57 protein-coding genes (2 of these 57 running past the window's edge) are annotated in these 56152 nt (G+C 63.5%); 25 read left to right on the top strand and 32 right to left on the bottom strand.

Annotation, left to right across the window (positions count from 1 at the left end; all coding sequences use genetic code 11):
* Window positions 1–290 carry the 5' end (the start) of a hypothetical protein gene (locus tag FHS54_RS15770; RefSeq protein ID WP_243855801.1) on the bottom strand. It extends 790 nt beyond the left edge of the window, so the window shows 290 of its 1080 coding nt (coding positions 1–290); it begins with the start codon at window positions 288–290; its stop codon lies off the left edge, out of view.
* 149 nt (window positions 291–439) lie between these two features.
* On the opposite strand from FHS54_RS15770, the gene FHS54_RS15765 reads away from it, so the two are divergent.
* Window positions 440–1048 carry a TetR/AcrR family transcriptional regulator gene (locus tag FHS54_RS15765; RefSeq protein WP_167305084.1) on the top strand — a complete coding sequence of 203 codons (609 nt, stop codon included), beginning with the start codon at window positions 440–442 and terminating at the stop codon, window positions 1046–1048.
* 40 nt (window positions 1049–1088) lie between these two features.
* On the opposite strand, the gene FHS54_RS15760 is transcribed toward FHS54_RS15765, so the two are convergent.
* A complete protein-coding gene (locus FHS54_RS15760) occupies window positions 1089–1703 on the bottom strand; it encodes a TetR/AcrR family transcriptional regulator (RefSeq protein ID WP_208405063.1) in 615 nt (204 codons plus the stop codon).
* A 155-nt stretch (window positions 1704–1858) separates the two neighbouring features.
* Between FHS54_RS15760 and FHS54_RS15755 the strand changes: the two genes are divergently transcribed.
* Window positions 1859–4012 carry an oxidoreductase gene (locus tag FHS54_RS15755; protein ID WP_341785989.1) on the top strand — a complete coding sequence of 718 codons (2154 nt, stop codon included), beginning with the start codon at window positions 1859–1861 and terminating at the stop codon, window positions 4010–4012.
* A gap of 157 nt (window positions 4013–4169) precedes the next feature.
* On the opposite strand, the gene FHS54_RS15750 is transcribed toward FHS54_RS15755, so the two are convergent.
* The gene (locus FHS54_RS15750) at window positions 4170–6098 is read right to left on the bottom strand and encodes a flavin-containing monooxygenase (protein ID WP_167305083.1); all 1929 of its coding nucleotides are present in this window, start codon (window positions 6096–6098) and stop codon (window positions 4170–4172) included.
* A gap of 88 nt (window positions 6099–6186) precedes the next feature.
* Window positions 6187–7299, bottom strand: a complete 1113-nt coding sequence (locus FHS54_RS15745) for a helix-turn-helix transcriptional regulator (RefSeq protein ID WP_167305082.1) — start codon at window positions 7297–7299, stop codon at window positions 6187–6189.
* Between the two features lie 83 nt (window positions 7300–7382).
* On the opposite strand from FHS54_RS15745, the gene cysD reads away from it, so the two are divergent.
* The 3 genes from cysD (at window position 7383) to FHS54_RS15730 (ending at window position 11124) form a co-directional block, all read left to right on the top strand.
* Window positions 7383–8303: a sulfate adenylyltransferase subunit CysD gene (gene cysD / locus FHS54_RS15740; RefSeq protein WP_167305081.1), complete on the top strand. Its 921-nt coding sequence runs from the start codon at window positions 7383–7385 to the stop codon at window positions 8301–8303.
* A gap of 122 nt (window positions 8304–8425) precedes the next feature.
* Complete coding sequence (cysN, locus tag FHS54_RS15735) at window positions 8426–10339, top strand: sulfate adenylyltransferase subunit CysN (protein ID WP_167305080.1); 1914 nt, start codon at window positions 8426–8428, stop codon at window positions 10337–10339.
* Complete coding sequence (locus tag FHS54_RS15730) at window positions 10336–11124, top strand: 3'(2'),5'-bisphosphate nucleotidase CysQ (RefSeq protein ID WP_167305079.1); 789 nt, start codon at window positions 10336–10338, stop codon at window positions 11122–11124. The genes cysN and FHS54_RS15730 overlap by 4 nt, the downstream gene beginning before the upstream one ends.
* A gap of 117 nt (window positions 11125–11241) precedes the next feature.
* On the opposite strand, the gene FHS54_RS15725 is transcribed toward FHS54_RS15730, so the two are convergent.
* Genes FHS54_RS15725 through FHS54_RS15705 form a run of 5 tightly spaced genes read right to left on the bottom strand, consistent with a single transcriptional unit; the run spans window position 11242 to window position 16795 of the window.
* Window positions 11242–11955, bottom strand: a complete 714-nt coding sequence (locus FHS54_RS15725) for a cytochrome b/b6 domain-containing protein (protein ID WP_167305078.1) — start codon at window positions 11953–11955, stop codon at window positions 11242–11244.
* Window positions 11952–12428: a c-type cytochrome gene (locus FHS54_RS15720; protein WP_167305077.1), complete on the bottom strand. Its 477-nt coding sequence runs from the start codon at window positions 12426–12428 to the stop codon at window positions 11952–11954. The genes FHS54_RS15725 and FHS54_RS15720 overlap by 4 nt, the downstream gene beginning before the upstream one ends.
* A gap of 34 nt (window positions 12429–12462) precedes the next feature.
* Window positions 12463–13851, bottom strand: coding sequence for a DUF1552 domain-containing protein (locus FHS54_RS15715; protein WP_243855800.1), 1389 nt, complete (start codon window positions 13849–13851; stop codon window positions 12463–12465).
* Window positions 13848–15539 carry a DUF1592 domain-containing protein gene (locus tag FHS54_RS15710; protein ID WP_167305076.1) on the bottom strand — a complete coding sequence of 564 codons (1692 nt, stop codon included), beginning with the start codon at window positions 15537–15539 and terminating at the stop codon, window positions 13848–13850. Before FHS54_RS15710 ends, FHS54_RS15715 begins: the two co-directional genes overlap by 4 nt.
* The gene (locus tag FHS54_RS15705) at window positions 15536–16795 is read right to left on the bottom strand and encodes a hypothetical protein (protein WP_167305075.1); all 1260 of its coding nucleotides are present in this window, start codon (window positions 16793–16795) and stop codon (window positions 15536–15538) included. The genes FHS54_RS15710 and FHS54_RS15705 overlap by 4 nt, the downstream gene beginning before the upstream one ends.
* Window positions 16796–16989: 194 nt before the next feature.
* Here FHS54_RS15705 and FHS54_RS15700 point away from each other — a divergent pair, with 194 nt between their 5' ends.
* Window positions 16990–18060 carry an AraC family transcriptional regulator gene (locus FHS54_RS15700; RefSeq protein WP_167305074.1) on the top strand — a complete coding sequence of 357 codons (1071 nt, stop codon included), beginning with the start codon at window positions 16990–16992 and terminating at the stop codon, window positions 18058–18060.
* 15 nt (window positions 18061–18075) lie between these two features.
* On the opposite strand, the gene FHS54_RS15695 is transcribed toward FHS54_RS15700, so the two are convergent.
* The 4 genes from FHS54_RS15695 to FHS54_RS15680 form a co-directional block, all read right to left on the bottom strand.
* Complete coding sequence (locus FHS54_RS15695; protein WP_167305073.1) at window positions 18076–18363, bottom strand: 4a-hydroxytetrahydrobiopterin dehydratase; 288 nt, start codon at window positions 18361–18363, stop codon at window positions 18076–18078.
* Window positions 18364–18530: 167 nt separating this feature from the next.
* A complete protein-coding gene (locus tag FHS54_RS15690) occupies window positions 18531–18842 on the bottom strand; it encodes a hypothetical protein (RefSeq protein ID WP_167305072.1) in 312 nt (103 codons plus the stop codon).
* A gap of 61 nt (window positions 18843–18903) precedes the next feature.
* A complete protein-coding gene (locus tag FHS54_RS15685) occupies window positions 18904–19545 on the bottom strand; it encodes a TetR/AcrR family transcriptional regulator (protein WP_167305071.1) in 642 nt (213 codons plus the stop codon).
* Window positions 19546–19704: 159 nt separating this feature from the next.
* Entirely contained in the window at window positions 19705–20781 is a 1077-nt protein-coding gene (locus tag FHS54_RS15680; protein ID WP_167305070.1) for a helix-turn-helix domain-containing protein, read from the bottom strand.
* Between the two features lie 83 nt (window positions 20782–20864).
* Between FHS54_RS15680 and FHS54_RS15675 the strand changes: the two genes are divergently transcribed.
* The 9 genes from FHS54_RS15675 to FHS54_RS15635 all read left to right on the top strand — a co-directional run bounded on the left by FHS54_RS15675 (window position 20865) and on the right by FHS54_RS15635 (window position 29282).
* Complete coding sequence (locus FHS54_RS15675; RefSeq protein WP_208405061.1) at window positions 20865–21497, top strand: nuclear transport factor 2 family protein; 633 nt, start codon at window positions 20865–20867, stop codon at window positions 21495–21497.
* A gap of 6 nt (window positions 21498–21503) precedes the next feature.
* A complete protein-coding gene (locus FHS54_RS15670) occupies window positions 21504–22577 on the top strand; it encodes an alkene reductase (RefSeq protein ID WP_167305068.1) in 1074 nt (357 codons plus the stop codon).
* A gap of 32 nt (window positions 22578–22609) precedes the next feature.
* Complete coding sequence (locus FHS54_RS15665) at window positions 22610–23401, top strand: SDR family NAD(P)-dependent oxidoreductase (protein WP_167305067.1); 792 nt, start codon at window positions 22610–22612, stop codon at window positions 23399–23401.
* A gap of 3 nt (window positions 23402–23404) precedes the next feature.
* Window positions 23405–24202, top strand: a complete 798-nt coding sequence (locus tag FHS54_RS15660) for an SDR family NAD(P)-dependent oxidoreductase (RefSeq protein ID WP_167305066.1) — start codon at window positions 23405–23407, stop codon at window positions 24200–24202.
* A gap of 24 nt (window positions 24203–24226) precedes the next feature.
* A complete protein-coding gene (locus FHS54_RS15655; protein ID WP_167305065.1) occupies window positions 24227–24982 on the top strand; it encodes an SDR family NAD(P)-dependent oxidoreductase in 756 nt (251 codons plus the stop codon).
* Window positions 24983–25121: 139 nt separating this feature from the next.
* Entirely contained in the window at window positions 25122–25637 is a 516-nt protein-coding gene (locus tag FHS54_RS15650) for a nuclear transport factor 2 family protein (protein ID WP_167305064.1), read from the top strand.
* Complete coding sequence (locus tag FHS54_RS15645; protein ID WP_167305063.1) at window positions 25634–26707, top strand: alcohol dehydrogenase catalytic domain-containing protein; 1074 nt, start codon at window positions 25634–25636, stop codon at window positions 26705–26707. The genes FHS54_RS15650 and FHS54_RS15645 overlap by 4 nt, the downstream gene beginning before the upstream one ends.
* 87 nt (window positions 26708–26794) lie before the next feature.
* On the top strand, window positions 26795–27886 hold the full coding sequence (locus FHS54_RS15640; protein WP_167305062.1) for a DUF1214 domain-containing protein: 1092 nt from the start codon (window positions 26795–26797) through the stop codon (window positions 27884–27886).
* 91 nt (window positions 27887–27977) lie between these two features.
* Window positions 27978–29282 (top strand): MFS transporter, encoded by a 1305-nt coding sequence (locus FHS54_RS15635; RefSeq protein WP_167305061.1) that lies wholly within the window; start codon window positions 27978–27980, stop codon window positions 29280–29282.
* 24 nt (window positions 29283–29306) lie between these two features.
* Here FHS54_RS15635 and FHS54_RS15630 read toward each other — a convergent pair whose 3' ends face one another.
* Window positions 29307–30254 carry an alpha/beta hydrolase gene (locus FHS54_RS15630; RefSeq protein ID WP_167305060.1) on the bottom strand — a complete coding sequence of 316 codons (948 nt, stop codon included), beginning with the start codon at window positions 30252–30254 and terminating at the stop codon, window positions 29307–29309.
* Window positions 30255–30500: 246 nt separating this feature from the next.
* On the opposite strand from FHS54_RS15630, the gene FHS54_RS15625 reads away from it, so the two are divergent.
* Complete coding sequence (locus tag FHS54_RS15625; RefSeq protein ID WP_167305059.1) at window positions 30501–31742, top strand: CaiB/BaiF CoA transferase family protein; 1242 nt, start codon at window positions 30501–30503, stop codon at window positions 31740–31742.
* Between the two features lie 46 nt (window positions 31743–31788).
* Here the strand turns inward: FHS54_RS15625 and FHS54_RS15620 are convergent, their stop codons facing one another.
* From FHS54_RS15620 to FHS54_RS15535, 18 genes are all read right to left on the bottom strand, one after another.
* Entirely contained in the window at window positions 31789–32961 is a 1173-nt protein-coding gene (locus FHS54_RS15620; RefSeq protein WP_167305058.1) for an acyl-CoA dehydrogenase family protein, read from the bottom strand.
* A gap of 3 nt (window positions 32962–32964) precedes the next feature.
* Window positions 32965–34167, bottom strand: a complete 1203-nt coding sequence (locus FHS54_RS15615; RefSeq protein WP_167305057.1) for an acetyl-CoA C-acyltransferase — start codon at window positions 34165–34167, stop codon at window positions 32965–32967.
* 69 nt (window positions 34168–34236) lie between these two features.
* Complete coding sequence (locus FHS54_RS15610; protein ID WP_243855799.1) at window positions 34237–34680, bottom strand: nuclear transport factor 2 family protein; 444 nt, start codon at window positions 34678–34680, stop codon at window positions 34237–34239.
* A gap of 3 nt (window positions 34681–34683) precedes the next feature.
* Window positions 34684–35148, bottom strand: coding sequence for a MaoC family dehydratase (locus FHS54_RS15605; protein ID WP_167305056.1), 465 nt, complete (start codon window positions 35146–35148; stop codon window positions 34684–34686).
* A gap of 4 nt (window positions 35149–35152) precedes the next feature.
* Window positions 35153–35944, bottom strand: a complete 792-nt coding sequence (locus FHS54_RS15600) for an SDR family oxidoreductase (RefSeq protein WP_167305055.1) — start codon at window positions 35942–35944, stop codon at window positions 35153–35155.
* A complete protein-coding gene (locus FHS54_RS15595; RefSeq protein WP_167305054.1) occupies window positions 35941–37020 on the bottom strand; it encodes an acyl-CoA dehydrogenase family protein in 1080 nt (359 codons plus the stop codon). Before FHS54_RS15595 ends, FHS54_RS15600 begins: the two co-directional genes overlap by 4 nt.
* Before the next feature lies 1 nt (window position 37021).
* Complete coding sequence (locus FHS54_RS15590; RefSeq protein WP_167305053.1) at window positions 37022–37927, bottom strand: SDR family oxidoreductase; 906 nt, start codon at window positions 37925–37927, stop codon at window positions 37022–37024.
* Between the two features lie 13 nt (window positions 37928–37940).
* Window positions 37941–38387, bottom strand: a complete 447-nt coding sequence (locus FHS54_RS15585) for a nuclear transport factor 2 family protein (protein WP_167305052.1) — start codon at window positions 38385–38387, stop codon at window positions 37941–37943.
* A complete protein-coding gene (locus tag FHS54_RS15580) occupies window positions 38384–39034 on the bottom strand; it encodes a gamma carbonic anhydrase family protein (protein WP_167305051.1) in 651 nt (216 codons plus the stop codon). The genes FHS54_RS15585 and FHS54_RS15580 overlap by 4 nt, the downstream gene beginning before the upstream one ends.
* A 16-nt stretch (window positions 39035–39050) precedes the next feature.
* Window positions 39051–40205 carry an acetyl-CoA C-acetyltransferase gene (locus tag FHS54_RS15575; protein WP_167305050.1) on the bottom strand — a complete coding sequence of 385 codons (1155 nt, stop codon included), beginning with the start codon at window positions 40203–40205 and terminating at the stop codon, window positions 39051–39053.
* The gene (locus FHS54_RS15570; RefSeq protein ID WP_167305049.1) at window positions 40198–41229 is read right to left on the bottom strand and encodes an acyl-CoA dehydrogenase family protein; all 1032 of its coding nucleotides are present in this window, start codon (window positions 41227–41229) and stop codon (window positions 40198–40200) included. The genes FHS54_RS15575 and FHS54_RS15570 overlap by 8 nt, the downstream gene beginning before the upstream one ends.
* 14 nt (window positions 41230–41243) lie before the next feature.
* Entirely contained in the window at window positions 41244–42398 is a 1155-nt protein-coding gene (locus tag FHS54_RS15565; protein WP_167305048.1) for an acyl-CoA dehydrogenase, read from the bottom strand.
* Entirely contained in the window at window positions 42398–43147 is a 750-nt protein-coding gene (locus FHS54_RS15560; RefSeq protein WP_167305047.1) for an enoyl-CoA hydratase family protein, read from the bottom strand. The genes FHS54_RS15565 and FHS54_RS15560 overlap by 1 nt, the downstream gene beginning before the upstream one ends.
* 17 nt (window positions 43148–43164) lie before the next feature.
* The gene (locus FHS54_RS15555; protein WP_243855798.1) at window positions 43165–44256 is read right to left on the bottom strand and encodes an NAD(P)H-dependent flavin oxidoreductase; all 1092 of its coding nucleotides are present in this window, start codon (window positions 44254–44256) and stop codon (window positions 43165–43167) included.
* The gene (locus FHS54_RS15550) at window positions 44253–45155 is read right to left on the bottom strand and encodes an enoyl-CoA hydratase (protein WP_167305046.1); all 903 of its coding nucleotides are present in this window, start codon (window positions 45153–45155) and stop codon (window positions 44253–44255) included. The genes FHS54_RS15555 and FHS54_RS15550 overlap by 4 nt, the downstream gene beginning before the upstream one ends.
* Window positions 45156–45157: 2 nt before the next feature.
* Window positions 45158–45973, bottom strand: coding sequence for a CoA-transferase subunit beta (locus tag FHS54_RS15545; RefSeq protein ID WP_167305045.1), 816 nt, complete (start codon window positions 45971–45973; stop codon window positions 45158–45160).
* Window positions 45974–45984: 11 nt separating this feature from the next.
* Window positions 45985–46884: a CoA transferase subunit A gene (locus FHS54_RS15540; RefSeq protein ID WP_167305044.1), complete on the bottom strand. Its 900-nt coding sequence runs from the start codon at window positions 46882–46884 to the stop codon at window positions 45985–45987.
* Complete coding sequence (locus FHS54_RS15535; protein WP_167305043.1) at window positions 46877–47794, bottom strand: VOC family protein; 918 nt, start codon at window positions 47792–47794, stop codon at window positions 46877–46879. Before FHS54_RS15535 ends, FHS54_RS15540 begins: the two co-directional genes overlap by 8 nt.
* A 296-nt stretch (window positions 47795–48090) precedes the next feature.
* Here FHS54_RS15535 and FHS54_RS15530 point away from each other — a divergent pair, with 296 nt between their 5' ends.
* From FHS54_RS15530 to FHS54_RS15490, 9 genes are all read left to right on the top strand, one after another.
* Complete coding sequence (locus FHS54_RS15530; protein WP_167305042.1) at window positions 48091–49287, top strand: acyl-CoA dehydrogenase family protein; 1197 nt, start codon at window positions 48091–48093, stop codon at window positions 49285–49287.
* Window positions 49288–49296: 9 nt separating this feature from the next.
* Entirely contained in the window at window positions 49297–50118 is an 822-nt protein-coding gene (locus FHS54_RS15525) for an alpha/beta fold hydrolase (RefSeq protein ID WP_167305041.1), read from the top strand.
* Window positions 50119–50131: 13 nt separating this feature from the next.
* Window positions 50132–50611, top strand: coding sequence for a flavin reductase family protein (locus FHS54_RS15520; RefSeq protein ID WP_167305040.1), 480 nt, complete (start codon window positions 50132–50134; stop codon window positions 50609–50611).
* Window positions 50608–51402, top strand: a complete 795-nt coding sequence (locus FHS54_RS15515; RefSeq protein ID WP_341785988.1) for a fumarylacetoacetate hydrolase family protein — start codon at window positions 50608–50610, stop codon at window positions 51400–51402. Before FHS54_RS15520 ends, FHS54_RS15515 begins: the two co-directional genes overlap by 4 nt.
* Window positions 51403–51445: 43 nt before the next feature.
* On the top strand, window positions 51446–52393 hold the full coding sequence (locus FHS54_RS15510) for an acetaldehyde dehydrogenase (acetylating) (RefSeq protein ID WP_167305039.1): 948 nt from the start codon (window positions 51446–51448) through the stop codon (window positions 52391–52393).
* Window positions 52390–53448, top strand: coding sequence for a 4-hydroxy-2-oxovalerate aldolase (dmpG, locus tag FHS54_RS15505; RefSeq protein WP_167305038.1), 1059 nt, complete (start codon window positions 52390–52392; stop codon window positions 53446–53448). Before FHS54_RS15510 ends, dmpG begins: the two co-directional genes overlap by 4 nt.
* A 76-nt stretch (window positions 53449–53524) precedes the next feature.
* A complete protein-coding gene (locus tag FHS54_RS15500; protein WP_167305037.1) occupies window positions 53525–54373 on the top strand; it encodes a TIM barrel protein in 849 nt (282 codons plus the stop codon).
* Window positions 54374–54505: 132 nt separating this feature from the next.
* Window positions 54506–55321: an SDR family NAD(P)-dependent oxidoreductase gene (locus FHS54_RS15495; protein WP_167305036.1), complete on the top strand. Its 816-nt coding sequence runs from the start codon at window positions 54506–54508 to the stop codon at window positions 55319–55321.
* A gap of 21 nt (window positions 55322–55342) precedes the next feature.
* Window positions 55343–56152 carry the 5' portion of an alpha/beta hydrolase gene (locus tag FHS54_RS15490; RefSeq protein WP_167305035.1) on the top strand. It continues 132 nt past the right edge of the window, so 810 of the gene's 942 nt are visible here — the first part of the coding sequence; it begins with the start codon at window positions 55343–55345; its stop codon lies beyond the right edge, outside the window.

The raw sequence follows: 56152 nt of genomic DNA, 5'->3' as shown, positions 1-56152 counted from the left end.
GGATATAGGACCGCCGAATAATTGGCCAGAAATCCGCGGAAAGTCGGCGTCAGGAACATGTCCAGCGTGGGCTTGAATCCCTCCGGGAATCCGCCCGCAAAGGTGGCGAGCAGTGCTTCTGGAGTTGGGAAATGCTGGGCCAGAATCAGCTTCCATTCGCCCTTGTCGTGGACCACGTCCAACATGCGCCGCTTTTGTTCTTCGGTGAATGGCTTGTCGATTTCGCGCGGCGGCGCGACCGGGCGCAGAATGTCCGACAGATACTGCTTACGCGCTTCATCAAGCATCATCTTCTCCTAAACATTGCAGGACGACGCATGGCGCAGCCCGCTTGACCAGAAAAGTTATAGCATGATAACTTTTCCGAACAAGTCGCTTTTGCAAGTTTGCGGAACATCGTCCATGCTGGGCGCGCGTCTACAGGGGACCCGCAACATCGATGAACAAGGGTCAGCGCACCGCGCACCGCATACTTGACGCAGCAGAGGCGCAGTTCGCACAAAAGGGGTTTGGTGCCGCGTCGTTGCGCGACATCGCGGCCATGGCCGAAATTCAGCAGCCCGGCCTGTACAAGCATTTTGCGAGCAAGGAGGACCTGTATCAGCAGGTCTATGAACGGGCGCTGCGGCCCCTGACCGAACTGATGGACCAGATCCTCGCCGGTCCAGCCGACATGCCCATTCTCTATGCGCTGACGGACCAGATGACCGATCTTCTGGCGGATCATCCCAACATACCCAGACTGTTGATCCGCGCGGTGATTTCCCGTGATTCCGACCCGGACGAAATCGCGCTCGGCTGGCTGGCGCGGCTCGTCGATTATGGGCGCAGGCTGAACGCCACGCTGGGGGTGCAGAATGACGATGAAAAACTGGTCGCGCTGCAAATCGTCGCGATCTTCAACACCTTGTTCGGCTTCTTCTGGTCATCGCCGCTCATCGAAACATTGACGGGACAGGCGTCGGTCGATCCCAATCTCATGGAGCTTCAGAAGCAGATATTGCGGCGGTTCGTGATGGGATTCGAAAAACAGCCAATGGCCGGGTAGGACGCCGCGTCAGCCGCGCATCATAAGCCCCGACCGTCGATCAGCCACCATGCTTGTCCAAAAATGCCTTCATCTGTCCGGCGATAATTTCCGCTGCGCGCTTGCTGGGGTCGTGCAGATGCTGGCGGACCACATGAAAACAGGCCTGGTCCATGCCCCACAGCAGGATATGCGCTTCCAGCAGGACGTCATCGTCGCGGGTCGCCAGCGCGAACGCCTTGTGCCGTTCCGCCAGCATGGTGATGATGATGTCTCGTTGCGCGGACACTTCCCAATATAGCGCCTCCTCCAGCACCGCGACCTGGGTCAGCAGGGTGCAGGTGTCCTGGTTGGTGCGATGCATTTCCAGATGGCGGGTCGCCCATTCGGTCAATTCCGGCAGGCCAGGGTCCCGCAACTCGGCCAGATAGGCAAAGACCGGATGCCAGGCAGGTTCGAAATCCTTGGCAATCGCCCGGACGACCGCCAGCTTGCCGTCAAAATGGCTGTAAAATGCGGCGCGGCTCACGCCAGCGGCCACCAAAATATGCTCGATCGAGCTGCCGACATAGCCCCGGTCGGCAAACACTTTGAGCGCCGCGTCCACGATCAGGGCGTGCGTGCGCGCGCGCTGTTCTTCCTGTAAAAAGTTACGGCGGGACAGACCATTGGCCAAAGATATGTTCTCCTCTGGAACGACCGGGTAGTTCAACCGTAACCGAATATCCAGCGTCGCGGACGTCTAGCTTTCGAAAGCGCAGTTGACAATACAGACTGTATGGTCGAACTGTCGCGCAACAAAACCGCACGGCGGAATGATGGAGGGATGTTGTGGGCGAGGGTAGACAGTCAGCGGGCAAGGGCTTTTCGGGCCTTCTTTCGTCGGGCCGCATCGGCCAGATGGATTTGCGCAACCGTATGTTCGTGACCGCCATGGGCGTCAGCCTGGCCGAAGATGACGGCACGGCGGGCGAACGGCTGATCGCCTATCATGAGGAACAGGCGAAGGGCGGCGCTGCCCTGATCGTCACCGGCGTGATGGGGGTCGCATGGCCGGTCGGCGCGGTTCAGCCCAATCAGCTTGGCGTGTCGGACGACCGCTTCCTGCCCGGCCTGCGCCGCCTGACCGACAGGGTGCACGCCCATGGCGCGAAGATCGCGGCCCAGATCCATCAGGGCGGGCTGATGGCGGGGCATTCGGCGCAGGACGGGCATCCACTGTGGGCACCGTCCTTGCCCGGCCCGTTCGTCGGCGACTTCCCCGATTATTTCCTGCCCGAAGAGCTGGAGGCCTTTGGCGGCAGCGCCGTGCCGTCGGTCAAGGTGCTGACGGTCGAGGACATAGCGATTGCGGTGCGCCAATATGCGGATGGCGCGCGCCGCGCAAAGGAAGCCGGGTTCGACGCCTGTGAAATTCACGGCGGCCACGGCTATCTCATCTCCTCCTTCCTTTCGCCTTCGACCAACAAGCGGACGGACCAATATGGCGGCCCGCTGGAAAACCGCGCGCGGCTGATGCTGGAGGTGCTGGCGGCGGTGCGCGAAGCGGTGGGACCGGACTTCCCCGTCTGGATGAAGCTGGATTCCCGCGAAGCAGGCAAGGCGGTTGGCACCACGCTGGACGATGCCAGGGCCGTCGCGCGCATGCTGGAAGCGGGTGGCGCGGACGCGATTGCCGTCACCGCCTATCATGATGTCGGCCAGGCAAAGCTGCATTCGGGATCGAACATCCCGCACGAACCGGAAATGAATATCCCCGCCGCCGCCGCGATAAGGGCAGAGGTCGGCATTCCGATCATCGCGTCGGGGCGGGTCGAACCCGACCGGGGCGAAAAGCGCTTTCAGGAAGGCGCGTTCGACTTCCTGGCGATGGGGCGCAAGATATTGGCGGACCCGCAGCTACCCAACAAGCTGGCCGCTGGCCGCCCGCAGGATGTTCGCCCCTGCATCTATTGCTACACCTGCGTCAGCACCGCCTATATCCGGCAGCAAGTGCGCTGCGCGGTGCGGTCCGAAACCGGCTTTGAACATCTGCAGGATCGCGCCACCCCGGCGACGGGCAAGCGCTATGTCGTCATCGGCGGCGGGCCCGGGGGCATGGAGGCGGCGCGCCGTCTGGATGCTTTGGGTAACAACGTCACGCTGATCGAACAAAGCGACCGGCTGGGCGGCACGTTGCGCTTCGCTTCACTCGCCTACGAACCCAACGAACGCATCCTGGAATGGCTGAAGCGGGAAATCGAGGCATCCGACGTCGATGTGCGGCTGAAAACCGTCGCGACGCCCGAACTGTTGCAAACACTCGCGCCCGATGAAGTGATCGTCGCGACCGGCGCGGTGCGCGATATGCCCCCCATCCCCGGCAATGATCTGGACCATGTGTTCAGCGGTGACGACATGCGCAAGATGATGCTGGGGGAAAGCTCCGACGCGCTGAAGCGCAAGACCGGCCTTGCCACCCGGCTCGCCACCCGGATCGGTGCCGCCACCGGCGTGACCGCCAATCTCGACTTCGTGCGCAAGGCGACCCGTCAGTGGATGCCTTTGGGCGACCGTGTCGTCATCATCGGCGGCGAACTGGTCGGCGTGGAACTGGCCGAATTCCTGATAGAGCGGGGCCGGAAGGTCACGGTGGTCGAGGAAGGGCCAAAGTTCGGGCGCGGATTGACCGTTGTCCGTCGCCTGCGCCTGATCCCAGAACTGCGCGAACATGGCGTCGCGCTGTTTGCGGAGGCGAAGGACATCCGCATCGACCGCGAAGCCGTTTCCTTCACCACGGCGGAAGGGGAAAGGCATCTGGTCCCCGCCGACACCGTCATCGTCGCCAAGGGCGCGCATGGCGACAGCAGCCTTGCCGACTCGCTGCGCGCTCATGGCTTCAGCGTAAAGGAAGTCGGCGACTGCACTGGCGTCGGCTATATCGAAGGCGCGATCCGGGGCGCGGCGCGGGCAGTCCAGGGCGAAGCGGCGATCCCGCAAATATAGCCCAAGCGGGAGATTTCCCTGTGTTCCTGCGAAGGCAGGAACCCAGCCCTGCCATTCCAACTGGACGACTGCCTCCGCAGCAGCATGCAGCGCCCCAAACGCAATCGGCCCGCACCCTCATCAGGCGCGGGCCGATTTCGTCAGCTATCCAGCCGGATCAGTGCAGCAGTCGATAGCTGCCATCCTCCGGCGCGCGCGTCGCATGGAAGAAGTCCACCAGTCGCCAGGGCCAGGACAGGAAGACCCGGCCCTTTGAGTTATTATAGTAGGAATTGGCGCCTGGATGCGTCCAGATCATCTGGGGCATGCGTTCCTCCACCTTCCGGTTCCATGCGTCGAAGGCGTCCTGCGTCACTTCAAAGGCGTTCGCGTCCGCTTCATTGATCCGGTCCAGCGCCTCTATGATCCAATGCACCTGGCATTCTGAAATCATGTTCTGGCCCGCCGCATGGTTGGGCGCGCTGTTCGGGCCGACCGTATGGAAATAATTGGGATAGCCCGGCACGCACATGCCCAGATAACTGCGCGGATCATCCTCGCCCCATTCCTCACCCAGGTCGCGGCCGCCAATGCCCTTGATCGTCAGATTGCCGATCATCTTGGCGACGTTGAAACCGGTCGCGCAGATGATGACGTCGCATTCGAACACCGATCCGTCCTTGGCTTCGATCCCGTTTGGCAGGATGCGCGCGATGCCCTGATCTTCTAGATGGACGTTCGGTCGCGCCAGCGCGTCGAACCAGCCATTGTCCAATATGATGCGCTTGGAAAAGATCGGGAAATCAGGCGTCAGCTTTTCGATCAGGTCCGGCCTGTCCGCGAAGCGCTGCTGCATATAGCCCAGCGCATATTCGCGGGTCATGGCATTGCCTTGCGACACGGCCGTCATATTGCCTTCCCAGGCCGGGTCCTTGACCACGTTCGAATAAAGCCCGTCGGCCGCCGCCCAATAGACGCGGAAACGGAACCATTCCTTGTAATTGGGAATATTCGCCAACGCCCAGCGCATGCCTTCGCTCACTTCATGGGTGAGTTCGGGGTTGAACAATACCCAATGCTTCGACCGCTGGTAGATGGTCAGCTGACCGACCTCGGGAGCAATCGCGCCCACGAGCTGCGCGGAGCTGGCACCGGTGCCGATCACCGCGACGCGCTTGCCCTTCAGGTCCAGATCGGCGGGATAATTGGCCGTGTGCACCAATGTCCCCGCGAAATCGTCAAGGCCCGGAATGTCGGGGAACTGGTAGCGGTTGACCGGCCCGTGGCCGTTGATGACCGCGTTCACCACAATGTCCTCGCGGGTGCCGTCAGCCTTCTGGACCGTCACCGTCCAAACTTTGTCGACATCGCTCCAGACCAGCTTTTCCACCTTGGTGTTGAAGCGGATGTCGCGGCGCAGGCCATATTTGTCGGCGGTCGCCAGCATATATTTCTGCATGTCCGCGCCGTGCGGATGATAATGCTGCCAATCGGGCCAGATTTCCCAGCTGAAGCTGTAGAAATGGCTCGGCGTGTCCACGCCCACGCCCGGATAGCGATTTTCATACCAGGTGCCGCCCACATCGGCGTTCTTTTCGATGACGACGAAATTATAGCCAGCCTCGCGCAGCTTGGTCGCGGCGGCCATGCCGGTCATGCCCGCGCCGATGACCAATATCTTGAAATCGGCCTTGGGGGCCTTGCGCCCCACCATCTGGCTGCGGTCGATATAGGGGCGAAATCCGCACTGGTCCTCCACCAGTTCCAGAAATTCATCCTCCACCGGCTCGCCGACGGTGACGGTCATGATCCGTTGCAGCAGGGCATCGGACGCGGGCCTGGCCTGATAACCTTCGCCCGTCGTCAGCAAATGCCGCATCCTGGCGCGCAGGTCGTCGGCCAGTTCTTCGGGAATGTCGGTTGGTGGCTGGGAAAAGGCCGGGCGGATATGGTCGGCAAAGCGATCCAGAAACGCCGCATCATGCGTCATATGGACATAGGCCGCCAGCAAAGTCGGCACATTCGCTTCGTCGAGCGCTCTGGCAAGGTCGGGCGAATCGGGCAAAATCGCGAAACTGTTTCGATTGTCGGCAAGAATCGTAGCCATGCAGCGCTCTCCATCACTCTTATGAGTAAACACTTACATCATATGGCATGGCCGCGAAAGGGGTAAGGAAACGCCGCTCTACAGGCCCTCAAGCAAAGGGCGCGAGGCCGGTCAGCACCAGCCGGACCAGATCAGCCTGACTGGACGTCCCGGTCTTGGCATAGATGCGCTTGGAATAGCTGCGCGACGTTTCCGGGGTCAGCCGCAGATTCTGGCCAGCCTCCACGATCGTTTCCCCCATCGACAATTGATGCGCCAGCGCGGCTTCATTCATCGACAGCCCATATATGGCTGAGAGCGCACGGCGCGCGCGCAGGGCATCTTCCCGCTGGTGGATACGCAGCACGCCCGTGGCGGCTGGAAAGGCGCATGGTTCCGCCAGCGGCAGGTCCGCCTTGCGCAGCAGCATCCACAGCCCCGCCTGCGTGCCCAGCGGCAGGGGCAGGCTGGCCCCCGGCGGTGCCGCAGCCAGTTCGGCGCACGCCGCCTCCAGCGCCTGAGACACCGCAGGCAACAGTTGGAGCCGCCGTCCGGCAGTCGGGTCGGGATCGGGGACGAAGGACAGCAAAGCCTCCGCTTGCCTGTCCGCCGCCATCACCCGGCCAGTCGCGTCGAACGCCAGCTGCCCCACGCCCAGCCGCTGCAGCGCCGATTGGGCAAGCGCAACCTGCAGCCTCTGTTCGATCAACGCAGCCAGCGTCTTGAGCGCGGCGGAAAGATGCGGACCCACGCCCGACAGCGCGGCGACGGCAGAGGCGGTGAAATCCTCCCGCTCCCGCACCAGCAGCAGCCATGCGTCCGCCGCGCCGCCCGCCGACACCCTCAGGAACCGGCCATAACGGATGTTCATTTCGTCCAGCTCCGCGCGCTGGCGATCGCGCTGCGCGGGCCGGTCATAATCCAGCATCTCTTCCAGCGAATAGACGCGCCCCGGTCGCAGCGCGCCATAAGGATGAAGGCCCAGCCGTTCGATCCGGCGAAAATCCAGCGGCGGTTCGGTGGCGGCGCGGGGGGCCGCGACATGCACCACCGCCGGTTCCTGATCGGGCGCTGCATTGGCCAGGGTGATGATCAGGAACGCCCGGCGCGCATAGGTTCGCGCAACCAGCTGACGCAGGAATCCACCCCAGGGCGGGCTTTCATGGATACCCTCCACAAGGGGTAGCAACAGCTCGCGCTGGGTGGCAAAAACGGAGGACATGGGATTTTGCTCCCATATGGGGGCTTCGCGGTCAAGCGTCAGCAGCAATCTAAAGCTCGCAACCCCATAGGGTAGAGAGAGTGATGCCTGACCAACTGAGTAAATCGACCCTGACCCATCTGGAACGGCTGGAGGCTGAAAGCATCCACATTCTGCGCGAAGTCGTGGCGGAAGCGGAAAAGCCGGTCATGCTCTATTCCGTGGGCAAGGACAGCGCCGTGATGCTGCACCTCGCGCGCAAGGCTTTCTATCCTTCGCCGCCGCCCTTTCCGCTGCTGCACGTGGACACGACCTGGAAATTCCAGGAAATGTACAAGCTGCGCGACCGGATGGCGCAGGAAAGCGGCATGGAGCTGCTCGTCTATCACAACCCGGAAGCGCAGGAGCGGGGCATCAACCCGTTCGATCATGGCGCGCTCCACACCGACATGTGGAAGACGGAGGGGCTGAAACAGGCGCTTGACCTCTATGGCTTTGACGCGGCCTTCGGCGGCGCGCGCCGCGATGAGGAAAAGAGCCGCGCGAAGGAACGCATCTTTTCCTTCCGCACCGCTTCGCACGGCTGGGACCCGAAAAACCAGCGTCCGGAACTGTGGAACCTCTACAACGCCCGCAAGAACAAGGGCGAAAGCATCCGCATCTTCCCGATCAGCAACTGGACGGAGCTGGATATCTGGCAATATATCCACCTCAACAATGTGCCGATTGTCCCGCTCTATTTCGCGGACAAGCGCCCCACCGTGGAGCGTGATGGCATGCTGCTGATGGTCGATGATGACCGTTTCCCGCTAAAGCCGGGTGAAGAGCCGGTGATGCGCTCCATCCGTTTCCGCACGCTCGGCTGCTACCCGCTGACCGGCGCGGTCGAAAGCACGGCAAAGACGCTGCCGGAAGTGATCCAGGAAACGCTGCTCACCACCACATCGGAACGGCAGGGCCGCGCCATCGACAAGGATGCTGGCGGCGCAGGCATGGAAAAGAAAAAGCAGGAAGGTTACTTCTGACGCCAGCCTTTCGTTCCCCTCCCGCTCGCGGGAGGGGTCAGGGGAGGGCCTGTCAAGACCACCTCCTCGAACACGCCCTCCCCCGACCCCTCCCTTAAGGGAGGGGAGATAAGAGCGAAACGATGACCGACATTGTTGCAGAACCCATCTACAAGACCGACGCGCTGATCGCGGAGGATATCGACCAGTATCTGAAGGTGCATGAGCACAAGACGATGCTGCGCTTCATCACCTGCGGGTCGGTGGACGACGGCAAGTCGACCCTGATCGGCCGCCTGCTCTACGACAGCAAGATGATCTTCGAGGATCAGCTTGCCGCGCTGGAAGCCGACAGCAAGAAGGTCGGCACCCAGGGCCAGGAAATCGACTTCGCGCTGCTGGTCGACGGCCTCGCCGCCGAACGGGAACAGGGCATCACCATCGACGTCGCCTATCGCTTTTTCGCCACCGAAAAGCGCAAGTTCATCGTCGCCGACACGCCCGGCCATGAACAATATACCCGCAACATGGTGACCGGCGCATCGACCGCCGACCTCGCCGTCATCCTGATCGACGCGCGCAAGGGCGTGCTGACGCAGACCCGCCGCCACAGCTATCTGGCGCATCTGATCGGCATTCGGAACATCGTGCTGGCGGTGAACAAGATGGATCTGGTCGACTATGATCAGGCTGTCTTCGACGGCATCGTCAAGGATTATACCGAATTCGCCAACTCCATCGGCATCAAGGAATTCACCGCCCTGCCGATTTCCGGCTTCAAGGGCGACAACATCACCGGCCCCAGCGCCAACACGCCCTGGTATAAGGGCCCCGCGCTGATCGAACATCTGGAAACGGTGGAGGTCAACAGCGCCACCGACGCGGAAAAGCCGTTCCGCATGCCGGTGCAGTGGGTGAACCGCCCGAACCTGGACTTCCGCGGCTTTTCCGGCCTGATCGCGACCGGCACGGTAAAGCCGGGCGACGCCGTGCGCGTGCTGCCTTCGGGCAAGACCAGCACGATCACGCGCATCGTCACACTCGACGGTGACCTTGATCAGGCCGTCGCGGGCCAGTCCGTCACCCTCTGCTTCGCCGATGAAATCGATTGTTCGCGCGGCGACGTGATCGCGCTGGCCGACAATCCGCCGCAGGCCGCCGACCAATTCGAAGCCACCCTCGTGTGGATGTCGGATGAGGAAATGCTGCCGGGCCGTCCCTATTGGCTGAAAATCGGCGCGCAGACCGTCACCGCGACGATCCAGCAGCCGAAATATCAGGTCAACGTCAACACGATGGAACATCTGGCGGCCAAGACGCTGGACCTGAACGCCATCGGCCTGGCGAACCTGTCGACCGACAAGCAGATCGTGTTCGAACCCTATGAACAGAATCGGACGCTCGGCGGCTTCATCCTGATCGACAAGATCAGCAACGCCACCGTCGCCGCAGGCATGCTGAACTTCAGCCTGCGCCGGGCACAGAATGTCCATTGGCAGGCGACCGACGTCACCCGTGAATTCCATGCGGGGCTGAAAAACCAGAAGCCCGCCGTGCTGTGGTTCACCGGCCTGTCGGGCGCGGGCAAATCGACCATCGCCAATCTGGTGGAAATGAAGCTGGCGCGGATGAACCGCCACACCTTCCTGCTGGACGGTGACAATGTCCGCCATGGCTTGAACAAGGATCTGGGCTTTACCGACGCCGACCGCGTGGAAAATATCCGCCGCGTGGGTGAGGTCGCAAAGCTCATGACCGACGCTGGCCTCATCGTCATCACCGCCTTCATCTCGCCCTTCCGCGCCGAACGCGACATGGTGCGCCAGATGATGCAGCCCGGCGAGTTTATCGAGGTCCACATCGACACCCCGCTGGCCGAAGCGGAATCGCGCGACGTCAAGGGCCTCTATAAAAAGGCGCGGAGCGGTGACCTCAAAAACTTCACGGGCATCGACAGCCCTTATGAAGCGCCGGAGGACCCGGAAATCCGCATCGACACCATCGCGATGACCCCCGACGAAGCGGCTGAAGCCATCGTGGCGAGGTTGATCCCATGACCGCGCCCGTGGACGTCAAATCATTGAGCGACGCGGAACTGGCCGCTCACCTCGCCGAAGTCGCTGGCCGCATCCTTCTGGCGGTGCGCGACAGCGGCGTGTTCAGCGCCAAGGCGCTGGGCAAGGCGGGCGATCAGACCGCCAACCAGTTCCTGGTCCATGCCCTGCGGGAAGCCCGGCCAGACGATGGCCTGCTTTCCGAGGAGGAAAAGGACAATGCCGCGCGGCTGGACAAGAGCCGGGTGTGGATCGTCGATCCGGTCGACGGCACGCGCGAATATGGCGAAGCGCGCGCGGACTGGGCGGTGCATGTGGGCCTCGCCATCGACGGACAGCCGGTAATCGGCGCGGTGGCACTGCCGGGGCTGGATCTGTCGGGCAGCGGCGCGGGAACCGTGCTGCGCACTGATCGGACGCAGGCTCTTCCGCCCGCGCCTCAAAAACTGCGCATGGTCGTATCCCGCACCCGCCCCGCCAGCGAAGCGGTCGCCGTTGCCGAAGGACTGGACGCCGAACTGGTTCCCATGGGGTCGGCAGGCGCAAAGGCCATGGCCGTGATCCTGGGTCAGGCGGACATCTATCTCCATTCAGGCGGCCAATTTGAATGGGACAGCATGGCCCCGGTCGCGGTGGCGCAGGCGCATGGCCTACACTGTTCGCGTATCGACGGGTCGCCGCTCGTCTACAATCAGAGGGACGTTTACCTGCCAGACCTGCTCATCTGCCGCCAGGAACATGCCCAGATGGTGCTGTCGCTGGTAAAGGCAATCGACAAGGCGGCCTGAAAAGGCAGTGCGCAACAAAAGACCCCGGCGGTGAGATCACTGCCGGGGCCTTTTTGTTATATAATCAACCCTGTTCCTGCGAAGGCAGGAACCCAGTCCTGCCATCCGCCAATCGCATCAAGCCCGCCCCCACAGGCTGATCACCAGCCACACCAGCCCAGCGCAAGCGGCCATGAGGCTGAGGCCCAGCCATGCAGGCACGAAACGAACCCCCGGTTGGTTGCCAACCCACCGGCGCGATCCGGTAATCATCGGGCCGATCAGATTGTCGCGCCGATACAGCAGGTAGAACAGCACGCCCACGACATGGATGGCGATCAGCGCCAGCACCAGGTTGAATATGACCGCATGCCATTCCGCTGCCCATCGTCCGGTATCAAATTCGACCAGATAGGCGAATGGCCCCGACTCCATTCCGTCAATATCAATGGCGAACAGGCCCAGACCCACTTGGGTGGCGATCAGCAGCAGCATCGCCACCACGCTCCAACCGCCCAGCGGATTATGGCCCGGCACGCCATGGACGCCGCGCTTGAACATCGCGCCCTTCACATAGGATGCGACCGTCCACGGTCCGCGGACGAAACTGGAAAAGCGCGCCGTCCCGCTGCCGATCACGCCCCATATCAACCGGAACAGGATGAGTGCCAGAATGGAATATCCCGCCAGCCGATGCCAATCGAGCATGCGGTTTTCGCCCGTCCACCAGCCTATGCCGATCAGCACGACCAGCGCCCAGTGAAACAGCCGGACGGGGACATCCCATATGCGGACGCGGGTGGCGGGCATCGGTTCTGTATGCGCCGACGCCTGAGCAATATTGTCCGTCATCCTGGAACGCGGAACCGGTCGTGGCAGCTTTTGCACGTCCCGCCCAGCGTGTTGCGGGCGGCGCTCATCGCCGCGACATCACCCTTGGCCGCTGCCGCCGACAACTGGTTGGCCGCGCTGACCATGTCATTCTGCAATTTGGTGAAGGTCGCGCTGTCTTTCCAGATTTCCGCCTTCGCCCGCGTTTTCAGGCCCGATTCCGGCCCGCTGCCGCGTGGAAAAAACTTCAGCTGCAATGCGGATCGACGGGCAATGACAGCGGCGGAGGGGCGAACGGTGTTCATGTCGGGCGCACCCGATTTCAGCTCGTCATTGATCGTCTTGAACGCGCCGCCAATCTCCTTGTAATTCGCCTTGCGCGCATTGACGGCGTTCGTTGCCTCAGGCGACGCGGCATAGGCTGAATAAGCGGCATAGCTGCCCGCGAATAGCGTCATGGAAAGGGCAGCGACGGCCCGGAAACCAAAAGTCATTCCTGCTCTTGTCCTTCTAATTGTTGCATCAATGTCAGACGAGGATGTCGCTGACAGACCGTTTCGTCGTCATATCGTCCAGGCCCCAGCTTTCCGCCGGCAATCCCATCGCCCGCTGAATGGTCAATCCGACACGGCTGATCGGTTCGCCCGCCCCGGCGACATGGATGCCGGGCTTCACCTTGCCGCCCGCTGAACCGGCCAGCATCATCGGAATGCCCTGAACGTCGTGGTTCTTGGCATAAGATACGTCGGAATGGGCAAAGACAAGCATGTTGTCCAGCAGGGTGCCGTCGCCTTCCTTGACCGCCGCCATCGCAGCGACGAAATCGGCCCATGCTTCCATATTGCGCAGCGCGTAGAAATCGACGGTCGGCTGATAGCCTATGGACCGGTCGACCATCTCCTCATGCGTGATCTGGTGGTAGCCGGTCGTGTTGCCGGACTGGCGCAGGTCGGACGCGGCGGTTGAAAAGTTCATGTTGAAAACGCGGGTCTGGTTGCAGGCGAGCGCCATCGCCAGCATCTGCGCCATCATCTTGTGATTCTGTTTGCGCTGTTCGACATCGGTGATGTCGGCACCAGCCCGCAAAGCGGCGGGTTCGGCGGGAATGGAGCAGGCCTCGGCTGGCGGCGGCTTCTGCAACTGCAGCGCCAGCTTGTCCTCCATTTCCCGCACGGCGGTAAAATATTGGTCCAGGCGCGCCCGGTCCGACGCCCCCACGCTGTTCAACAGCGCATGACGCCGGTCGGTGACGCCCGACAACACGCTACGGCGAACCATGACGCGCGGATCGGGCTTGAAATCCGCCTTGTTGGGGTCGTTGAAGTCGCCGCCGAATATCTTGCGGTAAAATTCCGTCGCGCTGGGCACCGTCGGGTTCATGGTGCGACCGTCGCGGAAGGAATAGCTGGTCCGCGTATTGCCATCGGCGCTAAGGTCCAGCGACCGGAAAAAGGACCCGCCGCCAATCGCGTCCGCGATCAATACGTCCAGCGTAGGCGCGCGAATGGCCAGCCAGTCGTCCGCCGCGCCGCCCGTGCGCACGCCGGTATTGCCGGACAGGTGGGGCAGGTTGCCCCTGCTGCCCAGCGACACGTTGAACCCCGACAGGACGCTGACATGCTGGCGGATGTCCTTGATCGGCTGCAGCTGCGGCGGCAGATCGTAATCGGCACCGGTCGCCTTGGGCACCCAACGGTCGGGGATCATGCCGCAGCCCCAGAACCATGTGCCAAAACGCACCGGCAGGTTGCCGCCACCCAGCGTCGCCGCAAAGGCCGTGCCATTATTGTCCAGAAAAGCGTCCAGGATCGGCAAGCCAATCGTCACCGCCGCGCCACCGACCACGCCGCGCAACAGGAAACCGCGCCGCGTGGTGCCTTGAACCAGCCTGTCGTCGATCATTTTTGCAGCGGTCATCCGCTTACTCCTTGTTTCTTCGCGCGCGGGGCGTCAGCCCTTATCGTGCGGGGCAGGGCGATCAGTCCGGGGTCGAGGGCAATGCTGCGCATCAGGGCGGAAAAGCGATGGCCCTCGCCCGCGAAACCTTTGGTCAGGCGGGCAATATCCGCCGCATCGGTCGCGACCGGATTGCGCCCATGGGCATATCGCCAGGCGCTTTGCACCAGGCAGGCGCTGACCTGTTCGCTGTCATGGAACAGCTTGCCCATGGCCGCCGCGCCATTGAACGGCTTCGCCTCGAACGATCCGGTCACGTCGATTGTCACATCATGTTCCAGTGTACGGAACTGGCCCGCGCCATCAAACTGCTCCAGCCCCAGGCCCATCGGGTCGCTGCGCTTGTGACAGCTGGCGCATTCTTCATCGTCCAGATGCGCCTGAAGCCGCAGCCGCGTCGTCTTCAACGTCGGATTGTTGACATCCTGCACCACCGCGAAATTGACGTTGGCGGGCGGAGCCGGGATTTTTTCGCACAAAAATATCTCGGTCAGCGCCACGCCCCGCAGGGTCGGCGACGTGCGACCCGGATGCGAATGCTGCGCCAATATGCTGGCATGGGTCAGCAATCCTGTGCGCGGATCGCCTTGCGGATATTGATGAATATACCAGTCGGTCTTCGACACCGGAATGTCGTAAATCGGTCCCAGCGTGCGGTTCATCGCGATCGCGTTGGTGGTGAACAGGTCGCGATAGTCGCCCTTTTTGTCGACCAGCAGCCAGGTGATGGTGCGCAGCGTCTGTTCCCGCATCGCGGATGCGACGGAACTGTTGAACGCGGGGTAGATCAGCGCATCCTTCGACAGGTCGTCCATCCCGTCCAGCCGCAGATAGTCGGTGAAGAAAGCGCGAACCCCGTCAGCAAAGCGGGGCGACGCCATCATCCGTTCGACCTCGCGGGCGCGGCCCGCAGGGGTGTTGAGCGATCCGTCCGCGGCTGCGGCCAACAGCGCCGCGTCGGGTGCTGCGTTCCACAATAGATAGGACAGGCGGCTCGCCGCTGACCAGGCGTCGATGCCCCGGCCACTACGGTCGGGCCAATCGATGCGGAACAGGAAATCCGGGCTGGTCAGCATGCCTGCCAAAGTGGCGGCAAGACCCGCATGGAAGTCATTGAGCCGCGCCGCGCTGTCCAGCGTCGCGGCCACCCGCTGCTGCAATTCGGCGCTGGACACCGGACGCCTGTAGAGTTTCAGCCCCACCTTCTGGATGAAATCGCGCGCGCAGGCCGCGCCCTTGGCATCGGTGGCGGACGGTGCGCAGCCGATCAGCCGGTCGCGATGATCCTTGTCCGTGACCTGTGTCGCGATGGCCCGCGCAATATCTTCATATTGTTCCAGACCGGCGGGCGTCACCGACACGGCACTGGCACCGACAGCCTGCAATCCATCGATGCGCAGGTCGGGCGAAAAGCGGCCCACGACCTTGATGTCCGGGCCGAACGCATCGGCGATTGCGGTGCGATATTGCAGCTCCGTCAACCGGCGCAGCTGGCTGGGCGGCGTGTCCGCCATGCTTTCATCCGCACGCGCGCCGCTAAAGGTAAAGGCGATGCTGCCCGCGAGCGTCAGGCACGCAGCGCCCAGCACGAATGGAGCGATGCGGCGGCGCTTGGCCTGCGACTGGGTGGTGATCACGGGGTCTTTCATCGGGTCTGGTCCGCTTGTGCGGTCTGCTGGGGCGCCACGAACGCGCGCACGCCCTTAAAGCCGTGGGCCGAAGAGATTGCGGTGTAGCGTTTGGTCCTGGGGTCGCGATAGCCATCCGCCATCCGGTCGATCGCCTGGCGAACGCCTGGACAACTTATCTGCGTCAGAATGGAGCCATTCTGCGTCATCTGCTCGATGAAGCTGTAATAGCTGTCCAGCGTATAATAGCCGTATAAATTGCCTTCGATACTGCCGTCCGGCTTCATCGTCGCACGGAGTCGTGCGCCCCTGATGTCGCGGGGCGCATCGACGATCTGTTCCTTATAGTTCATCAACAGGTCGAACGGTTCGGTGGTCAGCACGCCCTTTTCGATGCGGCCGCGCGTGGTCGATCGCAGGCGCGGATCGGGATCGACCGAGAAGGTCGCGCTTTTCAGTGCTTCGCCCCGTCCGTCGGTGGGCAGGGGGTCGGCGGCGGCATAGACCGTCACCGTCACATCGGGGTCATTTTGCATATCGTCTACGCCGCGCAATTCGATCAGCGTCGGCGCGCGCATGGATATCATGTCCTTGCTGGCGATTTCCCGCTGGCTGTCCACGCGGAAAGCCTGCACGCATCCCACGGCCCGCCACAATTGATTGTCGACGCCCTTGCTTCCGTCCGGGCCGGTGAAATCTTCCTTGCTCACCTTCTCGTCCAGGTTGATGCCCGCAGCGACCGGCCCATTATAGGTGCGGAAATTCTTGGCCAGATGGCGGAAATCCTGCGGGTCCGAACAGGAACTATACACCACTTCCCGGTTCGAAAAGGCCAGCCGACCCTTGCCCTTGGGCAATCCATTAAGCGCGCCGATGGCAATCGCCTGTTCGGGGGTCGGCGTCTTTTTCGGATCGTATCCGGGCGGGTATTTGACGTCGGCGCTGCGTTCCCCCCACATGAAGATGCGCCGGAAGCCCATTTTCTCGTTCATGTAGATTTCAAGCGCCTGCCGCTTTTCCGGGCCCGCGAACTTCGCCTGATCTTCAGGGGAAAGGGTGGCGTAGAAGCGGTCTAGATCGCCTTCGTCGGGGATCTTGCAGACATCGGCTTCGCCACCGTTGACCAGGAAGAAGTTGGATAGGACAAAGGCATGGATGCCCGGCTCTCCGCCCGTGGGGGCGTCGGCCGCGGTCAGCATCACCGCGCCTCCAGCGATCAGCGCCAAACTGAGCTTCCGCCCGGCTTTGGTCAGGGGTAATGGCGCACGCGCTGTCATCCAATATCCTCCATCGGCCCCGTTACTGGCTCTTGTCCGCGCATCTTGCGCTCTTGCGCAGAACACGCCACCCTGAAATCGATCACCGACGGCGGCGATTTTGCGCAGCATGTCCACGCCCCGGCTCAATTTGGCGCAATTATTTGCGTTATTGCGGGTGGCAGGCTGATCGAAAAATGGGGAGAATAGGCAGCATGGACGAAGTGCAGGGACGGGAAGGGACGGAATGGCGCACGGGTGAACGCCTCACCCTGCGCGTGCTGACCATTTACCGGGACAGTTTTGGATCGCTCGATTCGCTGTTTCAGCCTGGTGACCTGCCCCCGCCGGGGAATGCGTCGCTCAACGCCTATATCGAACAGCTGACCGTTTCTCATCTTGCCCGTTTGTCGGGCCGCGCCATTGGCCAACTGGCGGCGCATGACAGCCAGATGCTGGGCCGCCCCGGTATGCGCCGCTACGACTGGCGCATCATTCTCTACAGCCTGTCGGGCGCGCGCACGTTGCGCGAAGCCATCAGCCGCTGCGCCGAATGTTTCGAAGCGATCGACTGGCGCTGTGGCCGCATGACGCTGAGCACCCGCGCCGACATGGCGGAACTGGCGCTAGATTCGATGCGGCCGCCGGGACAAACCGTATCCGGCTGCCTGATCGATCTGTTCGGGGTAACGCATATCCATACGCTGCTCAGCTGGCTGATCGGACGGCCCATCGCCATCCGCCATGTCGCGCTGGACCATGAAGAGGTCGTCTTTCGGGCGCTGGATCTGCCGGAATTCATGTTCAACGTGCGGCTGGCGGACGGCTGGACGGGCTTTGCATTCGATGCGGCGATGCTGGATTATCCGGTCGTCCGCAGCGCGGATGAGCTGGCGACGCGACCGCCGGGCAACCTGTTGTTCGGCATGGGGCCGATGGATGACGGTCCGGCTGCTGACATAGCCGAACAGGTTCGCCGCATCGCGCTGCGTTCCTTGTGCGACCGGCAACGGATGCCCGCATTTGAAGAAATCACCGCCACCATGGGCGGCAGCGGCCCGACCCTGCGCCGCCGTCTGGCGCGCGAAGGCACCAGCTATCGCCAGATCCGCGAAAGCTGCCGCCGGGAAGTGGCGCTGGACCTTCTAAGCCGCACCGTCCTGTCGATAGAGGCGATTGCGGTCAGGCTGGACTATTGCGATTCGGACGCGTTTCGGCAGGCATTTCGGGAATGGACGGGCATGTCGCCCAGCGGCTATCGCCGGGCGATGCGGCTTGCCGCCTGACCGGCGCGACCCTGTTCAAACGCCCGCAACGGCATCCATGAACTGCGCCATGGCCAGGTCGCGGTCGCTGATGCCGTCGATGTCATGGGTCGTCAGCACCACGTCCACCTTGTTGTAGACATTGCGCCATTCGGGGTGATGATCCAACTGTTCGGCTCGCATGGCACAGCGCGTCATGAACGCGAAGGCGGCATTGAAATCGGCAAAGGTGAACCGCTTTTCAATGGCTTCCCGACCGTCAGATGCAATCCAGCCCGTCACCTGCGCCAGCACCGCGTCCAGCGGCATCTTCACATGACCCATCTTCGCGTCCTTCCATTGACGCCATCGTCATAACAGGAAGCAGCGCCTGTTTCTAACCGCTTGAAGCCGGGATCGCGTCATCGGGCGCAAAAGAAAAGGGCACCCCTCAACGAAGGGTGCCCCTTATCATCACATGCCATGCGGGGCATTCCCCGCGGGCCATGATCTTACTTGAGCGCGGCCAGATCGGCGTCGATGGCGGCCAGCTGCGCATCGGTCACGTCATCGGGCGAATATTGCTGCACTGCCTTCAGCGTCATGCCGCGCGCCATGTCGATCTGTTCGTCGGTCGTCATGCCGGGGATGTGCTTTTCGATGATCGCCTTGGCGGCGGGATCGTCCAGCATTACGCCGATTTCGGTTTCGCTGCTGTTATACTTGGCCTTGGCAGCAGCGGCAGCCGGAGGCGTTTCAGCCATCGCAGCAGGTGCACCGACGGTCATGAAAGCGGCAGCGGTAGCCATCAGGAAAACACGCATAGATCAGGATCCTCCAGTTTAGAATCATACATATCGCACGTTATCGTTCTAATAGCAAGTCCTACCAGGACGCCCGCGCGGCGAGCAGAAGTTCTACAAAACGTTCGGCCATCGCGCTCAGTTCCTCTGCCGGGACGTTCCGGGCCGCGCCTTCCTGCAACTGCCACCCGGAAATGGCCGACACCAGCATATGCGCGATGCTGTCGGGATCACGGGCAGGAATGCCGTCCTTGATGGCGAAATCGGCAATGTCCTTTGATATGAACTCGACCGCGTAAAGATAGCCGACATCATGAAGGGCAGCCGACACGTTGGGGAAACGGTCCTGCGTGACGAACATCAACCGGCACAAAGCCTGCACGTCGGGGGACGCAAAAGTGTCCGCGATGATGCGCGCATGATGGTGCAGGCGTTCGTCGATATTTTCGGTCAGCAGGTGATTATGCTGCGATGCCCGATCCGACCATTCGGCCACGCTGTTATGGATCACTGCCGTCAGCAACGCTTCCTTGGACGGGTGCCGGGCATATAGCGTCCCCTTCGACACGCCCGAGGCGGTGGCAACCGCTTCCATGGCGACATTGTCGAAGCCGAAGTCCAGAAACATGCGCCGCGCCGTCGTCAGGATGGCCTGCTCAATCGCTTGCACCTGTTCTGACGTCGGTCTGCCGCGCTTGGGTTTGAATATTGAGGGTCGCTGCATCCCCCGTTCGTGACACAAACCAGAGGGGTGAACAAGTTTCCCCGACCGGGAAAGCACAATCGAAGGAAGAATATTGATAGGACTCCATGCGATCAGATGTTCCGATGTTCGGAACCGCCCTTGGCGGGCGGAGCGTGATGTGACCGGCTTTCGGACGGTTCACCCGTTGAGGCCGCTGCGCCATCGCGATGGCGGCTTGCCGGTCCACTGGCGAAATGCGCGGCAAAATGACCCGGTGTCGCTGAAATGCGCCCGCCGCCCGACTTCGGCGATGGACAGGCGCGGGTCGCGCAACAGATGCACCGCCAGGTCGCGCCGGGCATTGGCCTTGATCCGTGACAGCGACGTTCCCTCTGCCGTCAGGCGGCGCTTCAGCGTGGCGACGCTGATGCTGAACTGGCGCGCCAGCTCGTTCCCCGTTACCGGAGCGTCGCCGCTGGCCAGCATGGACGCATAAAGATGCGCAATCCTGTCCGACAGCGGCGTCTGTTTCGACTGCGGTTCCTCTATGTCGAACGGAAATCGCTCCAGCAGCAGGTCCAGCTCATGATGGTCCCGCACCACTGGCCGGTCCACATAGCGGGCCGGGAAGCGCAGGCTGTTCTCGGGGGCGTGATGCTCCACCGGATAGGGCAGCAGATAGGCGACCGTCCGCGCATCCAGCAGCGGCGGATAGCGCATCGCCGCGCCCAGCAGCGGCATATCCTCCCCGATCAGCCACCCAAATAGCCGGTGGTGGGTGGCAAGCCCGGTCAGGTCGGACAGATAGGCGCAACTGTTGCGCACCTTTCTTATCGTCGCCATGTCCAGCCGGGCCTCGCCGCGCGTGACGGTCAGCGTCAGCCTGCCCGTGCGCGGCGCCAGCAGCGCGAAAAAGCTGTCCATCCGCGCGATCACGTCCCGCAGCGTCCGGCAAGTGATGATGGCATAGCACATCATGTCGATGCCGCCCTTGGTGATGGAGGTGCGGCCTTCCTGCCGCCCCGCCACTTCGTCCAGCAAAGCCGTGGCGCGCGCGTAGAGGCGGGTAAAGTCGCGGTGCGCGATGCTGTCACGCTCATCCGACCGATCCATCAGGACGGTTTTCAGGCTCAAAAGCCCCGCGCTTCGCAGGAAAATTTCGGGGTCGCCGCCATATTCCGCAATCATCGCCATCAGGTCGCGCCCGACGCCCGCAGGCACGCGCCCCGGCACCGGCTGCGACAATTGCTTATTGGGGATGAGCGATTTCGTCATGTCCTTTGAGCTTTTCGGCCATATCCTCGCCCGGCGCAATCGGGGAAACAGCGTTGCAAGAAAGAATAAGGAGCGGAATGCGGATGACGGCGGACGAACAGTTGCTGGCGCGGATCGACCGGCTGGAATCCCTCGACGCCATTCGCCAGCTTGCGGCCAAATATTCGCTGGCGCTCGACATGCGCGACTCCGACGCCTGGGTGAACCTGTTCCCCGAAGATGTGAAGGTCGGCGGCGGCAAGACCGGGCGCAAGGCGCTGCGCGACTGGTTCGACGAAACCCATTCGATGCAATTTGACGGCACGTCGCATCATATCGGCGGCCATGTCATCGACTTTGACGATCCCGACCATGCGCAGGGCGTCGTCTATTCGAAGAATGAGCATGAGACCGGCGCGGAATGGGTCATCATGCAGATGATGTATTTCGACCAGTATGAACGGATCGATGGCCGCTGGTATTTTCGCCGCCGCCTGCCGCTCTATTGGTATGCGACCGACCTTAACAAGCCGCCCATTGGCGACCGCAAGATGCGCTGGCCCGGCCACCCGCCCTATCATGGCAGCTTCCACGACCTCTTCCCCAGCTGGAAAAGCTATTGGGCGCGTGAAGGCCGTCCGCATGACGGCCCGGTCGAACCGCCAGCGCCGCTGGAAAAATTCATTGAGACGATGCGGCGCGGCGCGGCCTTGCCCAAACCTCGCGTACGGAGCTGATTACCCATGACCGACATATTTTCCCCCGTCACGCTGGGGGACATATCGCTGAACAATCGCATCGTCATGGCACCGATGACGCGCGACCGGGCGGGGCCGGGCGATGTCCCGACCGATCTCATGGTGGAATATTATCGGCAGCGGGCCAGCGCTGGCCTGATCGTCACCGAAGGCACCCAGCCGTCGCGCACGGGCAAAGGCTATTTTCGCACGCCCGGCATCCACAGCGCGGATCAGGTGGCGGGATGGCGCAGGGTCGCGGACGCAGTGCATGACGCTGGCGGCAGGATCGTCATGCAGATCATGCATGTCGGCCGCGCGGCGGTTCAGGCGAACAAGGACGCCGACGCCGAAACGGTTGCGCCGTCCGCCATTCGCTGCCCCGACAAGATTCCCGGCCCCGACGGCGTCCCGGTCGAAACCGCCATGCCGCGCGCGCTGGCGACGGATGAGATTCCCGCCGTCATCGCCGAATATGTCACTGCCGCCCGCAACGCGGTCGCGGCTGGCATGGACGGCGTGGAACTGCACTGCGCCAGCGGCTACCTGCCGATGCAATTCCTGTCGACCAACACCAACCAGCGGACGGATCGTTATGGCGGCCCGGTCGAAAACCGCATCCGCTTCGTCGTCGAAACGCTGCGGGCGCTGGCCGATGCCATCGGGCCAGGCCGGGTCGGCTTCCGCATCTGCCCCGGCGTCCGCTTCAACGGCATGGACGATGCCGACCCGCATGAAACCTATGCCGCGCTGCTCAAGGCGGTGGATGGCATGGGCCTGGCATATTGCCACCTCATCCACATAGCGTTGGAAGGCCAGGATGCGCTTGACCTGGTCAACGCTAACTGGAGCGGCCCGGTCATCGAAAATGCGGGCCTGACGCTGGACAAGGCAAAGGCCGTGCTGGACGAAGGCAAGGCGCAGGCCGTGTCCTTCGGCTATCTCTACATCGCCAATCCCGACCTTGCCGAACGCTTCCGCCACGGCGCGCCGCTGGCCAAGGCGCAGCGCGACCAATTCTACACCGGCATGGGCGACGATCACCGGGGCTACACGGATTATCCGGCGCACGGCGCCTGACAAAAAATAAGACGCGTTTTTAGGAGAGAAGCATGGCCAGATTACTGGAAGGACGCGCCGCGCTCGTCACCGGCGGCGGGCAGGGCGTGGGGCAGGGCGTGGCCCGCGCGCTCGCCGCCGCTGGCGCACGGGTCGCCATCGCCCAGCGCAACAGCGAACAGGGTGAGGAAGAGGCGCGTTACCTGCGCGACACTCACGGGACCGACGCCGTCTTCATCAAGACCGACGTGACCCAACCTGCGCAGGTGGAGGCGATGGTAAAGGCGGCCCATGACCGCTTCGGCCAACTCGACATATTGGTGAACAATGCCGGGGCCAGCTTCCCCAAACGCATCGAAAATCACAGCGACGAAGACATGGCCGGGTCCTTCGCGCTTAATTATTACGCCGTATTCTGGGCGATGAAGGCCGCCTTCCCGATCATGAAGGCGCAACGCTACGGGCGCGTCATCAACATGGGGTCGCTGAACGGAGTGAACGCCCATATGTTCACCGTCGCCTATAATGCCAGCAAGGAAGCGATGCGCGCGCTCACCCGTACCGCAGCGGTCGAATGGGGACCGCACGGCATCACCTGCAACGTCATCTGCCCCGCCGCCAACAGCCCGCAGGCCAGCGATTATTTCGCGGCCAACCCCGATATGGCGGAGGCGATCTTGCAGCAGATCCCGGCGGGCCGTTTTGGCGAGGCGGAACGGGACATCGGTCCCGCCGTCGTCTTCCTGGCGAGCGAGGGCAGCGCCTATCTCAACGGCAACACTATTTTCGCGAGCGGCGGGTCGCAGGTGAACGGCGTTTCGTGGCGTCCGCACGTAGAGGATTGACGGATGGAAAGGCTGAAGGGCAGGCGGGCGGTCGTGACCGGCGGCGGGCAGGGGATCGGTGCGGCCATCGCCACCCGACTGGCGGCGGAAGGCGCGATCGTGGCGGTGCTGGACCTTGACGCGCGATCGGCTGGCGTGGTGCTGCCGTCCCCGCATATCGGCATCGCCTGCGACGTCGCTGATACAGCATCGGTCGACGCCGCCTTTGCGGAGGTAAAGGCGCGGCTGGGCGGGCTGGACCTGCTCGTCAACAATGCCGGGCGCGGCAGCGCGCCGGGCGACGGCATGGATCAATATTACGCCGCGCAGGCGAAACAGGCGGCTGGCGAGCAGGTCTTCGCCGACCAGACCATCCATTGTTCCGACGAAGGCTGGGCGGGCGTCATGGCGGTGACGCTGGACGGCGTGTTCAAATGCTCCCGCGCCGCGGTGCGGCTGATGGCGGATCAGGGGACGGGCGGCTCCATCGTCAACATCGCCTCCACATCGGCGGTGAAGGGCGACGGACCCGTGCCCTATTGCGCCGCCAAGGCAGCAGTGCTGGGCATGACGCGGGCGATGGCGCGGGAACTTGCGCCGCGCGGCATCCGCGTGAATGCGGTCAATCCCGGCGCGACCGAAACGCCGATCTACGCCAGCCTTCCTGCCGAGCTAAAGGACTCCATCGCCGCCGACAGCCTGATGAAACGGCTCGCCCATCCCGACGAGATTGCGGGCGCGGTCGCTTTCCTGGCGGGCGACGACGGCAGCTTCGCAACGGGCAGCGTCGTCACGGTGAATGGCGGCGCGTGGTTTTCCTAAAAGGACAGGATGAAAGGATCGAACATGACACAGTTGGCAGGAAAGGTCGCAATCGTGACCGGCGGCGCGCGCGGCGTGGCAAAGGGTATAGCAACCGCATTCGTCAAGGCGGGTGCATCGGTGCTGATCGTCGACCGCGAAGCGGATCTTGGTCGCGCGACCGAGGCGGAGTTGCAGGCGCTGGGCGGCGACGTCGCTTTCCTGGCCATGGACCTCGCCGACCGCGCCGCGCTGCCATCCATCGTATCGACCGCTTTGGACCGCTTCGGCAAGCTCGACATCCTCGTCAATGCCGCCCAGGCGTCGCGCCAACTGCCGCTGGCCGACACGACCGACGAAGCGATGGAGCTATCCTTCGACACGGGCTTCTGGCCGACCTTCACCTTGATGCGCGCGGCCTATCCGCATCTGGTCGAAAGCCGCGGCTGCGTCATCAACTTCGGCAGCGGGGCCGCGTTCGACGGTTTGCCAACCCAGGGGTCCTACGCCGCCGCCAAGGAAGCGATCCGCGCCATATCGAAGGTCGCCGCCAGCGAATGGGGTCCACAGGGCGTGCGCGTCAACGTCATCTGCCCCTTCGCCAACTCACCGGGCGTGCAGATGTGGCGCGACCATGCGCAGGTCGATTATGATGCCCAGATTGCCAAGGTCGCCCTGCGCCGCATCGGTGACTGCGAAAAGGATATCGGCGCCGCCGCAGTCTTCCTGGCCAGTGACGCGGCGGCATATATAACCGGCCAGACATTGATGGTGGATGGCGGGCAGACGAAAGCATTTTAGGGACCCACTTCCGTTCGGCCTGAGCTTGTCGAAGGGCTTAACTTTCTTCACGAAGGGAATAGGCTTCGAAAAGCTCAGCCCGAAAGCGGAAAGCTCCCAAACCCGGACAACCCGCCAACCACGCCACAGGAGAAGAGGAATGCCACAGGCTTGGATCGACCGGTTGCAGCTTCAGGATCTGGTGATGCGCTATTGCCGGGGCTGCGACCGCCGCGATTTCGCGCTGGTCCGCTCACTCTATCATGATGACGCAATCGACGATCATGGCGCGATGTTCAAAGGCGGCCCGGACGAATTCGTCGCCTGGTTGCCTCAGGCAACGGCCCATTGGGACCTCACCCGCCACAGCATCAGCAACAGCCTGTTCGTCATCGACGGCGACCGGGCCGAAGGCGAACATTATGTCGAGGCATGGCACCGCACACCCGCGCCCGACGCGCGCATGTTCATCGTCCTTGGCCGCTATCTCGACCGCTATGAAAAGCGCGATGGCGTCTGGAAATTCCTTCACCGCAGCCTGGTGTTCGACCATGGCTCCATCGTCCCCGTGGATCAGGAAAGCATGAACCGCATGAGCAAGGATGCCCCCAATGGCCGCCCGGATCGCACCGATCCGTCCTTTTCCTACCCGCTGCTCGCAGGGCTATGCGCATGAAGGCGGCGGTCTGGGACGGCGCATCGCTCTTTGTCAGCGACCGGCTGACGCTGCGCCCCGTGGGTCCGGGCGAAGTGCGGGTTCGGGTGCTGCGGTCCGGCATCTGCCATAGCGATCTGGCGATGATGACGCCGCATCTGCCCATATTGCCGATGGTGCTGGGGCATGAGGCCGCGGGTGAGGTCGCGGAAATCGGTCCCGGCGTCGAAGGCTGGGCTATCGGCGACCGCGTGACCGTGGGAACGCAGACCCCCTGTGGCGAATGCCGGGAATGCCTGCGCGGAGAGCCGCATAATTGCGACATCAACTGGGGCTTCGCGCCCGCTTTTCCCTTCACGCTGGACGATAAGCCGGTGGCGTCCTTCGCCAACGTGTCCTCCTTCGCGCAGGAAATTGTGGTGAAGGCGTCGCAGCTTTTCGCCATTGACGACCTGCCGATGGAGCAGGGCGCGCTCATCGGTTGCGCGGTGTCCACCGGGGTCTGCGCGTCCCGCGTGCTGGGGCGCGTGCGTCCCGACGATCGGGTGCTTGTCTTTGGCATCGGCGGCATCGGTGTCAACGCCATCCAGGGCGCGGCGCGGCTGGGCGCGCACGTCATCGCGGTCGACGCCAATCCGGCAAAGGAAGCCGCCGCGCGCCAGTTCGGCGCATCCGCTTTCGTCCTCGCCGATCCCGCGCTGGATGCACAAAGCGCCGGGGCGATGCTGGCGCGCGATCACGGTCCCATCGATCTGGTGGTGGAATGCAGCGGCGCGGTGGGCGCGATTGAAACCGCCCTGCGCTCCATAAAGCGGGGCGGCAGGGTCGTGTTGATCGGCATGTCGCGGCCAGGGTCTCAGGCCGCTTTGCCGCTCGACCGCTTCGTGACCGGGGGCGAAGTGATCGCAACCATGAATGGCGGCGCGCTGCCCGACCGCGACTATCCGATCCTGATCGATCAGGTCCGCGATGGCCGCCTGAACGTTGCCGATCAGGTCAGCGGCATCTGGCCGCTCGACCGGATCAATGACGCCATCGCCGCGTTGAAAGCGGGTGAGGTTACCAGGGCGCTGCTGAACCTGGTCGATTAATCCCTGCGCATTTTATCGAAAAAATCTTCCGTCTGCGGCGATTATATATGATATTCCTGTCATTGGTTACGCAAAGAAGGAACGGCCATGGAAGAGGATAATCGGGCGGACGGCGTGCGGCTGTCCGCCGTCTGGCGCGACTTTTGCGATCAGCTGGCGAAGGCCGGCGACATATTGGACCGCCCCAGCGCGCCCGCTACGCCGATCGATCAGGCAGAGGGCATGCGTTATTTGTCCCGCCTCACCCGCACCGCGCTCAACATGCTGGTGGATTCCGCCGACCCGGATTTCCCCCGCATATTCCTGCTGACCGATGACACGATAAAGATTGGCGCGGACAATCCCGACAATCTCTACCAGCAGGTCGTCGTCCGCGGCGACCGCGATTACCGGATCACGGGCAAGCGCAACAGCGTCCCCTATCTGTCGATCGGGTCAAAGGCCAATCGCTACGCCATTGACGGCACCATGGCCTCCACCGGAGAGATCGAATTTTCGGACGTGCAGCTCGGCCCCGACGGCAGCTTTGAAATCATCGTCAGCAAGACAAAGCAGCCGGGCAACTGGCTGCCGATGGCGGACGACACCACCTTGCTCATCATTCGCCAGACCTTCAACGACAAGGATAAGGAACAGGCTGCAGAAGTTCAGATCGAACGGATCAGCGACGGGCCCAAACTGCCCGCCATACTGACACCAGACATGATCCAGGCGCAGTTGAACGGCGCGGCGGCGTGGGTGCGGGGCACCTCGAACACCTTCGCCGACTGGTCCGAATGGTTCATGGAACAACCCAACCGCATCTATGATGGCAAGGACCAGTCGACCTGGTATCGCGCGGGCGGCGATCCCAAAATCTGGTACGGCCATCTCTATTACGACCTCGCACCCGGCGAAGCGCTGGTCCTCGAAGCCAAGCCCCCCAAATGCCGCTTCTGGAATTTCCAGCTCGACAATTGGTGGATGGAATCGATGGATCACGTCAACCGCCAGGTCTGGGTAAACGGCGCGCGGGCGAAATATGAAGATGACGGCAGCGTCATCGTCGTCTGCGCCGATCATGATCCGGGCTTCGGCAACTGGATCGACCTGTCCGGCCACCGGTCCGGCACCGCCCTGTGGCGCTGGATCGAAGCGGACGACCACCCCGTCCCCCAATGCCGCGTGATCACGCTCTGACCCTGGCAGCCGGCACGCGGCCTTCTCGCCCCCTCTGTTCACCCCGGCGATAGCGGACTATGCCGGTCGCAACAAAGTAGCAGGGGGCAGGATGCACGCAGAGGCAAAGACGGTGGTGGACGCGCGCCAGTTGCGGACGGTGGTGGGGGCCAGCCTGATCGGCACGACGATCGAATGGTTCGACTTTTTCATCTATGGCGTCGCGTCGGCGCTGGTGTTCAACCGGCTGTTCTTTCCCTCCTTTGAACCGTTGACCGGCACATTGCTGGCCTTTTCCACCTATGCGCTGGGTTTTCTCGCCCGGCCGCTGGGCGGGATCGTCTTCGGGCATTTCGGCGACCGGATCGGGCGCAAGATGCTGCTGATGATCAGCCTGCTGGTCATGGGCCTGTCGACGACGGCCATCGGCCTGCTGCCCACCTATGACCAGATCGGCGTCTGGGCACCGATGTTGCTGATCGCCTTGCGCCTGCTGCAGGGCTTCGCCGTCGGTGGCGAATGGGGCGGCGCGGTGCTGATCGTCGCGGAAGTCGCGCCCGCGCGGACGCGAGGCTTCTGGACCAGCTGGCCGCAGGTTGGCGCGCCCGCTGGCAATTTGTTGGCGGCGGGGGTGTTCGCCGCATCGTCCGCCCTGCTGCCAGAGGATGATTTCCAGTCCTGGGGCTGGCGCATCCCCTTCCTCATGTCGATCGTCCTGGTCGCCGTCGGCTACTGGCTGCGGCGCGCAGTCGCCGAAAGCGCGGTGTTCGTGCAGGAAGCCGCAAAGGAGGGGCTGGTCCGCTTCCCCGCTGTCGAAGTCGTCCGGCGTAAGGGCCGCGCGCTGCTGACCGGCGGCGGCCTGCGCTTTGGCGAAAATATCTGCTATTATGTCGTCGCCACCTTCTCCATCACCTACCTCACCGAAATTCGCGGCGGCGACCGGTCGCTGGTGCTGAACGCCGTGCTGATCGGCTCCGCGCTGGAATGCCTGTCGATGCCCTTCTTCGCGGCGCTGTCGGATCGTGTCGGGCGGCGGTGGGTCTATGGCGCGGGCGCTCTATGCGTCGCGGCATGGTTCCCGATCTTCTTTGGCCTGCTGGACGTCGGAAATGCATGGAGCGTCGGCCTGGCGGTCACGGTCGCCATGGTCGCGCATGGAGCCATGTATGCGCCCCAGGGCGCCATGATCACGGAGCTTTTTCCCACCCGCCTGCGCTATTCCGGGGCCAGCATCGCCTATCAGGCGACGTCGATCTTCGCTGGCTCGCTGGCCCCGATCATCGCCCTGTCGCTCTATAAGCTGACCGGCGGGACCGGCGCGGTGGCGGTCTATGTGATCGGCGGCCTGCTGATCACGCTGGTCGCCGTGGTCGCCGCGCGGGAAACCAAGGGGGCCGACCTCAGCATGGTGGAATGACCGTCCGCCACTTTGCGTTTCGGATCAGCCGGCTCGGCCCACTGCCGCGAACCGGCGTTTCAGGAAATTGCAGGCGTCGGCCATCGCCTCCTGCGCGCCGGGCAGGAAACCGACCCACGACATAAAGCCATGGATCATGCCGGGATAGCGCTTGGCCTCCACCTCGACCCCCGCGTCCTTCAGCACCGGGCCATACATCTCCACCGCATCGCGCGCGGGGTCGTTTTCGGCGGTGGCGATGAAGTGCGGCGGCAGGCCCCTGTGGCTCTTCGCCTTGATCGCGCTGGCGCGATAATCCTCGTCCTGTTCCGCGCGCTCGATATATAGCTCATGGAAATAGCGCACATCGTCGGCGCGCAGCACTGGCCCATGTTCAAACTCTGCCATGGACCCGCCTTCGGGAAGGGGATGGACGCCCGGACCATACCAGTTGATGACTGCCGCTAGCCGGGGTCCGCCTTCTTCCATCGCCTGGATCGCCATCGCATTGGCCAGAACCCCGCCCGCGCTGTCGCCCGCCACCGCCAGCCGTGATGCGTCGCCATTGATCGACGCGGCATTGGCGGCGGCCCATTGCACCGCGGCCCAGCAATCTTCCGGTGCGGCGGGGAATTTATGTTCCGGCGCAAGGCGGTAATCGACCGAAATCACGATGGTTTCCGCCCCCGCAGCCAGGCCACGCGCAATCATGTCCTGCGTGTCCAGGTCACCCACGACAAAGCCGCCGCCATGAAAATAGCAGGTGACGGGGAAGGGACCGCTGCCTTCGGGTGTATAGATGCGCACCGGCACCGCACCGGCGGGACCGGGGATCGTTCGGTCATGCACGGACGCCAGCGTGACGGGCGGCGGCGGCAGCATGGTGGCCGACGCGCGCACCGCCTGCCGCAGATCGGGGATCGACTGGGTACGGATCGGCGGCCATTCCGGTTGCCCGGCGAACATCGCTTCGATCTGTGGGTCGATCGGCATCCTTCATTCTCCTCTATTCCGGCGTCCAGCGCCTGCCGCCTCGCGCGCAGCGGCCTATGGGCTTCGCGGGGCAGATCGTACACAGTAGCACCTGGCGCGGCACCCTGTAATTCGCCACGGTCCATAAAACTGTAAAAAATATGCCGGATCGCTACGACTTTCATGGCCGCTCGTCTGGCGTTGCGACAGAAAAATAGGTAAAGCGCCGCCACTATCCCGCATTTCAATCTGGATCAGCAGGCGACTATGACCACGAATAAGGCAGCCCTTGAAGGCATCCGCGTCATCGACATGACCCGCGTGCTCGCAGGCCCCTTTGGGGCGCAGATATTGGGCGACCTGGGCGCTGACGTGATCAAGGTGGAACGTCCGGGCGTTGGCGATGATGGCCGGGTGTATGGCTTGGCCGAAGTGCCGGGCAAGGATGGGATGAACCTCCGTCAGGCGGGCTTTTTCGCGGCGGCCAACCGCAACAAACGCTCCATCACGCTCAATCATTCCAAACCCGAAGGCCAGGAAATCCTGCGCAAGCTCGTGCAGACCGCCGATGTCCTCATCGAAAATTACAAGGTCGGCGATCTCAAACGCTTCGGGCTGGATTATGACAGCCTGAAAGTGATCAATCCGGGCCTCATCTATTGTTCGGTGACCGGCTTTGGCCAAACCGGCCCCATGGCCGCCCGGCCTGGTTATGACGGGCTGTTTCAGGCGACAGGCGGCATGATGGCGGTCACCGGCATACCCGATGGCCAGCCGGGATCAGGGCCTCTCAAGGCCGGACCCAGCCTGGTCGATTTCATTACCGGCCATAATGTCGCCATCTCCATCCTGGCGGCGCTGCAACATCGTAACCACACTGGTGAAGGACAGCATATCGATATCGCCCTTCTGGATAGTTCGGTGGCAATGGTCAGCCATATCATGCAGGATTACCTGCTCAGCGGCGTAACATCGCCGCGCCTGGGCAATGGCGGCAATGGCGGCGGACCGGCGGATCTCGTTCATACCACTGACGGCATGTTGTATCTGACCGCTGGCGGCGAAGAACATTGGCGCCGCCTGACCCAGCTGATGGGGCAGCCAGAACTATTTCAGGACGAACGTTTCGACACCAATTACAAACGCGGCAAGCTGAACCGGCTTGAGTTGATGGACATCATCAACAAATGGAGCCGCGGCTTCTCCTCGGAAGAACTTCAGGCAAAATTCGATAGCGTCAGCATTCCCGCCGCACGCTACAATGAGCTGCCTGAAGTTTGGGAAGATCCGCAGGTCCAGCACCGGGGCCTGCGCGTAACCACGCCGCACCCATGGTCGGCGACTGGTTCCGTCGACCTCATCGCCAGCCCGCTCGCCAATATGTCGCAATCTCCCGCGACGATCCGCACAGCTCCGCCGCTACTTGGCGAACATAGTGCAGAGGTGCTGGCTGACCTTGGCTATGACGAAGCGCGCATCGCCGAGCTGCAAGAATTGAAGATCATCTGATCGAAAGGTTCCGGCGGCTCTGTTTGGGGGCCGCCGGACCTTGTCCTTACCCTCTGGGTTCTCTGGGCATTCCCAGGCCGCGTTCGGCGATGATGTTGCGCTGAATCTGGTCGGTGCCAGCATAGATCGTATCCGACCGGCTCATCAGATACATGTTGGGCAGTCCGTCGAACCGCTCCTCGCTCGCGCCAATCTCACCTTCCTGGCCCAGAACGTCCATGGCCAGTTCGCCCAGGTCGCTATGCCAACGCGACCAATAGAGCTTGTAGGTATAGGCCGCGCCGGACAGGTCCGCGCTGCCTTCGCCGTCCGACAACATGCGCAGCCCGTTATAGCGCATGATCTTCAACCCCGCATGGGCATGGGCGATCTTCTGCCGGATGATCGGGTCTTCCGCCTTGCCGTTGCGCTTGGCGGCGGCGATGATTTCGTCCAGTTCGATCTTGAAATGCATCTGCTGGGCCAGCGTCGAAACGCCACGTTCAAACCCCAGCAGCGCCATCGCCACTTTCCAGCCTTCGCCTTCCGCGCCGATCCGGTCGACCGCCAATGCCTCTGCCCCGTCGAAAAAGACTTCGGCAAACTCCGCCTCGCCAGTCATCTGGCGGATGGGCCGGGGGTCTACGCCCGGCTGGTCCATCGGCACCATCAGGAACGACAGGCCCTTGTTGCCCACGCTGCCCGCTTCCGTGCGCGCGACGACAAAGCACCAATCGGCAATTGTCCCCATCGACGTCCAGATCTTCTGCCCGTCGATGATATATTTGTCGCCTTCAAGGCGAGCCTTGGTCTTGACGTTGGCCAGGTCGGACCCCGCGCCCGGTTCGGAATAGCCCTGGCACCAGATCGCCTTGCCCGACGCAATATCGGGCAGGAATCGCGTCTTCTGATCGTCATTCCCCATCGCGATCAGCGTGGGGCCGAGCAATTCCACGCCCAGATGGCCCGCGCGCGGCGGCCCCTTGGCGCGGGCATATTCCTCGGCGAAGATGATCTGCTGCGCGATCGACGCGTCGCGTCCGCCCCATTGCTCAGGCCAGCCAATGACGCTCCATCGCGCCTCGCCCAGCGCCGCTTCCCAGGCGCGGCGTAGCTCGACATTGTCGACCTGGTTGGTCTGGCCACGGATCGCCTTGAAGGGACCGGACAGCTGGGCATTGAGCCAGTCTGCGGCCTCTTGCCGAAAGGCTTTCAGTTCAGGGGCAAAGGCGAGTTGCATGGATCAGGCGACCTCGAACAGACCGGCAGCGCCCATGCCGCCTGCGACGCACATGGACACGACGACATATTTGACGCCCCGGCGCTTGCCTTCAATCAGGGCATGGCCGACCAGACGGCTACCCGTCATGGCAAAGGGGTGGCCGATGGCGATGCCGCCGCCATTGACGTTCAGCTTTTCCGGGTCGATGCCCAGCGTGCGCTGGCAATAGATCGCCTGATTGGCAAAGGCTTCGTTGATTTCCCACAGGCCGATGTCGTCGATCTTCAGGCCAGTGCGCTCCAGCAGCTTGGGGATGGCGAACACGGGACCAATGCCCATTTCGTCCGCGCCGCAGCCTGCGACCTGGAACCCGCGATACACGCCCAGGACCGGCAAACCTTCCTTCTGCGCGGTGGCCAGGTCCATGACGACCTGTGCCGACGCGCCATCGGACAGCTGGCTGGCATTGCCGGCGGTGACATGCTTGCCTTCCTTGACGACCGTGCCGTTCTTGAACACGGGCTTCAGCTCGGACAGCTTTTCATAGGTCGTGCCCGCGCGGATGCCTTCGTCCTTGGTCAGGGTCAGCTCTTCCTTGCCGGTCTCATTGCCTTCCTTGTCGAACAGCGCCTTGGTGACGGTGATCGGCACGATCTCGTCGTCGAACTTGCCTGCTTCCTGGGCGGCGGCGGCGCGCTGCTGGCTCTGCGCGGCGAAACGGTCCTGGTCTTCGCGGCTGATGCCATAACGTTCGGCGACGATTTCGGCGGTCTCGATCATCGCCATATAGGCGTTGGGGTCGCGCGCCTTGATGAATTCGGAACGGTTGCGGAAAGCGGGATAATGTTTGTCGATGGTCAGCGACACATTCTCCACGCCGCCCGAAACCGCGCAGTCGATTTCGTCGGCGATGATGCCGCGCGCGGCAAAGGCGAGCGCGTTGAGGCCCGACGAACATTTGCGGTCCATCGAAAAGCCGCTGGTGGTGTCGGGCAGGACCGAACCGTGGACGGTCAGGCGGCCGACATTGTAGCTTTGCGTGTTCCACTGGTTGGCGACGCCCAGATAGACATCGTCCACCCGCGCCGGATCGATGCCCGCGCGCGCCAGCGCGGCGTCGACCACATGGGAGGACATGAACGGCGCTTCGGTGTCGTTGAACGCGCCGCGATAGGCTTTGCCAACGCCGGTGCGCGCGGTGGAGATAATGGCTGCTTCACGCATGTGGGTAGTCCTTGTTCTTGTTGCCGCATCGTTGTTGGCGCAAAACCGTTTTTTGCGCAGCGATGCTCTTTAAAATCCGTGCATATTGGTTTCGCCCCAAAAGGCGCGCATTTCGGTCACTTCATTGGCGTCGTTAAACCGGAAGGTGTCGATCACGTCGATGCGCTTGGCCGAGCCCTCATAGTTCAGGTTCACCGAAAAGGGGAAGACGGCATAGTCGCCCGAAATCCGCACCGGGCCTTCGAGCTTCAATTTCGCGCCGGTCTTCATGGACTCGGCGTAGAAGGCGCGGACCGCCTCGCGGCCCTTGTGGATGGGCGAACCGATCGGGTCTTCCACCGTTGCATCCTGCGCATATAGGGCGGCGACCTGGTCGGCGCTACCCGCTTCGAAGGCTGCGACATAGGCGTGGACGGCGGCTTCCATCTTGACGGGATCGGGCATGGTTTTGGCTCCCACTGGATTGGTCATAAGGGCGGCTAAGGCGCTGGCGAACAGGATGCGGCCGATCATGGATCAGCTTTCGGGGAAATAGCGGTTGATGGTGTCGACCACGCAGGCGGGCTTGTCCTTACCCTCGATCTCGACGGTGACGCGGATCACCGCCTGAATGGCCCCGCCCTTGACCTCCTGCGCCGACACGATCTCACCCACGCCCCGGATGCGCGATCCCACGATCACGGGATTGAGGAAGCGGGTCTTGTCCATGCCCACATTGACGCCCGCGGAAAAGCGGCGGACCTCGACGATCTGCGGCATGAACAGGTTGACGAGGCTGAGCGTCAGGTAACCATGCGCGATGGTCGCGCCGAAGGGACCGTCCTTGGCGCGGACCGGATCGACATGGATCCACTGATGATCGCCGGTGCATTCCGCAAAGGCGTCGATCCGGTCCTGCTCGATCGTCAGCCATTCCGACGTGTCGAGCGTCTTGCCCTCTTGCCCCAGCAGGTCGCGGGGATTTTCGAAGATGACGGCCATGCGATCAGGCCCGCTGGCTGGAGACCGCGACGATCTCGCCGGTCATGTAGGATGACAGGTCGCTCGCCAGGAACATCATGACATTGGCGATTTCCCAAACCTCGGCGGGGCGCTTGAAGGCTTCCTTCTCGACCAGCTTGTCGAGTGCTTCCTGGGTCGTCACCTTGGCCAGGAACGGGTGCATGGCAAGGGAAGGCGAGACCGCATTGATGCGCACGCCATGTTCGGCGGCTTCGATCGCGGCGCAGCGGGTGAAGGCCATGACCCCAGCTTTCGCGGCGGCATAATGGGCCTGGCCCTTTTGCGCGCGCCAGCCCAGGACCGACGCGTTGTTGACCATGACGCCGGACTTGGCGGCGTACATGGTGGGCAGGAACGCGCGGGTCATGCGGAACAGGCTGGTCAGCGTCACGTCGAACACGCGGTTCCACTGCTCGTCGGTCATGTCGACGATGTCGGCTTCACCGCCCAGGCCCGCATTGTTGATCAGCACATCGACCCTGCCGAGCGCGGCCAATGATGCGTCGCGCAGGCCCTGCACGGCCTCTTCGCTGGTGACGTCGCACACGAAGGTGGCGGGACGTTCGACCTTGGCCTCGTCGGCGATACGGTCAGCCGCTTCATTCAGGCGGCGTTCGTGAAAATCGCTGATGAGGAGCTTTGCCCCTTCCTCGGCGGCGCGCTTGGCGGCGGCAAAGCCGATGCCGGTGCCAGCGGCGGCGGTGACCACCACGGTCTTGCCCTTGAGCATGCCGAGCGGCGTGGGATAGGGGGGCACAGGAGAGGTCGGGGTCATGCGGCGTCCTTCATGATGATCTGGGCGAGCGCTTCGCGATGCTGGTCGGGGGTGCCGAGCCAGCTGGCGCTGGCGCGCGCGCGCTTGAAATAGAGGTGGGCGTGATGTTCCCAGGTAAAACCGATGCCGCCATGCAGCTGGATCGCGTCGCCCGTGACCGAACGATAGGCATCCGACACATAGGCGCGGGCGATGTGGCAGGCCTCCGCCAGCTCGTCGCCATTCTCGTCAATCGCGGCGGCGGCATAATAGGCCGCCGAGCGGGAGGCTTCGACCAGCAGCATCATGTCAGCCAGCATATGCTTATACGCCTGGAACGACCCGATCAGGCGGCCGAACTGGACGCGCTGCTTGGCATAGTCGACCGTCGCGTCCAGGCTATATTGCATGCCGCCGGTCTGTTCCGCCGCCAGCAGCCCCGCGCCGATGGTCAGCGTGCGTTCGATCGCCGCCTTGGCGCTGCCGGGCGCGCCCAGCACCATGTCCGGGCCGACCGCGCAGTCGAAGGACAGCTTGGCAAAGCGCCGCAGCCGGTCGAGCGCGGGCAGCGCCTCTATCGTCAGGCCCGGCGTATCGGCGTCCAGCACGACCAGGCTGTCGTCCGCCGTGGCGACGATGATCAGGTCGGCGACATGGGCAAAGGTCGCAAAATCCGCAACGCCGGTCAGCCTGCCATCGCGCAACGTCGGGCGGCTCGCGGTCCCGGCAAAGCTCGCCCGCGTGCCCGACGCGAGGCGGGGCAGCAGGCTCGCCTTCTGCTCTTCACTACCCGCCGCCAGCACTGCCTGCACCGCGAGCACCGCCGTTTCAAAGAAAGGCACGGGCGCCAGCACCCGACCCGTTTCTTCCAGCACCAGCGCCATTTCCACCGCGCCCAGCCCCAGGCCGCCAAATTCCTCCGGCACCATCAGCCCGGCAAAGCCCATCTCGCCCGCCAGCGCCTGCCACAGGCCCTCGTCAAAGCCCGTGGCCCCTTCTACGGCGGCGCGGATGACGTCCGGGTTGGCCGCGTCGGTCAGGAAGTCGCGCGCGGCTTCCTGGATCGCGCGCTGATCGTCGCTGAGCGCAAAGTCCATGTCAGGCGGCTCCGTAGACGGGCTTTGCCGGCTCGCGGGTTTCGATCAGCTTGCGTACGATCGCGTCCAGCTCATTGGCTTCCAGACGCGCGCCCTTGTCGAATACGGGGCTGTCGGTCCAGCCTTGCGACAGGAACACCTGGCCGCCCTTCAATTCGAACACCTGGCCGGTGACGCCCTTCGACTGTTCCGACACCAGATAGGCGACCAGCGGCGCCATATTTTCCGGCGCGAACAGGTCGAACTCGCCTTCCTTGGCGTCCATGTCGAACGCGCCGGTATTGGTCATGCGGGTGCGGGCATTGGGGGCAAGGGCGTTCGCCGTGATGCCCAACCGTCCCAGTTCCGCCGCCTGCACCAATGTCAGCCCGGCGATCCCCGCCTTGGCCGTGGAATAAGCCGACTGGCCGACCGACCCCTGCAAGCCCGCGCCTGACGTCGTGTTGATGATGCGCGCGTCGACCGGGTTACCCGCCTTGCTCTGCGCGCGCCAATATTCGGCGGCATGGCGGCTCGTGCAGAAATGGCCGCGCAGATGGACGCGGATCACCGCATCCCATTCTTCCGGGCTGCAGGTAAAGAACATGCGGTCGCGCACGAAGCCTGCATTGTTGACCACGGCATGCAGCGCGCCAAAGTTGTCGAGCGCCTGTTCGACCATGCGCTTGCCCGATTCCCATTCGGCAACATCGTCGGTGTTGGCGACGGCCTCACCCCCCATCGCCTTGATCTCGTCGACCACCTGCTCGGCCGCGCCCTTGGTCTCGCCCGCTTCGCCATGGGTGCCTACGCCCAGGTCATTGACCACGACCTTGCAGCCTTCCGCCGCCAGACCCAGCGCATAGGCCTTGCCCAGCCCATTGCCGGCCCCGGTTACGATCGCAACACGTCCTTCGCAGATACCCACTGTCTTTACTCCTTCATTGCGCTGCGACGGGGATCAGCAGATGCTGGTTCAAGTCCCCGACGAGATCGAGCAGGGAATAATCCCGCCCGGAAAAATGCCATTGCCCGTCCACGTAGGTGAAGCTGTCATGATAGCGGCCCGCGCAGATCGCCTGCAAAGGCAGGTCCGGGGTTGCCTGAAACACGGTATAATAGGAGCGGCAGGTCGCCGTGCCCGCGTCCTCGTCCACCTCGACGATGGGGTTGGTGATGACATGCTTGGTGCGCGGCGTGCCATCGTCATGGATACGGATATGCGCGCGCCACAGCGCCAGCATCGGCGCTGATCCCTCGACCACCGCGCCGTCGCCGGTCGTGATCCGCGCCCGCGCGAACAACGCGGCTGCGCCTTCCAACTCGCCCGCGTCCATCAGTTCGGCATAGCGATACAGCAGGTTGGTAATGGCCGTTGCGCTGCTCATGCCCCGGCTTCCCGCTCCGCCGCCTGGCGTTCGCGATGCTCCGCCGTCTGGCCGGACAGGCGCACGGCGACCGCGTCGGATGCGATCCGCTGCGCCTGCCGGTCCGCGTCGGCTTCACGCAGCGGCTGCGCCTCGACCAGCCCGGTCAGCGCCGCCCGCGCGAGCTTTTGATACTCACCCTCGCCATTGTTGCGCCACGTCACCTGATGCGGCTCGAACGTCTTGACCACCTTGGCCGGGTTGCCCACGACCAGGCTGCGTTCGGGCGTCGCCATGTCCGATTTGACCAGAGTCAGCGCCGCCACCAGATTTTCCGCGCCGATCACCGCATTGTCCAGGATCACCGCGTTCATGCCGATCAGCGCATTTTCGCCGATCTCGCAGCCATGGATGATCGACCCGTGCGCAATCGTCGCCCCCCGGCGGATGATCGTGTCGCGCAACTGGTTGGCATGGACGGTGACGCTGTCCTGGATCGAGCTGTCCCCCTCAACGATGATCCGCCCAAAGTCGCCGCGCAGCGAAGCCCCCGGCGCGATGAAGCAGCCCGGCCCCACGATCACGTCACCGATCAGCGACGCCAGGGGATGGACGTAGCTGGTCGGATCGACGACGGGCGTGATCCCCTGATAGGCGTAGCAGGGCATGGCGCGCGCTTCCCTTTTACAGCCGTTCGATGATGGTGACGTTGGCCTGACCGCCGCCTTCGCACATCGTCTGCAGCCCATAGCGACCGCCGGTGCGCTCCAGCGCATTCAAGAGCGTCGTCATCAACCGCGCGCCGGTAGCCCCGATCGGATGGCCGAGCGCAATGCCTCCGCCCTGCACATTGACCTTCTCATGCGGCACGCCCAGTTCCTGCATCCACGCCATCGGGATCGAGGCGAAGGCTTCGTTGCATTCGAACAGGTCGATGTCGTTGATGGTCATGCCTGCTTTTTTCAGCGCATGTTGCGTCGCCGGGATCGGCCCGGTCAGCATCCACACCGGATTGGCGGCCCGTACCGAAATATGATGGATGCGCGCCCGGGGTTTAAGGCCATATTCCTTGACCGCGCGCTCGCCCGCGATCAGCAGCGCAGCGGCGCCGTCGCAATTCTGGCTCGCGACGCCCGCCGTGATCTTGCCACCCTCGCGCACGGGCTTGAGGCTCGCCATGCCCTCCAGCGTGCTGGTCGGCCGGATCGTCTCGTCCCGTGCCACCCCTTCAAAGGCGGCGACTTCATTATCGAACCAGCCATTGTCCCATGCGGCCTGCGCGCGCAGATGGCTGGCGAGCGAAAATTCCTCCATCGCCTCGCGGCTGATGTTCCATTTGTCGGCGATCATCTCGGCCGAGCGGATCTGGTCGATCTCTTCATCGCCATAGCGCGCGTCCCAGCCCTTGGAGCCACGGAACGGGCCGTTGTCAAAGCCGAACTGCGGACCGACATGCATGGCCGAGGAGATGGGGATCTGGTTCATCGCCTGGCTGCCGCCTGCAACGACGATGTCCTGCGTGCCGCTCATCACGCCCTGCGCCGCGAAGTGGACCGACTGCTGGCTGGACCCGCATTGGCGGTCGATGGTGACGCCCGGCACATGTTCGGGCAGGCCCGCGACCAGCCATGCGGTGCGCGCGATGTCGCCTGCCTGGCCGCCGATCGTGTCGTTGCAGCCCCACACCACGTCATCGACCAGATTGGCGTCCACGCCGGTGCGGCGGATCAGCTCGGCGATCGGGAAGGCGGCGAGGTCGGCAGGGTGAACGGCGGCCAGGCCACCCTTCTTGCGGCCGATGGGGGCGCGGACGGCGTCGATGATATAGGCTTCAGGCATTTTCATGTTCCCGGGCAAAGGTCTGGTCCGGCCCCATGGGCTGGGTGAAGATGCGCGTGGCGATGCGCGCACGGTGTGTGGAGGGCGTGCCCCATGTCTGCGTGAGCGCAACCGTGCGCTTCAGGAACAGATGGACGTCCACTTCCCAGCTATAGCCCATCGCGCCATGCACCTGGATCGATGCGCGGGCGGCCTTGTCGGCGGCTTCCAGCGCGACCAGCTTGGCGTGGCTGACGCGGGCGCGGGCCTGCACGTCGCGCGCGCCGATTTCCGCCGCGGCAGCGGCGACCACGGGCTTTGCAAACTCGATGGCGACCTGGGCGGAGGCGAGGTGATGCTTGACCGCCTGATAGCTGCCGATCGGCTTTCCGAACTGCTGGCGTTCCTTGGCATAGTCGACGGCGAGGTCGACCGAACGCTGGGCCAAGCCGAGCCCGAAGGCGGCGTTGAACAGGGCCGCGCGGTCGAACGCCAGATCCCAGTCTGCCTTGCCCAGGGGCGTGGCGTTGGCCTTGTCCCATTCGACCGAGAAGAGGCGGCGGAACGGATCGATGCTGGGCTGCGCCGTCAGCGTTACCTGATCAGGCGTCACCAGATAGGCCTCGCCACCATCATGCAGGATGATTGCGGCGGCGCTGTCAGCGTTCGCGACATAGGGATTGGACGGATGCTGGATCGCAATCGTCGCGCTCGGATCGGCCAGCATCTCGCTGTCGGGCGCGAGCGCGGCCAGCATCGGCGCAGCGACCCCTGCGCTTTCCACCAACGGTTCAGGGAGCGCGACATAGCCCGCTTCCTGCGCGATCAGGGCAAAGTCGGTCTCGCCCAGCCCAATGCCGCCCGCTTCTTCGGGCAGCAGCACCAGCGTGAGGCCGGTTTCCACGATGGAGGCCCAGCGCGCATCGTCGCGCGCCACGCCTGCTTCCATCATCTTGCGCCAATGATCGGGCGTGCAGCTGTCGGCAAACAGCGTCCGAGCCGTTTCGCTGAACATCAACTGTTCGTCGCTCAGGGTAAAGTCCATGGTCTTATTCCCCCTTAGCGCGGCAGGCCGAGCATGCGCTCGGCGATGATGTTGCGCTGAATCTCGTTTGACCCGGCATAGATGGGGCCGGCGAGCGCGAAGATATAGTCGTCGATCCAGTCGACGGCACCAGCATCCGGCGCGTCATGGGTGAGTTCCGCCTGCGGCCCCAATATGTTGAGCGCCGTCTGGGTCAGGTGGATGTCGAGTTCCGACCAGAAAATCTTGTTGGTCGATGCTTCCGGCCCGATCTTCGCGCCCGCCATCAGCCGCGAGGCGGTCTGGTAGATGTTGAGCGCATAGGCGTCGGCATTCATATGCGCGCGCACGACATCGGCCTCCAGCGCGGGGTCAGCCGTCTCCTTGTTGGCCTGCCACAGCGTGGCCAGCTTCTTCGCCGCCACCTGATAACGGGCAGGGGAGCGCAGCATCAGCCCGCGCTCGAAACCCGCCGTCGCCATGCAGATATGCCAGCCCTGGCCTTCGTCGCCGAGGCGGTTGAAGGCGGGGACACGGACATTTTCCAGGAAAATCTCGGCAAAGCCGACATGGCCGTTGATCTTCTTGATCGCATTGACCGTGGCGCCCGGCGCGTCGAGCGGGAAGAAGACGAGGCTCATCCCCTTGTGCCGCTCGCTGCCCGGCTCGCGGAACAGGCCGAACGCCCAGTCGGCGAACACCGCGCGGCTCGACCAGATTTTATGGCCGTTCAATATATAGTCGTCGCCGTCCCGCACCGCGGTGGCGCGCACGCCCGCAAGGTCCGAGCCCGCCATCGGCTCGGACCAGGCCTGCGCCCAGATTTCCTCGCCTGACGCCATCTTGGGCAGGAAGCGCTGCTTTTGCTCATGCGTCCCGAACTCGATCAGCGTTGGCCCCAGCAGGAAAATACCATTCTGGTTGACGCGGCCCGGCGCCCCGGCGCGATAATATTCTTCCTCGAAGATCAGCCACTGGATGAGGTCGAGGCCGCGCCCGCCATATTCCTTGGGCCATGTCACCATGCCCCAGTCGCCCGACTTGAGCGTCTTTTCCCATTCACGATGCGCTTCGAAGCCCTCGCGCGTCGCGTCGAAATGTTCGAGCGGGTGCTTAGGCACATGGGCTTCGAGCCAGCTGCGCACTTCGGCGCGGAACGCCTGCTGCTCGGGGGTGTAGGTCAGGTCCATCAGAATTTCGCCGCGCCCTTATTGTCCACAAAGGCGTCGCGCGCCTTCTGGCTGTCTTCATGCATGTACATTTCGAGCGTGAAGCCCTGCTCGATCCGGTAATGGGCCGAGGGGTCGGTCGGCTCGATCAGGTTCAGCGCCTGCTTGGCGATGACCAGCGCCGCCCGGCTCTTGGACGCGATGATCTCGCAAAAGGCATAGGCCTCGTCCTTCAGATTTTCCAGCGGCACGACCTTGTGCACCGATCCATGGCGATAGGCGTCCTCGACCGGGATGCGGCCGCCGGTAAAGAAGTTCGCCCGCACCATCTGTACCGGCAGCATGCGGCTCATGAAGGCCGCGCCGCCCATCGCGCCGCGATCGATTTCGGGCAGCGAGAAATAGGCCCCTTCCGCCGCGATCAGCGCGTCGCAGGCGCCCGCGATATTGACGCCGCCGCCGATGACGAAACCGTGGAGCGCGCCGACCACCGGGATCGCGCATTCGCGGATCGCCTTGAAGGTCAGGTAATTATCCTTGTTGAGCTTGGCGATGCGCTCGGGATGCGCGGCCATCTCCTTGATGTCGACGCCGCCGCAGAAACCACGGCCCTCGGCGCGGATCAGGATGACTTTCACATCCTCGTTGGCCGCCGCTTCATAGACCATGGCGGGGATCGATTCCCACCCCTTGGTGTCGAAGGCGTTGACCGGGGGATGGTCGAACAGGATTTCGGCGATGGCGCCCTTGATGGTCAGCGTGATCGGCATCTTAAAGTCCCTCTTCCTCAGGCGGCGCTGGCCGTCTCGCGGCCCATGGCGGCGAGCGCGGCGAGCCGCTCATGCGCCTCTTCGACGATGCGGTCGACCAGCTGTTGGCAGGTCGGGATCTCGCCGATCCGCCCGCCGACAACGCCCGTCGCCATCACGCCCTGTTCGATGTCGCCCTCGACCACCGCCTTCTGGATCAGCATCGGCATGGTCGCGGCCATCATCGCTTGCTTGAGCGGCATCGCCCCATGCGCCGTCATCCCGCGCGCCGACTTGATGAAGTCCATCCAGCTTGCGCCGGTCTGCTTCTTCATCGCCATGCCCGCTTCGATCGCGCGCAGCCACATGGCCAAGGAGCCGGACTTTTCGATCCGGTCCATGAGGCGGGTGCGCACCATCCGCTGCGGAATGCCGTCGAGCTTGGTGGTGACGACGATCCGGTCGGTCGAGGCTTTGAGATATTCCGCCTTGGCGCTGTCAGGCACCGGGCTTTCCTGCGTCAGCAGGAAGCGCGTGCCCATCGCGATCCCCACCGCGCCAAAGGCAAGCGCCGCCGCGAGGCCCCGCCCGTCGGCAAAGCCGCCGCTGGCGATCACCGGCACCTTCACCGCGTCCAGCACCTGGGGCAACAGCACGGTGGTGGGGACAGAGCCAGTATGCCCGCCGCCTTCGCCGCCCTGGACATTGACCATGTCGACGCCCAGCTCGACCATCTTCTGCGCATGCTTGACCGCGCCGACGGTGGGCATGCACAATATGCCCGCGTCCTTGAAGCGACCGATCATCTTGGCATTGGGGCCGCGCCCGAAGCTGACCGCGCGCACCTGATCCTTGTTGGCGAGGATCAGCTCGACAATCTGGTCGGCGCCCGGCTGAAAGCTGTGGAAGTTGACGCCGAACGGCTTGTCGGTGCCTTGGCGCACGGCGAGGATCTTCTCGCGCGCCTCGTCCGGGGTCATCACCGCCGCGCCGAGGAAGCCGAAGGCCCCGGCATTGCTCGACCCGATCACAAGGCTCGGTTCAGCGACCCAGCCCATCGCGGTCTGGATGATCGGCCAGCGGCATCCGAGCCGCTCGGTCAATATGGTGTGCAACGGATCGCCCATCATTCGCTCGCCTGTTTCTTGTTCGCTTCTGCCATCTTCTTGGCATCCAGACCCGCAATCGAGCTACCTTGAACGAGATCATTCTGCGCATGCGCGAAATGGTGCATATGATATTGCGCGTCCATCGCGTTGCGCTTGCCCATCAGCTCCTCGACATGGTTGATCGCCTGCTTGGTCAGCCAATTGCCCAGGCGCGGCTGCGCCACCAGCTTGGCCGCCATGGTTGCGACGGTCTCGCGCAGCGCCTCGCGCGAGACGATCTTGTTGACCATGCCGAAGCTTTCGGCCCTTTGCGCGCTCATCCGCTCGCCCAAGAGCAGGAATTCCTTGGCGACGCGCGGCGGGAGTTCATAGGCATGGGCGAAATATTCGACGCCCGGTATCCCCATGCGGTTGACCGGGTCCTGGAAGAAGGCGTCGTCGGTGGCGACGATGAGGTCGCACACCCAGGCGAGCATCAGCCCGCCCGCGACGCAGGCCCCCTGCACCATGGCGATGGTGGGCTTGGGCGCATCGCGCCAGCGCCGGCACATGCCGACATATTGCTCTTTCTCACGCGTGTAGAGCAGTTCGGCGGCGGGCTTGTTGACATGGCCCGGCACCATCAGCCGGTTGTCGAAATGCTTGTGCACGTCGCGGCCGGGCGTGCCGATGTCATGCCCGGCCGAAAAATGCTTGCCGTTGCCGCCCAGAACGATGCAGCGCACATCGTCATCGTTCGTCGCCTTGATGAAGGCGTCGTCGAGCGCATAGGTCATCTGGCCGTTCTGGGCATTGTTGAAGCCCGGACGGTTCATCATGATCCACGCGACATTGTCGATCACCTCATAGGTGACCGGCTCGTCGGTTTCGTAGACGATGTCGACCTGCTGCGGTTCGACCAGGCGGTCGGTCTCGTTCATGGTCAGGCTTCCCTTTTGTCTCCGGCCGGCCTTCTGTCTCCAACCGGGTTGTCCTTGAACACGGTCGCCCGGACGTTATTGGGGTCGATCTTCGCGATCAACTCCAGCTGTTCCGGCGTTGGCGCAGGCGTCACCGGGATGTCGCCGTCCGGCCGGACTAGAGGAAAGCCGGTATTGTCCTGCACTTCCTCGAACGTCACGCCGGGATGCAGCGATATCACGCGGATTTGGTGATCCGGCCCACCGAAATCCATCACGCACAAATTGGTGATGATGCGGCGCAGGTCGAGGCCCTTGGGCGCGGCCCCGTTACGATAGCGGGCGGGATTATACCCGGCCATGCAGACGAAATCGACTTCGCCTTCCACGAACGCACGCTTGTTGTGGTTCTGGAAGAAGAAGCTGTTGGGGTGGCTGATCGAATTGCCCGGAAACCCGCGCGCGCCCAGCATCGCTGCCTTGGGCTTCTTGTGATCGCCAATGACAGAGATGTTGGCCTGGCCGAAACGGTCGATCTGCACCGGCCCGACCAGCGCATGGCGACGCCCGCTCCACAGCGCGGAAAAGACGCGGTCATAATTGGCGATGCCTTCAAACTCCGGCTCGGCGGCACGCTTGCCGGGGCCAACCGGCTCGCTGGTATAATAAACCTCGCCATCGGTGGTCTGGATCGCAGGCGCAAAGCTCAGCTTGGCCAGGCCCGCGCCGATGCGGGGCAGGGGGCCGATGCCGGTCGCCATCACTTCACCATCGTCGCGCCAGACTTCGGCGCAGGCGGCGATGACCAGTTCGGCGAGCGAATAGCTATTCTGGGTCATGTCAGTCTCGCTCAGTAAATGGGGACGGGCAGCTGCTTGACGGCGTCTGCGCCGCCGATTGCCGCCTGATAATCAGCTTCGGACACATCGACATATTTCGCCTTATACTCGGCCCAGGCTTCGGGCGAGGCAGCGCTTTCGACATAGGTCTTGATGTGCTTCAGATCGAGCTGATAGTCGGGATCGGCGCTTGACGGATGTGCGCCCAGCGGCGCTTCCGCAATGCCGTCGATCATCGCCCGCTCGACCAGATTGTAGCGGCTGTTCTTCTGCATATCCAGCTGCGCCGTCGGCACGATCTTCTCGACCGTCGCAAAGCTCTTCTTGGCGGCGCGCACCAGCAGTTCGTCGAACAACGCGTCCTTGCTCAGCGTCAGCAAATTGCCGCGCTCGTCGGAACGGTGGGCGTGGATCAACGCGACATCGGGCACCAATGCGGGCATGGCGACGAATTCTTCGCCATCCTCATAGGGGCTTGTCACATATTTGAAGTCGAAGCCCGACTGGTTGACGATGTCGGTGCCGATGCCGACGCGCGTCGGCAGGAAAGGCAGCTTCATCGCGCCTGCGCGCAGGCCCCAATGATACATGCCTTCGTCCAGTTCCAGCACTTCGAACGCACCGGCCTGGCGGGCGTTGCGGAAATGCGGTTCCAGCGGATAATGGTCCAGGCTGGCAAAGGCGAAGACGAGCTTCTTGATCTTGCCCGTCGCGGCCAGCATGCCAATGTCCATGCCGCCATAACCCGCCATCAGGGTCAGGTCCTTCAGGTTCGACCGGGCGATCGCGCGGATCAGGGCCATCGGCTTGCGCCGCGTTGCCCAGCCGCCGATACCGATGGTCATGCCGTCGGAAAGTTGGTCGACGATGTCATCCACCGTCATACGCTTGTCGAGCATAGTTTCAGTCATCCTTTTCATGGGCCCATTTGTGGCCCCAGTCACTGACGCCAAGGCTGGTCGTGGGCACCCAGGTCGCGGGGTCGATTACCAACCCGTTCCAGCCATATTCAATATCGAAACCGCCCGGCGTCTGCATGTAGAAAGACGTCATCTTGTCGTTGACATGCCGTCCCAATGTCGCCGAAAGTGGAACCTTTCCTTTGCTTTTCAGCACGCGGTCATAGGCGCGGCCTACATCTTCCAGGCTGCCGACCTCCAACATCATATGCACCGCGCCGTTCGGGCTTTCGGGCAACTGCCCCAGCGCCAGGCTGTGGTGGCGGCTGTTGCAATGCATGAAGGCAAAGCCAACGCCCGGATCGTCCGGCCCGCCGCCGCCCATATAGAAGCGGCCAAGGTCGGTGTCGGCAAAGCCCAGCACATCCTTGTAGAATGCGTGGGTCTCATCGAAATTGGGCGCGGTCAGCACCACATGGCCCATGCCCATGTCGCCATTGTCGCCGGTGACGAAACGGCTGACCGCTGCGGGGGACACGAACGGCGCATAGTCGTAGAAGCGACCGTAGAACAGCTCCATCGCATGGCCGCCGGGGTCCGAAGACCGGGCCAGTTCGGTCACGTTGCGCGCCCGCGCTTCCATGACATCGGCGCGTGTCACCGGGCGGCCCGCCGCCTCCAGCTTCGCCAGCGCCGACTCATACTCCTCGCGACTCGCAAATTCCCAACCCGGCGCGACAAAGGCGTCCCGATCGCCCTTTTGCACCCACAGGCGGAACGGGCGGTCGTCCATGCGGAACAGCGCGACATCGTCCCTGTCGCTGTGCGCGGGCATCAGTCCTGCGATGTTGCAGGCAAAGTCGCGCCATGCGTCGAGGTCGCGCGCCTCAATTACGACATAGCCAAGAGATTTTACTGCCATTCTGCCGCCTCGTCCAAAGCCCGCCCCGCTAGTCGGGGAGGCGTATTCGTTCGGAACTGTCGCTTCCGCTGCGCAATTATCAAGCCGTCCGGCCCCCATGCGCAGCGTACCGCTTATCGCCAAATCTTCCATAGGCAATAGCAATTCGTTCCGGTTCGGCCTATAAGCATCGTGCAGAATGCGCAAGCCCCCTTCTTCTTGACGCTTTGCGTATCAAAGAGGTATAAGGCCTACGCATATCCCGTTTTCGGGCTATTTCGACGGAGAAGATGATGACCGGCGCGACGGCTACTCAAATGATCGATGAAACGGCGGGGCAAATCCCGACGGCAGAGGTGCTGGTTGAACGCGCCCGCGCGATGATACCGGCGTTGCGTGAACGCGCCCGCGCCTGCACGGCGGCGCATGACGTGCCGGTCGAAACCGTCGCTGAAATGAAGGCGGCGGGCTTTTTCCGCGTGCTTCAGCCAAAGCGCTACGGCGGCTACGAAATGCATCCCAATGTATTCTTCGACATTCAAAAGGCGCTGGCCGAAGGCTGCATGTCGACCGGATGGATTTATGGCGTGCTTGGCTGCCACCCGTTCGAACTGGCGCTGTTCCATGATGAAGCGCAGCAGGAAGTGTGGGGCGATAATCCCGACATGCTGGTTTCGTCCACCTATCAGCCGGTGGGCAAGGTGGAAAAGGCCGAAGGCGGCTTCTATTTGTCGGGCCGCTGGGGCTTTTCGTCCGGTTCGACCCATTGCGGCTGGGTGCTGCTGGGCGCGATCAACTTCGACACCGACGGCGGCCCGCCGGACATGCGCACCTTCCTGTTGCCGCGTCCCGACTATCAGGTGATCGAAGGCACGTGGGACACGTTCGGCCTGCAGGGCACCGGCAGTTTCGACATCGTCGTCGATCGCGTCTTCGTTCCTGAATATCGCACGCATAAGGCAAGCGATGGTTTCGCCTGCAAGAATCCGGGTCAGGAAATCAACACCGCGCCGCTTTACCGTATCCCCTGGGCGCAGCTGTTCGTCCGTTCGGTTTCGACCGCAGCCTTTGGCGGCGCGCGCGCCGCGATCCAGGCGGGCATCGACATCATGAACAGCCGCGTGTCCAGCAACACCGGCAAGGCGGCAAAGGCCGACCCGGTACTTCATGCCGCGATTGCCCGCGCCATCGCCGAAGTCAACGAAATGGAGTTGACGCACCGCACCACCTTCAACGAATTGCTCGGCTATGCCGAACGCAATGAGCCGGTGCCGATGGAGCGCCGCGCGATGTTCGCCTATCAATCGTCCAACGTCGTGCGTCGCATGGCGGACCTGGTCGACGACATCGTGAAGCTGCTGGGTGGCCGGGCGGTCTATATGTCCAGCCCGATCCTTCAGCCTTGGCTCGACCTGCATGCCGCGCGCGCGCACGTCGCCAACGATCCGGGCAACCGCAACAGCGACGTCATCGGCACGATGCAGGGCGAAGCGCCCGCCTTCACCTTCATCTAAGGGACTCTCATGGCTAGCGAGCTTTCCCGCAGGACGTATAGCGTCACGGGCGGATACGATATTTCGGTCGCGGAACTGGGGCAGGGGCCCGTCGTCGTGTTCATTCACGGCAGTGGCCCCGGCGCTTCGGGGGCGTCCAACTTCCGCCAGAACGCGCAGGTTTTCGCCGACGCGGGCTATCGGGTCATCCTGCCCGACCTGATCGGCTACGGCGCGTCATCCAAGCCGGAAACTGACTATCCGCTCGAACTCTTCACGCAAACCCTGCTCGACGCGCTGAAACAGCATGGCATCACCGGCGGGCATCTGGTGGGCAATTCGCTGGGCGGCGGCATCGCCCTTCAGATCGCACTCGACCATCCCGAATTTGCGGTGGGCAAGCTCGTTCTGATGGCGCCCGGCTGCGTCGCTGAACAGGCGAGCTATTTCACCATGCCGGGCATCGCCAAAATGCGTTCGGGCTTTGGCAGCCCCGAATTCAACAAGGACGAACAGCGCCGCCTGATCGGCAACCTCATGCACCCTTCGTCGGCGCATCATGTCACCGACGCGCTGGTGGAGGAACGCTTCGCCGTCGCACGTACCCAGCCCAAGGACGTGCTCGCACGGGTGAAGACCCCCAATCTCGGCCCCCGCCTTGGCGAGGTCAAACAGCCGATCTTCGTTCTGTGGGGCCTCAACGACGAATTCTGCCCCGAAAGCCATGCGCGCATCTTCCTGGACGCTGCCCCGGACGTGCGCTGTCTCACCTTCTCGCAGACCGGCCACTGGGTGCAGGTCGAACGGGCGGAAGAATTCAACCGCTATTCGCTGGCCTTCCTGAATGGCTAGTGCGCCGCAAGTCATGGCCGATCCCGCCGAAGTCGCGTCGGGCTTCCGCGGTGCCATGCGCCGTCTGGCGTCGGGCGTCGCCATCATCGTAGGGCATGGCGGCGACGCGCCCGTCGGCATGGCGGCGACGTCGATCACCTCGCTGACGATGGACCCGCCTGCCGTGCTCGTCTGCGTCAACCAGACGGCGGGGCTGCACGCCTGCCTGTCGCCGGGCTGCACGATCAGCGTCAACCTGCTGTCGCGGCATCAACGCGATGTGTCGTCGGCGTTCGGCGGCGCGGTCGCACGGGAAGAACGGTTCGGCGTCGGCCAATGGACCGACGATGCGCAGGGGCTGCCCATGCTGGAGGATGCGCAGGCCAATCTGGCTTGCACCATCGACAGCATCATGCCCTATGGATCGCACAGCATCGTCGTCGCGCGCGTCAACGCGGTGCGATTGTCGGATGCGATCGAACCGTTGATCTACCAGGACGGAGCCTATTTGTGACCGACACCGTTGACCAGAGCCTGAACGACGGCCTCGCGCAGGAGCTTTATCAGGCGCTGCGCGATGGCCGCACGGTCGAACCGCTCATCGCCCGCCACCCGCACCTGACCATCGACGACGCCTACGCCATCTCGCTCGGCGCGCTCGAAAAGCGCAAGGCGGACGGCGAACGCGTGATCGGCAAGAAAATCGGCGTCACATCGAAGGCGGTGCAGGACATGCTGGGCGTGCATCAGCCCGATTTCGGTTTCCTGACCGACCGCATGTTCGTGGAAGGCGACATCGACGTCGCCGCCAACGGCCTGATCCAGCCCCGCGCCGAAGCGGAAATCGGCTTCATCCTGAAGGATCAGCTGAAGGGGCCGGGCGTCACCGCCGATCAGGTCATCGCCGCGACGGAGGCGATCGTCCCCTGCTTCGAAATCGTCGACAGCCGCATCCAGGACTGGAAAATCGGCATCGTCGATACCGTTGCCGACAATGCGTCCTGCGGCGTCTATGTGCTGGGCGAAGCGCGTGCCGATCCGCGCGCCCACGACCTGCCCAATCTCCACGTCACCGTGACCAAGAACGGTCAGCCCTTGTCGGAAGGCTATGGCCATGCCGTGCAGGGTTCGCCCGCCGAAGCGGTGGCATGGCTCGCCAACACGCTGGGCGCTTATGGCGTTACCCTGGACGCTGGCGATGTGATATTGTCGGGCAGTCTGGTGCCGCTTGAACCGGCGCGCGCTGGCGATGTATTTGAAATGCAGCTGCACGGCGTCGGCGCCTGCACCGCGCGTTTCGTCTAATTTTTGTTTGCGCGTCGCAGGTGCGGCGCTTTGGGAGTAACTCATGACTGGCAAGGTCAAGGCAGCGATCATCGGATCGGGCAATATCGGCACCGACCTGATGGTGAAGATGGTCAAATATCCGCAGAATATGGAACTGGCCGTCGTGGTCGGCATCGATGAGGCGTCGGAAGGCCTCGCCATGGCCCGCGAACGCGGCGTCGCCACCACGCATGAAGGGTTGGACGGCCTGCGCGCCATGCCGGAATATAAGGATATCGGCATCGTGTTCGACGCGACGTCGGCCTACGCGCACAAGGTGCATGACGCGGCACTCCGCGCCGACGGCAAGCAGGTGGTCGACCTGACCCCCGCCGCCATCGGCCCCTACACCATCCCCACCGTCAATGGTGACGCCAATCTCGACGCGGGCAACGTCAACATGGTGACCTGCGGCGGCCAGGCGACGATCCCGATGGTTGCCGCCGTGTCCCAGGTCGCGACCGTGCATTATGCTGAGATCGTCGCATCGGTCTCCTCGCGCTCCGCCGGTCCCGGCACCCGCGCCAATATCGACGAATTCACCCGCACCACTGCCGGTGCCATCGAAAAGGTCGGCGGCGCGGCGCAGGGCAAGGCGATCATCATTTTGAACCCCGCCGAACCGCCGATGATCATGCGCGACACGGTGTTCACCCTGTCGGAAGGCGCTGACGAAGAAACCATCCGCGCCTCGGTCGAAGCGATGGTGAAGAAGGTCCAGGCCTATGTCCCCGGCTACCGCCTGAAGCAGGAAGTGCAGTTCGAACGCTTCGGCGACAATAACAAGCTGAAGATCCCCGGCCGCGGCGAATTCACCGGCATCAAGACGATGGTCCTGCTCGAAGTCGAAGGCGCTGGCGATTATCTCCCCAGCTATTCGGGCAATCTCGACATCATGACCGCCGCTGCCAAGGCGACCGGCGAGCTGCTGGCGCAGCGCATTCTCGAAGGAAAGAAGGTGGCAGCATGACCGCCCAGATCAACGCCGCATTTAACGTGGAAGCGGGCGACAAGCTCTACATCCAGGACGTCACCCTGCGCGACGGCATGCACGCCATCCGTCACATGTATGGCATCGACCATGTGAAATCGATCGCCAAGGCGCTGGATGACGCAGGCGTCGACGCGATCGAGGTCGCGCATGGCGACGGCCTCAACGGCGCCAGCTTCAACTATGGCTTTGGCGCGCATACCGACTGGGAATGGCTGGAAGCCGTCGCTTCGGTCCTCACCAAATCGGTGCTCACCACCCTGATCCTGCCCGGCGTCGGCACGGTCGAGGAACTGCGCCGCGCCTATGACATCGGCGTGCGCTCGGTGCGCGTGGCGACCCACTGCACCGAAGCGGACGTCAGCAAGCAGCATATCGGCATCGCCCGCGACCTGGGCATGGACGTGTCCGGCTTCCTGATGATGAGCCACATGATTGAGCCTGAAAAGCTGGCTGAACAGGCCCTGCTCATGGAAAGCTATGGCGCGCAGTGCATCTATGTCACCGACAGCGGCGGCGCGCTCGACATGGACGGGGTGAAGGCCCGCTTCGAAGCCTATGACCGCGTGCTGAAACCCGAAACCCAGCGCGGCATGCACGCCCACCACAACCTCTCGCTCGGCGTCGCCAACTCGATCGTCGCGGCCCAGTGCGGCGCGGTGCGCATCGACGCCTCGCTCACCGGCATGGGCGCGGGCGCGGGCAATGCCCCGCTCGAAGTGTTCATCGCCGCTGCCGACCGCAAGGGTTGGAACCATGGCTGCGACGTCAACGCGCTGATGGACGCGGCGGAAGATCTCGTCCGTCCGTTGCAGGACCGCCCGGTGCGCGTCGACCGCGAAACCCTCGCGCTCGGCTATGCCGGGGTCTATTCCTCCTTCCTGCGTCACGCGGAAAAGGCGGCGGAAACCTACGGCCTCGACACCCGCACCATCCTGGTGGAACTGGGCCGTCGGAAGATGGTCGGCGGGCAGGAAGACATGATCGTCGACGTCGCGCTCGACATGGTGAAGGCGCGCGAAGCCGCCGCCTGACACGCACGGACTCAGGATCGGGCGCGGCCAACAGGACCGCGCCCGACCGTTCGCACCGACATAAGTGGGAGGAAGCGTGACTGCCAAGCCGCGTCTGTCGCTCGATCATATCACCGTAACCGACACCACCCCTGCGCAGCTTGCCCAACTGGCGGCGGCGACCGGATGTTCGGGCATCTGCCCCTTTCTCCATTCGATGGCGGTCCTTCCGGCCATGCCGGAATATGACCTGGTCCGCGACGCCGCCGCCCGCCGCGCCACCCGCGCAGTCCTGGCGGACACCGGCGTCACCGTCGACCTCATCTACCCCTTCACCATGGCAGGCCGCACCGTCGTCGCCGACTTCGCACCCGCACTGGAAGCAGGAGCGGACCTGGGCGCACCGCTCGCCAACGTCCTGTGCTATGATCGCGATCCGGCCCGCCGTACTGAAAAGCTCGCCGAACTGGCCGATCTCGCCGCCTCCTTCGGCATCGGCCTCGCCATCGAATTCTACCCGCCCGCCCAGGTCCGCACCCTGGCTGACGCGCTGGCCGAAATCGACCGTGCAGGCCGCGCCAACATCGGCGTGACCGCCGACCTGCTCCACATCGTTCGCGGCGGGGAATGGGACCAGAGCCTGCCGCTACTGTCCGACCCGCGCGTCCGCATCGGCCAGATCGCCGATGGCCCGGCGGAAATGCCCGCCGACCAGATCGAATGGGAAGCAGGCATTCAGCGCCTTGTGCCCGGCAAAGGCGCGTTCGACATTGCCGCCTTCCTCGCCGCTCTCAACCCCGGCGTGCCCGTCAGCGTCGAAGTGCCGCAGCAATCGGCACTCGAAGCAGGCGTCCCGTCACTGGAGCGGGCACGCGCCGCCGTCGACGCGACACTCGCCTGTCTTGGAGACCGTGAGAGCATCAGTGCGTCAGACCGCGCCCGATAAAGGGAATAACGGCGTGTTCCTGCGAAGGCAGGAACCCAGTCCTACCGTTCCCACTGGGTTCCTGCCTTCGCAGGAACACGAAACGATATAAGTAGAATACAGTCTAACAAAATATCGACAGGAGAGAATGCAATGGCCGGACGGCTCGAAGGCAAGGTAGCAATCGTCACCGGCGCGGGCCGCGACGGCAATATCGGCGTCGCCATCTGCGAAGCCTATCTTCGTGAAGGCGCGCGCGTCGTCGGCACCGATTTCCGCGACGAAGAAAAAGCCGCCATCGTCGCGCGCATGGGCCGGGCAGGCCCCGCCGACGCCTTCCGCTATCTGCTGCACGATGTCACCAGCGAAGCCGATTGGGCGCGCGTCGCACAGGAAACGCAAGACGCGTTCGGCGGCATCGACATATTGGTCAATAATGCCGGCATCTCCATCCATGCGGGCATCGAACACACGTCGCTGGATGATCTGCGCAAGGTGATGGCCGTCAATCACGACGCGCTGTTCATCGGCATGAAGGCCTGCCTGCCCGCGCTCAAGAGCAGCGTTCAACGCTTTCCGGGCGGCGGCAGCATCGTCAACAATCTGTCGATGGCGTCCTACATGCCCAACGCCCATAATATCGGCTACCATGTGTCCAAGGCGGCGGGGCGCATGCTCACCCTGTGCGCCGCGTTGGAATTCGGCCCGGCCAAGATCCGCGTCAATTCCGTCCATCCCGGCCTCACCATGACGCCGCTGATCCGCGAAGGCCTGGCCGATTATGTAAAGATGGGCGCCTATGAAGATGTCGACGCGGCGGAAGCCAGCATCGCAGGCATGGGAGCGCTCGGCATTTCCAGCGACCCGGAAGATACCGCCCACGCCTTCGTCTATCTGGCATCGGACGAAGCGCGTTTCGTGACCGGCGCGTCCATCTATCATGACGGCGCAATCGGCCAGCGTTACTGATCGGGAAGGGGAGGTAAATCGATGCGTGACCTGGTCGATCCGGCGCTGCTGCCTGGCCTGGAACTGATGCCCGCCCTCGACCTTGAAGAGGCGTATCTGCCCGCCATTCGCGAAGGGATGGAGCAGGCATCCGGGGCCATGCCCGAACCTGTGGGCACCGGCGTCCAGTGGCGGGACGAACAGGTGCCGACGCCGGACGGGCACGCCGTTCCCGTCCGCATCTATACGCCCGCAGGCTCAGGGCCATGGCCCGCCATCCTGCAAATCCACGGCGGCGGCTATATCGTCGGATCGGTCACCACCGGCCACGGCATGATGATGACGCTGGCCGCGTCCGTGGAGGCGGTGATCATATCGGTGGACTACAGGCTGGCCCCCGAAACCCCCGCGCCCGGATCGGTGCAGGATTGCTACGCCGCATTGCTCTGGCTCGTCGACCAGTCGGCGCAGCTGGGCATCGACCCCAGCCGCATCGCGGTCGCGGGCCAAAGCGCGGGCGGTGGACTGGCCGCCGCGCTCACGCTGCTGGCGCGCGACCGGGGCGGCCCCGCCATCGTGCATCAAAATCTGACCTACCCCATGCTGGACGACCGCACCTGCGTCACGCCGCAGCCGGACCATCTGGGCGCGTTCGTGTGGACGCCGCAGGCCAACAGCTTTGGCTGGCGCTGCCTGCTGGGGCAGGAACCGGGCGGGACCAACGTGCCGCCCTACGCCGTGCCCGCGCGGGCCGCCGACCTGTCGGGACTGCCGCCAGCCTTCATCACCGTCGGCGCGCTGGACCTGTTTCTGGCCGAAGACCTGGACTATGCCCGCCGCCTGATCGAAGCA

Source organism: Sphingobium vermicomposti, from assembly GCF_011762025.1.
GTDB classification, from domain to species: Bacteria; Pseudomonadota; Alphaproteobacteria; order Sphingomonadales; family Sphingomonadaceae; genus Sphingobium; species Sphingobium vermicomposti.
This window is presented reverse-complemented; position numbering and strand designations above follow the sequence as displayed.

What these genes read in the sequence shown, in the direction of transcription:
- FHS54_RS15765 (WP_167305084.1), top strand. Translation starts at nt 440, where the DNA reads ATGAACAAGGGTCAGCGCACCGCGCACCGCATACTTGACGCAGCAGAG.
- FHS54_RS15750 (WP_167305083.1), bottom strand. Translation starts at nt 6,098, where the DNA reads ATGGCTACGATTCTTGCCGACAATCGAAACAGTTTCGCGATTTTGCCC.
- FHS54_RS15745 (WP_167305082.1), bottom strand. Translation starts at nt 7,299, where the DNA reads ATGTCCTCCGTTTTTGCCACCCAGCGCGAGCTGTTGCTACCCCTTGTG.
- cysD (WP_167305081.1), top strand. Translation starts at nt 7,383, where the DNA reads ATGCCTGACCAACTGAGTAAATCGACCCTGACCCATCTGGAACGGCTG.
- cysN (WP_167305080.1), top strand. Translation starts at nt 8,426, where the DNA reads ATGACCGACATTGTTGCAGAACCCATCTACAAGACCGACGCGCTGATC.
- FHS54_RS15730 (WP_167305079.1), top strand. Translation starts at nt 10,336, where the DNA reads ATGACCGCGCCCGTGGACGTCAAATCATTGAGCGACGCGGAACTGGCC.
- FHS54_RS15725 (WP_167305078.1), bottom strand. Translation starts at nt 11,955, where the DNA reads ATGACGGACAATATTGCTCAGGCGTCGGCGCATACAGAACCGATGCCC.
- FHS54_RS15720 (WP_167305077.1), bottom strand. Translation starts at nt 12,428, where the DNA reads ATGACTTTTGGTTTCCGGGCCGTCGCTGCCCTTTCCATGACGCTATTC.
- FHS54_RS15715 (WP_243855800.1), bottom strand. Translation starts at nt 13,851, where the DNA reads ATGACCGCTGCAAAAATGATCGACGACAGGCTGGTTCAAGGCACCACG.
- FHS54_RS15710 (WP_167305076.1), bottom strand. Translation starts at nt 15,539, where the DNA reads ATGAAAGACCCCGTGATCACCACCCAGTCGCAGGCCAAGCGCCGCCGC.
- FHS54_RS15705 (WP_167305075.1), bottom strand. Translation starts at nt 16,795, where the DNA reads ATGACAGCGCGTGCGCCATTACCCCTGACCAAAGCCGGGCGGAAGCTC.
- FHS54_RS15700 (WP_167305074.1), top strand. Translation starts at nt 16,990, where the DNA reads ATGGACGAAGTGCAGGGACGGGAAGGGACGGAATGGCGCACGGGTGAA.
- FHS54_RS15695 (WP_167305073.1), bottom strand. Translation starts at nt 18,363, where the DNA reads ATGGGTCATGTGAAGATGCCGCTGGACGCGGTGCTGGCGCAGGTGACG.
- FHS54_RS15690 (WP_167305072.1), bottom strand. Translation starts at nt 18,842, where the DNA reads ATGCGTGTTTTCCTGATGGCTACCGCTGCCGCTTTCATGACCGTCGGT.
- FHS54_RS15685 (WP_167305071.1), bottom strand. Translation starts at nt 19,545, where the DNA reads ATGCAGCGACCCTCAATATTCAAACCCAAGCGCGGCAGACCGACGTCA.
- FHS54_RS15680 (WP_167305070.1), bottom strand. Translation starts at nt 20,781, where the DNA reads ATGACGAAATCGCTCATCCCCAATAAGCAATTGTCGCAGCCGGTGCCG.
- FHS54_RS15675 (WP_208405061.1), top strand. Translation starts at nt 20,865, where the DNA reads ATGACGGCGGACGAACAGTTGCTGGCGCGGATCGACCGGCTGGAATCC.
- FHS54_RS15670 (WP_167305068.1), top strand. Translation starts at nt 21,504, where the DNA reads ATGACCGACATATTTTCCCCCGTCACGCTGGGGGACATATCGCTGAAC.
- FHS54_RS15665 (WP_167305067.1), top strand. Translation starts at nt 22,610, where the DNA reads ATGGCCAGATTACTGGAAGGACGCGCCGCGCTCGTCACCGGCGGCGGG.
- FHS54_RS15660 (WP_167305066.1), top strand. Translation starts at nt 23,405, where the DNA reads ATGGAAAGGCTGAAGGGCAGGCGGGCGGTCGTGACCGGCGGCGGGCAG.
- FHS54_RS15655 (WP_167305065.1), top strand. Translation starts at nt 24,227, where the DNA reads ATGACACAGTTGGCAGGAAAGGTCGCAATCGTGACCGGCGGCGCGCGC.
- FHS54_RS15650 (WP_167305064.1), top strand. Translation starts at nt 25,122, where the DNA reads ATGCCACAGGCTTGGATCGACCGGTTGCAGCTTCAGGATCTGGTGATG.
- FHS54_RS15645 (WP_167305063.1), top strand. Translation starts at nt 25,634, where the DNA reads ATGAAGGCGGCGGTCTGGGACGGCGCATCGCTCTTTGTCAGCGACCGG.
- FHS54_RS15640 (WP_167305062.1), top strand. Translation starts at nt 26,795, where the DNA reads ATGGAAGAGGATAATCGGGCGGACGGCGTGCGGCTGTCCGCCGTCTGG.
- FHS54_RS15635 (WP_167305061.1), top strand. Translation starts at nt 27,978, where the DNA reads ATGCACGCAGAGGCAAAGACGGTGGTGGACGCGCGCCAGTTGCGGACG.
- FHS54_RS15630 (WP_167305060.1), bottom strand. Translation starts at nt 30,254, where the DNA reads ATGCCGATCGACCCACAGATCGAAGCGATGTTCGCCGGGCAACCGGAA.
- FHS54_RS15625 (WP_167305059.1), top strand. Translation starts at nt 30,501, where the DNA reads ATGACCACGAATAAGGCAGCCCTTGAAGGCATCCGCGTCATCGACATG.
- FHS54_RS15620 (WP_167305058.1), bottom strand. Translation starts at nt 32,961, where the DNA reads ATGCAACTCGCCTTTGCCCCTGAACTGAAAGCCTTTCGGCAAGAGGCC.
- FHS54_RS15615 (WP_167305057.1), bottom strand. Translation starts at nt 34,167, where the DNA reads ATGCGTGAAGCAGCCATTATCTCCACCGCGCGCACCGGCGTTGGCAAA.
- FHS54_RS15610 (WP_243855799.1), bottom strand. Translation starts at nt 34,680, where the DNA reads ATGATCGGCCGCATCCTGTTCGCCAGCGCCTTAGCCGCCCTTATGACC.
- FHS54_RS15605 (WP_167305056.1), bottom strand. Translation starts at nt 35,148, where the DNA reads ATGGCCGTCATCTTCGAAAATCCCCGCGACCTGCTGGGGCAAGAGGGC.
- FHS54_RS15600 (WP_167305055.1), bottom strand. Translation starts at nt 35,944, where the DNA reads ATGACCCCGACCTCTCCTGTGCCCCCCTATCCCACGCCGCTCGGCATG.
- FHS54_RS15595 (WP_167305054.1), bottom strand. Translation starts at nt 37,020, where the DNA reads ATGGACTTTGCGCTCAGCGACGATCAGCGCGCGATCCAGGAAGCCGCG.
- FHS54_RS15585 (WP_167305052.1), bottom strand. Translation starts at nt 38,387, where the DNA reads ATGAGCAGCGCAACGGCCATTACCAACCTGCTGTATCGCTATGCCGAA.
- FHS54_RS15580 (WP_167305051.1), bottom strand. Translation starts at nt 39,034, where the DNA reads ATGCCCTGCTACGCCTATCAGGGGATCACGCCCGTCGTCGATCCGACC.
- FHS54_RS15575 (WP_167305050.1), bottom strand. Translation starts at nt 40,205, where the DNA reads ATGCCTGAAGCCTATATCATCGACGCCGTCCGCGCCCCCATCGGCCGC.
- FHS54_RS15570 (WP_167305049.1), bottom strand. Translation starts at nt 41,229, where the DNA reads ATGGACTTTACCCTGAGCGACGAACAGTTGATGTTCAGCGAAACGGCT.
- FHS54_RS15565 (WP_167305048.1), bottom strand. Translation starts at nt 42,398, where the DNA reads ATGGACCTGACCTACACCCCCGAGCAGCAGGCGTTCCGCGCCGAAGTG.
- FHS54_RS15560 (WP_167305047.1), bottom strand. Translation starts at nt 43,147, where the DNA reads ATGCCGATCACGCTGACCATCAAGGGCGCCATCGCCGAAATCCTGTTC.
- FHS54_RS15555 (WP_243855798.1), bottom strand. Translation starts at nt 44,256, where the DNA reads ATGATGGGCGATCCGTTGCACACCATATTGACCGAGCGGCTCGGATGC.
- FHS54_RS15550 (WP_167305046.1), bottom strand. Translation starts at nt 45,155, where the DNA reads ATGAACGAGACCGACCGCCTGGTCGAACCGCAGCAGGTCGACATCGTC.
- FHS54_RS15545 (WP_167305045.1), bottom strand. Translation starts at nt 45,973, where the DNA reads ATGACCCAGAATAGCTATTCGCTCGCCGAACTGGTCATCGCCGCCTGC.
- FHS54_RS15540 (WP_167305044.1), bottom strand. Translation starts at nt 46,884, where the DNA reads ATGACTGAAACTATGCTCGACAAGCGTATGACGGTGGATGACATCGTC.
- FHS54_RS15535 (WP_167305043.1), bottom strand. Translation starts at nt 47,794, where the DNA reads ATGGCAGTAAAATCTCTTGGCTATGTCGTAATTGAGGCGCGCGACCTC.
- FHS54_RS15530 (WP_167305042.1), top strand. Translation starts at nt 48,091, where the DNA reads ATGATCGATGAAACGGCGGGGCAAATCCCGACGGCAGAGGTGCTGGTT.
- FHS54_RS15525 (WP_167305041.1), top strand. Translation starts at nt 49,297, where the DNA reads ATGGCTAGCGAGCTTTCCCGCAGGACGTATAGCGTCACGGGCGGATAC.
- FHS54_RS15520 (WP_167305040.1), top strand. Translation starts at nt 50,132, where the DNA reads ATGGCCGATCCCGCCGAAGTCGCGTCGGGCTTCCGCGGTGCCATGCGC.
- FHS54_RS15510 (WP_167305039.1), top strand. Translation starts at nt 51,446, where the DNA reads ATGACTGGCAAGGTCAAGGCAGCGATCATCGGATCGGGCAATATCGGC.
- dmpG (WP_167305038.1), top strand. Translation starts at nt 52,390, where the DNA reads ATGACCGCCCAGATCAACGCCGCATTTAACGTGGAAGCGGGCGACAAG.
- FHS54_RS15495 (WP_167305036.1), top strand. Translation starts at nt 54,506, where the DNA reads ATGGCCGGACGGCTCGAAGGCAAGGTAGCAATCGTCACCGGCGCGGGC.